The following is a 45,291-nucleotide window of genomic DNA, read 5'->3' as shown; positions in this document are numbered from 1 at the left end:
CGGCTACACCTGCGGACCGGCCACACCCTCGACGAGCTGGCACGAAAGATCAACCCGATCGTGCGCGGCTGGGCGCAGTACTACGGGGCGTTCTACCGCTCCGCGCTGCTTCCCCTCCTACAGCGCATCAACGCCTACCTGGTGCGTTGGCTCCGCAAGAAGTACAAACGGCTGAGACCGTTCCATAAGGCCCTGGCCTGCTGGCAACGCATCACCCGCCAACGCCCCGGGCTCTTCGCCCACTGGGCATGGACGTCCAACGCCTGGCGATGAGGATGACAAGAGCGGAGTGACGGGAGACTGTCACGCTCCGTTCTGTTGGAGCCCAGGGGTGCAATTCCCCTGGGCCACCCGACCCTAGGGCATGCGGTGATCCGGAGCGTGCTCACTACAGCATTCCCGGGTCAAAGTGACATGATCTTGCGGCCAGTGCCCGATGGTCGGATGCATGTGGGTGATCGCAGTCGGTAGTCACACTCCGTGGCACGGCCCGTTCCCGCTGGCTCGGGTGCGGCGGCACGGGCCCGCATCCCGGACGTATGGCATGTGCCGCACTACGCTGTCTGCTTCGTGGATGACGCGACGGAGTTGAACCGGGCGCGCTGGGATGAGCTGGCGCGCCTGCACGGGCAGGACGACTACTACGACGTCGAGGGTTTTCTCGCCGGGCAGATCATGCTGAGTGGGCGGGAGCGGGAGGAGATGGTCGCGGCCGTCGGGTCCGTCTCGGGCCTCGATCTCCTACATGTGCAGTGCCATTTCGGGTTGGGGACGCTGTCGTGGGCCCGGCTCGGCGCGCAGGTCACCGGCCTGGACTTCTCCCCCGTCGCGGTGGAACGAGCCCGCTCGCTGGCCACCGCGGCGGGAATCGACGCGCGGTTCGTCCAGGCGGACGCCCAGCGGCTGCCGGCGGACCTGGCCGGCGCGTTCGACGTCGTGTTCGCCTCCTACGGTGTGCTGCCCTGGATCGCCGACGTGACGGCGTGGATGACCGCGGCGGCCACGGCGCTGCGTCCCGGCGGCGTCCTGGTGCTGGTGGACGGGCACCCGCTCACCCAGATGATCGACACCGTCGACCCTGTCAGGTTCGGTTTTCCGTACCAGGGCAGCACCGCTCACCACATCCGATCCGCCAGCTTCTACGCGGGCAGTGCCACCCAGCTGACGACCACGGAGACCGTGCAGTATCCCCACGGCCTGGGCGAGATCGTGACCGCGGCGGCTACCGCTGGACTGCACGTGGACGCGCTTACCGAATACCTCGACTCCGACGGCCCGGAAGGACGCTCAGACCAGATGAGGTGCGGGCAGGACGGCCGCTGGCGGCTGATCCTCACCGGCCAGCCCGTCCCGGTGCAATACGCACTGCGTGCCACACAGAACTCCTAGACGCCCAGCCTTCGACCCCGAGGACGGCCCCTGCAAGCTCAACGGCCTCACCCTCGGGTTGCTGTCCGATGGTGGATATGGGCCGTGGGTGGGGTTGGCGGACGCCACCCACGATCTTCTGATCTGGGCTGCCGGGGAAGGGGCAGCTGATGGCGACACATCGGACAACACATCGGATGAGGAGGCAGCGTGATCGATCCTGGTCATCCGTCAGATCGGCCGGGCCGAGTCGGCGCTGCCCCACGTGCAGCGATCCCGCGAACTCGTCGCCGCGTGGATGCTGTACGTGCCCCCGGCAGGATTCGAACCTGCGCACCCGCCTCCGGAGGGCGGTGCTCTATCCCCTGAGCTACGGGGGCCCCGGGTCAACGCGGCATACGTTACCAGGACGGAACGCCGGATCGGGAATCCGGGTCGCCGTAAGCTTCCGGTGTGTACCCTGCCACCCCCCGAGTCCTCGTCGTCGACGACGACGCGGTGATACGTCAGCTCGTGGTCGTCAACCTTGAGTTGGAGGGCTTTGAGGTCCATACCGCCGTAGACGGCGTGGACTGCCTGGAGATGGTGCGCGAGATCGCCCCACAGGTGATCACGTTGGACATCATGATGCCGAGGATGAACGGCTGGGACGTGGCCGCCCGGCTGCGGGAGGAGCCGGACACCGCCGCCATCAAAATGATTATGCTGACCGCCCGGGCCCAGGAGGCCGACGTCAAGCGTGGGATGCGGGTCGGGGTGGACTACTACCTGACCAAGCCGTTCGACCCGGACGAACTCATCGGTGTGGTCCAGCGGCTGGCTGCCGGCCAGCCGGTCTGACCCGGCGCCGATAACANCGCCGTCATGNCCCCCGCCGATCTCGCTGACGCCATCGTGACGGCCATCGGCCGCGCGGTCGCGGACGGCGACTTGGACGTGACTGTGCCGACCGCCGTCACGGTGGAGCGGCCGAAGACGCCCGAGCACGGGGACTACGCCTCCCCGGTCGCGCTCCAGCTTGCCAGGGCTGCCCGTCGTCCGCCGCGCGCCGTCGCGGAGACGTTGGCCCGGCGGCTCGCTACCGACAGCGAGCTCGCNGCCGTGGACGTCGCCGGCCCGGGGTTCCTCAACTTCCGGCTGGCCGACGCCGCCCTCGGAGAGATCGCCCGCACGGTGGTGTCGGCCGGTGACCGGTACGGCCGGGCGGTCAGGCCACGAGGTGTCCGGGTCAACCTGGAGTTCGTCAGCGCGAACCCGACCGGCCCGGTGACGCTGGCCTCGGCGCGCCGGGCGGCCGTCGGGGACGCCCTGGGGCGCATCCTGCCCGCGGCCGGGTTCGAGGTGGGCACGGAGTACCACGTGGGCACGGAGTACTACTACGACCGCGGGGCGTCCGAGCAGGCCCTGGACGACCTGGTCGACGCGGTCGGGGCCGACGCGGCGCGGTACTGGCTGGTCCGGTCTTCGCCGGATTCGGCGCTCGATCTGGATCTGGACCTGATGGCCCGCCAGACCAGTGACAACCCGGTCTTCTACGTGCAGTATGCCCACGCGCGGATCAGCTCGCTGCTGCGCGACGCCGGCTCCCTGGGCCTCACGGCCGCGACCGAGCCGGTCGACGTCGCCCTGCTGACCCAGCCGCGGGAGGGTGAGCTGCTGCGCGCGCTCGGCGAGTTCCCCCGAGTGATCGAGTCCGCCGCGAGGCTGCGTGGCCCCCATCGGCTCGCCCGCTATCTCGAGGAACTTGCCGGGGTCTACTACCGGTTCTACGACTCCTGCCGGGTGCTTCCGCAGGGCGACGCCGAGCCCGGTCCGGCCACCGGCGCGCGGCTGCTGCTCGTGGCAGCGACCCGGGTGGTGTTCGCGAACGGCCTGGGACTGCTCGGGGTCAGCGCCCCCGAGCGGATGTGACGAGCGGTCGGTCCGGGCGTCCGGGCATCCTGGCGGGTTCGGGAACGAGCCGGTTGGAAAGCGTGAAACAGGCGGCATGAGGCAGGCCAGGCGGCATGAGGCAGGCAGAGGCGAGATGAGCGAGATCGACAGCCCGGCGGTGGTGCCGTTGGAGGAGAAGCCGTTGGAGGAGAATCTGTGGCCGGCCACGGCCCGGCTGGACGCCGACGGTGTGCTGCGAATCGGTGGGATCCGGGTTAACGAGCTGGCCGCCGAGTTCGGCACGCCGGCCTTCGTTCTCGATGAGGCCGACTTCCGGGCCCGGTGCGCGGCTTGGCGGCGGGCGTTCGCCGAATGTGACGTCTACTACGCGGGCAAGGCCTTTTTGTGCCGCACGATCGCTCGCTGGGTGGATGAGGGGGGTCTGAATCTCGACGTCTGTACGGGCGGGGAGCTCGCGGTGGCCCGCTCGGTCGGCTTCCCGGCGGATCGACTGCTCTTCCACGGCAACAACAAGTCCGTCGCGGAACTGCGGGCAGCCGTCGGCTATGGCGTCGGGCGGATCGTCGTCGACTCCTTCGCCGAGATCACCCGCCTGGCAGCCGTCGCCGCCGAGGCGGGCGTGCGCCAGCGCGTGCTGATCCGCGTCACCCCGGGCGTGGAGGCGCACACACATCACTACGTCTCCACCGGGCAGGAGGACCAGAAGTTCGGGTTCTCGCTGGCCGGCGGGTCGGCGGCCGAGGCGGTGGAACGCGTGCTCGCGGCCGCCGGCTCCCTCGAACTCGTCGGCCTGCACGCGCACATCGGCTCGCAGATCTTCGACACGGCCGGGTTCGGCCTGGCGGCGCACCGCCTGGTGGGCCTGCTCGCGCGCATCCGCGACACCCACGACCTCGAACTGCCCGAGCTCGACCTCGGCGGTGGCCTCGGCATCGCCTACACCGGCGAGGACGCCCCGCTGGAGGTCACNGACGTCGCCGAGCGGCTGACCGCCGTGGTCGGCAAGGAGTGCGCCGCCGCGGGCCTGACCGTCCCGCGCCTCGCGGTGGAACCGGGACGGGCCATCGTCGGATCGACGACGGTGACCCTCTACGAGGTCGGCACTGTCAAGGAGCTGCCCGGGCTGCGCACCTTCGTCAGCGTGGACGGCGGCATGAGCGACAACATCCGCACGGCGCTCTACGACGCCCGCTACACCGCCCGGCTGGTCTCCCGGACCGGTTTGGCCACGACGCACGTCGTCACGATCGTCGGCCGGCACTGCGAGTCCGGGGACGTCGTCGCCCACGACGTGCCGCTGCCCGACGACGTCCGGCCCGGTGACCTGCTGGCCATTCCCGCCAGCGGCGCCTACCACCGGTCGATGGCCAGCAACTACAACCACGTGGCGCGGCCACCGGTGATCGCCGTGCGCGACGGCGCGGCCCGGATCATCGTCCGGCGGGAGACCGAGGACGACCTGCTGCGCCTGGACGTCGATCCGGGCGTGAAGGTCGATCCGGGCGTGAAGGTCGATCCGGGCGTGAAGGTCGAGCCGGGCGCCGACCCGGCCTCCCCGGAGGTGGCGCGGTGAGGATCGCGTTGCTCGGCTGTGGGGTCGTCGGCAGCGAGACCGTCCGGCTGTTGCAGGCCAACGCCGCCGATCTCGCCGCCCGGGTCGGGGCTCCCCTGGAGCTCGCCGGGATCGCGGTGCGCAGGCCGGGCCGCGCCCGCGCCCTCGACGTGGATCCGGCGCTGTTCACCGGGGATGCGGCGGGCCTCGTCGCCCGGGACGACGTCGACATCGTGATCGAGCTTGTCGGCGGCATCGAGCCGGCCCGCTCCTGGCTGCTGTCCGCCCTGCGGGGGGGTAAGTCGGTGGTCACCGCGAACAAGGCCCNGTTGGCCTCGGACGGCGCGACGCTGCACGACGCGGCCGCCGCGGCCGGCACCGATCTCTACTACGAGGCCGCCGTGGCCGGGGCCATCCCGCTGATCCGCCCGCTGCGTGAGAGCATGGCCGGGGATCGTGTGCACCGGGTGCTCGGCATTGTCAACGGGACGACCAACTTCGTGCTGACCCGGATGGACGAGATCNGCGCGTCGTTCACCGAGGCACTCGCCGAGGCCGGGGCGCTCGGATACGCCGAGGCCGATCCCTCCGCCGACATCGATGGGTTCGACGCGGCCGCGAAGGCGGCCATCATGGCCCAGCTGGCCTTCCACTCCCGGGTAACGATCGACGACGTCTACCGGGTCGGCATCGGTGAGGTCACCACCGCCGACATCGCCAGCGCCCGGGAGCTCGGTTGCACTGTGAAGGCGCTCGTGGTGGCGGAACGCTCGGCCGAGACCGAGGGGATCAGCGTGCGGGTCCACCCGGCGATGATCCCGCGCACCCACCCGCTGGCCGGGGTGCGGGAGGCCTTCAACGCGGTGTTCGTCGAGTCCGAGGCGGCGGGCCAGCTGATGTTCTACGGCCAGGGCGCCGGCGGGGCGCCGACCGCCTCGGCGGTGCTCGGGGATGTGGTCGCGGTCGCGCGCAACCGTATCGCTGGCCGTCGCGGCCCTGGTGAATCGTCCTACGCCGCGCTGCCTGTGCTGCCGATGGGCCGTACCGTGACGAGGTATCACGTGAATCTCGACGTCACCGACAAGACCGGCGTGCTCGCGACGGTCGCTGGGGCGTTCGCGCGTCACGATGTGTCTATCAGGAGCGTTCGTCAGGACGGCCGCGGCGACGACGCGAGCCTCGTCCTGGTGACGCATGCCGCCCCGGACGCGGCACTGTCCGCCACCGTCGAGGAGCTCCGCGGCCTCGCCGGTGTCCGGGCGGTGTCCGGCGTGATGCGGGTTGAGGGAGGTGAGCCGTGACCACGACGTCATCCACACCGCTCGCGGACGAGCCGGCCGTGCCGGTGCTGTCCGCGGCGCCCGATCGGCCGCACCGGCCGTGGCAGGGAATCATCGAGGAGTACCGGGACCGTCTGCCGATCGCACACGACACGCCCGTCATCACGTTGCGTGAGGGTGGGACGCCCCTGCTGCCCGCGGCACACCTCTCCGACCTCACCGAATGTGAGGTTCATCTCAAAATCGAAGGGGCGAATCCGACTGGCTCCTTCAAGGACCGCGGGATGACGGTGGCCATCAGCCGGGCTGTCGGCGCCGGTTCCCAGGCTGTCATCTGCGCGTCCACCGGCAACACCTCGGCGTCGGCCGCCGCCTACGCGGCCCGCGCCGGCATCACCTGCGCGGTGCTGGTGCCCAGCGGAAAAATTGCCCTGGGCAAGCTCGCCCAGGCGCTTGTCCACGGGGCCCGGCTGCTGCAGCTCGACGGCTCCTTCGACGACTGCCTGCGGGTGGCGCGCGAACTCGCCGACACCTCGCCGGTGACCCTGGTCAACTCGGTGAACCCCTTCCGTCTCGAGGGGCAGAAGACGGCGTCCTTCGAGATCGTGGAGGCGCTCGGCCGGGCCCCGGACGTCCACTGCCTGCCGGTCGGCAACGCCGGCAACATCACCGCTTACTGGCGGGGCTACCTCGAGGAGAACAACCGGATCGCCAGCGGCCGCCCGCGGATGTGCGGTTTCCAGGCAGCGGGTGCCGCGCCCATCGTGCGGGGCGAGGTGGTGACCTCGCCGCAGACGATCGCCACGGCGATCCGCATCGGCAACCCGGCGTCGTGGGATCTCGCTGTCGAGGCGAGAGAGGCCTCCGGTGGTCTGATCGACGCCGTGAACGACCGGGAGATCCTCGCCGCCTACCGCCTGCTGGCCCGCAGGGAGGGCGTCTTCGTGGAGCCTTCCAGCGCCGCCAGCGTCGCGGGCCTGCTGAAGGCACGGGCGGCCGGCCGGATTGAACCCGGCGAGCAGGTCGTGTGCACCGTCACGGGCAACGGGCTCAAGGACCCCGACTGGGCGATCAGCGGCGCGGCCCGGCCGGAAACGATCCGCCCGACCGTCGCGGGCGCCGCCGAGGCGCTGGGGCTGCAGCGCTCGTGACCACTCGGTCCTCCCCGCGCCCAGGCGGGACGGCGGCCTTCGCCGAGCGGGTCGGCCGGTCCGGGCCGGTCACCGCCGCCGACGGCGTGTCGCGGCGGGTCCGGGTCCGGGTGCCGGCGACCAGCGCGAATCTCGGCCCCGGCTTTGACACGTTCGGCCTGGCATTGGGCCTGTACGACGAGGTCGATGTCGAGACGACCCGATCCGGTCTCACCGTTGACGTCGTCGGCACGGACGTCGTCGCCCGGGACGAGACGCACCTCGTGGTCCGGGCGATCCGGGCGACCTTCGACACCCTCGGCCGGGCGCAGCCCGGTCTCGCGTTGCACTGCGTCAACCGGATCCCGCACGGCCGCGGGCTGGGATCATCGGCCGCGGCGATCGTCGCCGGGGTCGTCGCCGCCGCCGCGCTCGCGCAGCCGGACCTCGGGCCCGCCTTCGAGACCGATGCCGCCTTTGACGCCNATGCCGCCTTTGACGCCGATACCGCCTTTGACGCCGGCGCGGACTCCGTGTCCGCGCCCGATGACGCACCCGAGCCGGACCCGGTGTCCAGAGCGGCGTCCGGAGCCGGCTTCTTCGGGCCCGCGGGCATGCTGCGGCTCGCCAGCGCCATCGAGGGGCACCCGGACAACGTCGCCGCGGCGCTGAGCGGGGGCTTCACCGTTGCGTGGCAGGACGGCGACGGTGCCCGGTCCCTGCGCGTCGATCCCTTCGCCGAGCTGAGACCCGTGATCTTCATCCCCGCGATACGGCAGTCGACCGAGCAGTCGCGCGGGGCGCTGCCGAGCGGCGTTCCGTTCGCCGACGCCGCCCGCAACCTCGGTCGGGCCGCGCTGCTGGCGTTGACGATGTCGGCCGCCGAGCCGGCCGCCGGGCAGCCGTCCCGACGTGCCGAGGCACTCCTGCGTGCCACCGAGGATCTGGTGCATCAGCCCTACCGGTTCCCCGGCGTCCCGGCGTCGGCGGACCTCGTCGGTCGGCTGCGCGGCGGGGGGATCGCGGCGGCCCTGTCCGGTTCGGGGCCATCCGTCATCGCCCTCGCCGTCGGTGGTGAACAGGCCGCGGCGGCGGTGGACGTGGCGGGTGCCGGGTTCTCCGTCGCCCCGCTGCCGGTGGACAGACACGGTGCACGCGTCATCCGATGTCGATCCGCAGCGCCATGACCCCGTTGCCCGCGGTGGGATCCGCTGCGACGGCTGGCGCTGTGAGCTCCCGATGCGCGGTTGTGTGTCACATCGGGAAGTCCTGACGTCTCAAGGTTGTTGCCGAGGCGTCTGCCGCTGGATAGTCTGGTGACTGCACCCGCTGCCACCGCGGCGCGTGCTCGCTCCCGCCATGCCGCTCTGGTCTCGCCAGGTGGAACATGGTTCGGGACTCCGGTGTATAAGCTTCGTCGTCGTTGCCTCGGCTCCACACCGGCACTCCCAGGCGGGATCGGCGAGTTCGCTCGCGGCAGTCGGCCGCTGGCGCCGTACACGGGCGCGATGCTCGCCCATTCGGTGCTGTATACCCCTTCATCCGGCATGTGTGCAGGCGAAGAAGGTCCACAAGCAACGCCCGGCTCACCAGGAGCCAGTTCCTTCAGGGAAGGAAAACCTTGAGCGACACCACCAACGTGCTGCCGCAGAGCGCACGTGAGTCTGCGCCGCCCGTGACGCCTGCGCCGCCCGTGACGCCTGCATCGCCCCGGGAGAGTGACCCGGCGGCGAGCACCTCGTCCGCAGACGCCATCTCGGCTGAGTCCACCGGGAACGGTGACTCGCGCGCAGGCCGTATCACCCGGACCGCTCTCGCCGCACCTTCTCCGGCCGGAGAAGGTGCGGCCGTGACCCGACGCCGCCGGCAGGGCACCGGTCTGTCCGCGATGCTGCTCCCCGAGCTGCAGGCCATGGCCTCGTCCCTGGGGATCCAGGGCGTGGGCCGGCTGCGCAAGGGCCAGCTCATCGCCGCGATCCAGAACGTGCAGAACAACGAGTCCGCGGCCGTGACGCCCGTCGCGGCGGCCCCAGCGACTTCTTCGGCCTCCGCAGCCTCCACGGCCTCCACGGCCCTTGCACCGCCGCCCCCGGCGGAGTCGGGGCCGGCCTCGCCCGCCGGACCGGTTCCGGCCGCGAGCGAGACATCCCCCGCGCCGCGGGTGTCCCGGCAGGCTGCCGGCTCGGACGGCNCCGCTNCCCGCNCCCGTTCCCGCCGTGGAGCCTCTCGGGCGGCGGCGAGCCCCGCCGCCGAGCAGCCGACCCTGCCCGAAACGGCGGCTGGGGACACGGTCGTGGAGACCCGGGCCGGATCGGTTGTGGACGCCCGGGCCGGATCGGCCGCCTCCGCCGTGGCTTCGGCCCAGCCGACCGTGTCCGCCCAGCCGACCGGGGCGCCCGCGTCGGCTCCGCCGGCCGCCGCGTCCCACCGCCAGACCGATGCCGGTCCCCGGAGTCGGGAGGACCGCCGGGATCGTTCCGCCGACAACGGCCGGGTGAGCGCGAGTGACCGTCAGGGCGGTGAGGCCGGCGGCGAGCGTGCCACGGCGGACCGCCAGGGCGCGGACCGTCGCTCCGGTACGGACCGTCAGTCCGCTGATCGTCCCAGCCGCGTGGATCGCACCCAGCAGGGTGACCGGTCCGGGGCAGAGCGTTCCGGCGGCGACCGGCCCGGGCAGGGAGGGCAAGGGGGGCAAGGCGAGGACGACTTCGCCGCCCGTGGCCGGCGGGGCCGCTTCCGGGAACGCGGTCGTAACCGCGGTCGCGGCGGGCAGGCCGGCCCGAGCGAGAACGAGCCGGTCCTGCGCGAGGACGACGTCCTGGTCCCCGTCGCCGGCATTCTCGACGTTCTGGATAACTACGCCTTCGTGCGGACCAGCGGGTACCTGACCGGCCCGACCGACGTCTATGTCAGCCTCGCCCAGGTGCGTCGCAACGGGCTNCGCCGCGGTGACGCCATCACCGGTGTCGTCCGCGCCCCGCAAGAGGGCGAGCAGCGCCGGGACAAGTACAACGCGCTGGTCCGGCTCGACACCATCAACGGGATGGAGCCCGAGGAGGCACGCGGCCGGCCGGAGTTCACCAAGCTGACTCCGCTCTACCCCCAGGAGCGGCTGCGGCTGGAGACCGAGCCCCACATGCTGACCACGCGGGTCATCGACCTCGTGATGCCGATCGGCAAGGGGCAGCGGGCCCTGATCGTCAGCCCGCCCAAGGCGGGTAAGACGATGGTGCTGCAGTCCATCGCGAACGCGATCACGACGAATAACCCGGAAGTCCACCTCATGGTCGTGCTCATCGATGAGCGGCCGGAGGAGGTCACCGATATGCAGCGGTCGGTCAAGGGCGAGGTCATCGCGTCCACCTTCGACCGTCCACCGGCCGACCACACCAATGTCGCCGAGCTGTCCATCGAGCGGGCCAAGCGTCTGGTCGAGTTGGGCCACGACGTCGTCGTGCTGCTCGACTCGATCACCCGGTTGGGCCGTGCCTACAACCTGGCGGCCCCGGCCTCCGGTCGTATCCTGTCCGGCGGTGTCGACTCGACGGCGCTCTACCCGCCGAAGCGGTTCCTCGGCGCGGCCCGCAACATCGAGAACGGCGGGTCTCTGACGATCATTGCGACGGCGCTGGTGGAGACCGGTTCGACGATGGACACCGTGATCTTTGAGGAGTTCAAGGGAACCGGCAACGCCGAGCTCAAGCTCGATCGCAAGATTGCCGACAAGCGGATCTTCCCCGCGGTGGATGTCGACGCCTCCGGTACCCGCAAGGAGGAGATCCTGCTTGCCCCGGACGAGCTCGTGATCATGCACAAGCTGCGTCGCGTGCTCCATACCAGGGAGACCCAGCAGGCCCTCGAGCTCCTGCTCGATCGGCTCAAGCAGACCAGGACGAATTACGAGTTCCTGATGCAGATCGCCAAGACCGCACCGCCTCAGGATTAGCCTTCCCCCACACGGCGGCTTCGCCGCAGTGTGGGGACCCCTGGCCCAGGGCGCCGTTCGGGGTTTCCGCGCGATCGCCTTCGGCGATCTTGCTGGGGGGTCGTCGGGGGGCTTCGCCGCAGTGTGGGGACCCTTGCATCGGCTGGCGGTCGGTGCATCCGGCCTCTGGCAGACTGGCAGCAGACCGGCTCCGGTTCACGTCGTCCACGCGAGACGACGACCCGGCGGCCACTTTGAAAGAGGGATCATGAAGCCTGACGTCCACCCGACCTACCACGAGACGACGGTCACCTGTACCTGCGGGAACACCTTCACCACCCGCAGCACCAAGGAGAACGGCGTCGTCAACGCCGAGGTCTGCTCGCAGTGCCACCCGTTCTACACCGGCAAGCAGAAGATCCTCGATGTCGGCGGCCGGGTCGAGAAGTTCGAGCGCCGGTTCGGCCGGCGGCGCCCCGGCGAGAAGGTCGGCGGCGCGAAGTAGCTCGGCCGCGGCGCCCGTCCGGACTCCGGACGGGCGCCGTTCGCGTCTGGGACGGACGATACCCGTCCCACCGACCCCCTCCCGGAACCGTGACGCGTTCCAGGACCATGACGTGCGAAGGAACCACGATGACGTCCCCGCTCGACGGCCTGATCGCCGAGCACGCCGAGATCGAGGGGCAGCTCGCCGACCCGGCGGTGCACAACGACCCCGCGAAGGCGCGCGCCCTGAGCCGTCGCTACGCGCAGCTCGCCCCGGTCGTGGATCTTGCGCGCGAGCTCGACCGGGTGGAGGGAGACCTCGCTGCCGCCCGCGAGCTCGCGCTGCTGGACCCGTCGTTCCGGGACGAGGTCCAGGATCTCGGCGAGGAGCTGGCCCGGCTCAACGACCGACTGCGGGCCTACCTCGTCCCGATCGACCCCGACGACGCCCGGGACGCCATCCTCGAGGTCAAGGCCGGCGCCGGTGGCGAAGAATCGGCGCTGTTCGCCGGAGACCTGCTCCGGATGTATCTGCGCTATGCCGAACGGCGCGGCTGGAAGACCGAGATCCTCGACGCCAACCCCTCCGACCTCGGCGGTTACCGTGATGTCAGCGTGGCGGNGAAGGCCCNGGGACCCGCGGGCCCCGGGGACGGTGTCTATGGCCGGCTGCGCTTCGAGGGCGGGGTGCACCGCGTCCAGCGGGTGCCCGTCACCGAGTCCGCCGGACGTATCCACACCTCGGCGGCCGGGGTCCTGGTGCTTCCGGAGGCCGAGGAGGTTGATGTCGAGATCGACCCGAACGACCTGCGCATCGACGTGTTCCGCTCGTCCGGCCCCGGTGGGCAGAGTGTCAACACCACGGACTCCGCGGTCCGGATCACCCATATCCCGACCGGTGTGGTGGTCTCCTNTCAGAACGAGAAGAGCCAGCTACAGAACAAGGAGTCCGCGCTGCGGATCCTGCGGGCCCGTCTGCTCGGGGCGGCCCGGGAGAAGGCCGAGTCGGAGGCGTCGCTGGCGCGTGCCAGCCAGGTCCGCACGGTGGACCGGTCGGAGCGGGTCCGGACCTACAACTTCGCCGAGAACCGGATCAGCGACCATCGGGTCGGCTACAAGGCACACAACCTCGACCAGGTGCTCGACGGGGAGCTCGACGAGGTCCTCGACGCGCTGGCCGCCGCGGACCTCGACGCGCGGCTGGCGGCTCAGGCGTCATGACCGGCCCGCCGGCCGCGCAGGGGCGCTCACGGGGCACGGAGCAGGAGCAGCCGGGCCGGGGTGCGTCCCCGCATCCGGGCTCCACGGATCCCCTGAGCCCGGTGCGCCACGCGGCCGACCTGACACCGCTGGGCGCGTGGTTGGCGGCGGCGACCGACCGGTTGCGTGCGGCCGGGGTGGCGAGCCCCCGCGCCGACGCCGAGCAGCTCGCCGCCTTCGTGCTCGCGGTGCCCCGCGGCCGGCTGGCACTGCTCGACGACGTCACGGCGGCGGCGGCGCGGCGGCTGGACGAGCTTGTGGCCAGGCGCGCGCAGCGGGTGCCGCTGCAGCACCTGACCGGTGTCGCCGGCTTCCGCCACCTCGATCTCACCGTCGGCCCCGGGGTCTTCATCCCGAGGCCCGAGACGGAGTCCGTCGTCGAATGGGCGCTTACAGAGCTCACCGGCTCCGCCGGGGCCCGGCGGCCGGGACCGTTGTGCGTCGATCTGTGCGCGGGCTCGGGGGCGATCGCGCTGTCCCTGGCGGCGGAGCTGCCCGGCGCGACGGTGCACGCCGTGGAGGTCGACCCGGCGGCGGTGGTCTGGCTGCGACGCAACATCGCCGGCACCGGTCTTCCCGTGACGGCGCACGCAGCCGACATCGCCGCGGCGCTGCCCGAGTCGCTCNCCCGACTCGCCGGGACGGTCGACCTGATCATCAGCAATCCGCCGTACCTCCCCGACGCCGACCGCCACACGGTGGAGCCCGAGGTGGGCGAGCATGATCCGGCCCGCGCCCTGTGGGGGGGGCCCGACGGGCTCGACGTGGTGCGTACGGTTGTCGGGGTGGCTGCGCGGCTCCTGCGGCCAGGCGGTCTCCTCGTCATCGAACACGCCGACGGCCACGGGGTGTCGGCGCCCGAGCTGNTTCGCGCCGACGGTCGCTGGTCGCACGTGGCGGATTATCGGGACCTGGCCGGCCGGGACCGGTTCGTCGCCGGCCGGCGCGGGGCGTCCCGTGAGCCCCGATCCTGAGGACGAACCCTGATCCTTGAGAAGAGGACGGGCAATGGAACGTTTCGACTGCTCTGACGAACGGGAGCGGGCCCGCGGTCTCGACGCGGCGGTCAGCACCGTCGCCCGGGGCGGGCTGGTTGTGCTCCCCACCGACACGCTCTACGGGCTGGGCGCCGACGCCTTCGATCGGGACGCGGTGGCCTCGCTGCTGGCGGCAAAGGGGCGTGGCCGGAACATGCCGGTTCCGGTCCTGGTCGGCTCCTGGCGCACCCTCGACGGGCTGATCGAGCGGATGACCCCCCAGGTCCGGGAGTTGATCACCGCATTCTGGCCGGGCGGGCTGACGCTGGTGGCCCGGCACACCCCGTCGCTGCGCTGGGATCTCGGGGAGAGCCGGGGCACGGTGGCGGTGCGCATGCCCCTGCACCCGGTGGCGATCGAGCTGCTGGGTCGGACCGGGCCGATGGCCGTCTCCAGCGCGAACATCAGTGGCCAGCCTCCGGCGACGACGATCGACGAGGCGCTGCACCAGCTCGGCGGTGCCGCGGATGTCTATCTCGACGGGGGACCGTGCCCGGCCGCCGTCCCCTCGACCATCGTCGACTGCACCGGGGAGGTGCCCGTTGTACTGCGCAGCGGCGCGATTGGCCTCACCGCGCTGCGTGCGGTGCTGCCGCTGATCCGGGAGCCCGTGAACCGATGAGCCCGTGAACCGATGAGCCCGTAGCTCGCAGGCGACCCCGCGTGCCGGAGCCGGTCCGGACGGTCCGGGCCGGGATACGGTCCGGGCCGGGGTGGGGTGGGCATGACGCCGCTGATCGTCCCGGCGGGAGAGTCCCGTACGATCCTGAACCGGGTCGCGGGGCGATGGTCACAGCGGGTGGCTTCGGGTAGATCCGGGTGGATGGTGTTCCCGGGCCAGAGGAGCATGGGGTGACCGGGTCGCCCGCGCGGCGGCACCGGTCATCGGCTGCCGGTTGTGGCGCGGTTGCCGGTTGTGGCGCGGTCGCCGTTCCAGCGCGGTCGCCGTTCTAACGCAGGAGGTTAGAAACGTCATGAGCACCCCGTTCTGGGGCCCGGACTTCGACCAGCTGAGCGCGACGGATCCGCAGATCGCGGAGGTGGTCCTCGATGAGCTGGACCGGCTGCGCGGCGGCCTGCAACTCATCGCGAGCGAGAACTTCACGTCCCCGGCGGTGCTGGCGGCGCTGGGCTCGACGTTGTCGAACAAGTATGCCGAAGGGTATCCGGGTCGGCGTTACTACGGCGGTTGCCAGGTGGTCGACCGGGCCGAGGAGATCGGCATCGCCCGGGCGAAGCAGCTCTTCGGCGCGGAGCACGCCAACCTGCAACCGCATTCGGGCTCGTCGGCGAACTTCGCCGTGTACGCGGCGCTACTCACGCCAGGTGACACGGTCCTGGCGATGTCGTTGCCGCATGGCGGTCACCTCACCCACGGCAGCAAGGTGAGCTTCTCCGGTAAGTGGTTCAACGTGGTGGCCTACGGCGTGCGGGAGGACACCGAGCTGATCGACTACGACCAGGTGCGGGAGCTCGCCCGCCAGCACCGGCCCAAGATGATCATCTGTGGGGCGACGGCCTACCCACGTCTGATCGACTTCGCCGCGTTCCGCTCGATCGCCGACGAGGTCGGTTCGTGGCTGATGGTGGACGCGGCGCACTTCATCGGTCTGGTCGCCGGGGGCGCGATCCCGAGCCCCGTTCCCTACGCCGACGTTGTCAGCTTCACCACCCACAAGGTGTTGCGCGGCCCGCGAGGGGGCATGATCCTCGCGCGTGAGGAGCTGGCTTCCCGCATCGACAAGGCCGTGTTCCCGTTCAGCCAGGGTGGCCCGCTGATGCACGCGGTCGCGGCGAAGGCCGTCGCGTTGCGGGAGGCGGCCTCGCCCGCTTACGCGCAGTACGCTCGCCAGGTGGTGGCCAACGCGCAGCGGCTCGCCGACGAGCTTGCCGCCGAGGGCATCCGGCCCGTCGCCGGTGGCACCGACACCCATCTCGCCCTGCTCGACCTGCGGGAACTCGGGGTCAGCGGCAAGGAAGCCGAGGCGCGTTGCGACGCGGCCGGCATCACCCTGAACAAGAACGCCATTCCCTATGACCCGCAGCCGCCCGCGATCTCCTCCGGCATCCGGGTGGGAACCCCGGCGGTCACCACCCAGGGGATGGGCGAGGGGGAGATGAAGGAGATCGCGGGGCTGATCGCCCACGCGGTGCGTGAGCCGGAAGCCGCCGCCGACGTCGCTGCGGCGGTGTCCGCGCTCGTCGCCCGGCATCCGGCCTATCCGCGGTAGGGGTCGATCCGCGGTAGGGGATCAGGCGGTTCCGCACGGCCGCGGCAGTAGGCGGCAGTAGGCGGCAGTAGCCGGATCCGGGTCCGGCAGGCGGGAGATGCCCGACGGTGCGCGAGTACCTGCTCGTCTTCGTGGTCTCGGCGGCGGTGACCTTTCTCGCCACGCCGGTGGCACGCGTCTTCGCCATGCGCATCGGTGCCGTCGCCGGGGTACGTGCCCGCGACGTCCACTCCACCCCGACGCCCCGGCTGGGGGGCCTGGCCATGCTTGCCGGGCTCTACGCCGGGTTCGGGGTGGCGGACCGCCTGCCGTTCCTCTCGGTGGTCTCCCAGGACTGGTCGGAGATCCGGGCGGTGCTCGTCGCCGGCACCTTGATCTGCCTGCTCGGCGTCGCCGACGACCGATGGGAACTGGACTCCCTGACCAAACTGGCCGGGCAGGTCGCCACGGCCGGCATCATGGTGCTCCTCGGCGTCCAATGGACGTTTGCGATCAATCGGGACAGCGAGACGACGCTGAGCCTGGGACCGGAGACCGCGGTCCCGCTGTCCATCCTCGCCACGGTGGTGCTTATCAACGCGATGAACTTCATCGACGGCCTGGACGGCCTCGCGGCGGGCGTCGCGGCGATCGCCGCCGGCGCGACCTTCTACTTCGCCTATCAGATCGCAGTGATCAACGGCTTCTACCGGGCCTCCCCGGCGGCGCTCCTGGCCGCCGTGACCGCCGGGGTCTGCATCGGGTTCCTGCCGCACAATTTCNATCCGGCCCGGCTGTTCATGGGGGACTCGGGCTCGATGCTCATAGGCCTGCTGTCGGCCGCATCGATGATCTCCGTGACCGGTCAGGTGGCCTACGGGGGTTACGCTGGACCCTCACGGTCGTACCCGTCGCTGATCCCGTTGGCGATACCCCTGGCCGTGCTCGCCGTTCCGTTTCTCGATCTCGGGCTCGCGGTCGTCCGGCGGACGAGGGCGGGGCGCTCGCCGTTCGCGGCGGACAAGATGCATCTCCACCACCGCATGCTGGAAATCGGTAATTCGCACGTGAGGGCGGTTCTCTTCATGTATTTCTGGGCGGCTCTGGTCGGGTTCGGAGGTGTCGCCGCGTCGTTCTCCAACTCCCCGTTGCCGATCCTGGTCGCCACCGTCGGAGTGGGCCTCGCGGCCCTGATCGCGCTGCTGATCAGGACCCAGCGATCGGCGCGGCGCGCATGATCGTGCCGGCGGCCCGGGTGATCCGGCTGGGAGCGGCGCTGACCGGGGTGCTGGCGGTCCCGGCGGTGGGGCTCGCGGCGGTCCTGCGCGGCGGGNCGGGCGCCCTGAGCGCCGCGGTCGGCCTGATGATCGTCATGGCGTTCTTCGGCATCAGCAAGGTGGCGGTCGGGGCCGTCGCGCGCCGGGCGCCGCATCTGCTCCTGCCGGCGGCCCTCGGCACCTACGCGGCGAAGGTAGCACTGCTGGGTGTCCTGCTCGTGGTGATCCAGGACACGGAGGCCCTTGACCTGCCGGCCTTCGCCTGGTCGATTTTCGCCGGGGTCTTCGGGTGGATGGGTGCCGAGCTCTGGGTCGCGACCCACACCCGGATGCCCTTCTACGACCCGGAGCGTCCCGGCGCGTGGGACGCCTCGCGCCGTCCGCCGGTCTGATGACCTCGGGGGGAAACGGTCCCGGCGAGGCGTGGAACGTCTTCGGCACGTTGATCGCCGGAATGCTCTTCTGGGGACTGGTCGGTTTTGGAGCGGATCGCCTTCTCGGCTTTCACGTGCTGTTCCTGCCGATCGGACTGACCGTCGGCCTCGCCGCCGCGATGTACCTCGTGATCTATCGACTTACCCGGTGAGAGGGCGGATAGCCAGGCTTCCGGCCAGCTCGGCGGTCTTGGCGAAATACGCTCCGTTGGTCCTGTTCGCCCAGTTCGTTCGGCCTGACCGTTCTGTCCCGCTTGTCCTGGTAGTTCCGTCCTGCTGGACCTGGCTGTACCGACCGCCCCGGCTGTTCCATTGAATCGGGCCGGTCCTCGCCGTCGATGACCTCGAAGGTCATCGACGGCGCAACCGATTCCGGTCAGAGTGGACCCAGGTCGCCGAGACGGGGAAGGGAGAGCCGAATTGTGCTCATCTGGCAGACGTTGTGACGCTACTGGGCGTAGCCGACGGCGGGAGATGGGTGCAGCTGGAAGCCGCGTGTCATCAACTCGTCGCGCTGTGTGGAATGGGTAGCAACGGAGTGAAACCCATAGACAACGCGCGGATGAACCAGCGCGAACGTCGAAGCGAGTCCGTGCTTGTGGGGTGCCGGTGTGGATAGTATCGCGGGCAACAGGACGTCGGCCTGCCGACACCCATCAGGGCCTGGGCTTGTCGAGGTGTCCTTCGGAGCGCTGTACCCGGTTGGCGACGGGTCGTTCTTCGGTGTGAGCGTGTCGTGCGAACCCGGTAGGGTGGAGGCAATCTGCCGCCGAGCACGGCAACCTTGCCGGGCCGTGAACGCGCTACCTAATCGATCATGGAGGTGTTTGTCGTGCCGGTCCTCGCCGACGAGGGCNTCGAAGGCCCCACCAAGGAGGTCTTCCAGACTCCGCACTGGTTCGATGTCGGGATCGGCTCGGTCAATCTCTACCTCAACAAGGCCACCGCGCTCACGATCTTTGCTGCACTGTTTGTCGGTGTGATCTTCTGGTTGGGATTCCGCCGAGCTAAAATCATACCTCGCGGCCTCCAGAACCTGTGCGAGTCGGCCTACGACTTCATCGATCTGCAGATCGCCCGGGGTGTCATCGGCGAGAAGGGCACGAGGTACACGCCCTACCTGCTCGTCCTGTTCAGCTTCGTGTTGATCTGCAACGTGCTCGCGGTGGTGCCCGGGGCCCAGTTCCCGGCGACCTCGCGCATCGCCGTCCCGATGGTTCTGGCGCTCGTCACGTACGTGTTGTTCAACTACGCGGGCATCAAGGCCAACGGCGCCGGTCCGTACTTCAAGGAGATGATTGACCCGGCTCCCACCGCGCCGCTGTGGATCCGCGTGCTCCTGGCGCCGATCGAGATTCTCTCGACCTTGATCGTTCGGCCCTTCACGCTGGCGGTCCGGCTCTTCGCGAACATGTTCGCCGGGCACATCCTGCTGCTGGTCTTCTCGCTGGGCGCGGACTACCTGCTGCCCAAGCCCCCCTATGTGTTCGGCGCCGCCTCACTGCTGGTGGCGATCATCCTCACGGCGTTCGAGCTTGTCATCGACGCTCTCCAGGCGTACATCATCACGATCCTCACAGCCGCCTACATCGGCGGTGCGATGGTGCACGGAGAGCACGAGGTAGCTCCGTCCGAGGAACTCGCCTCGCCTGCTCCGGCGGGCGTGCCGGTATCGGCCCGGGCCTAGATTCCCGACACACCCTTCCAGCACCGGCGAGTCCCGGTGCCCGACTGAATAGGAAAAGCACCGCAATGGCAGACATTCTCGCCGCCAAGGACGCTGTGAGCGGAAGCCTGGGCGCCGTCGCCTACGGCCTCGCCGCCATCGGTCCCGGTATCGGTATCGGTCTCATCTTCGGCCTGGGCGTCCAGGCGATCGCCCGCCAGCCCGAGGCCGAGCAGGTCGCCTTCCGGTACATGCTCATCGGCTTCGCCCTCGCCGAAGCCCTCGCGCTCATCGGCTTCGTCGTTCCCTTCGTCTTCCCGTAAACCGGCGGGGCAATCATGAGCGCGACATCCATCCTTATCGCCGCCGCCGAGAGCGGGCACTCCGACGAGAACGTTCTGATCCCGCCGCTGAGTGAACTGCTCATCGGAACGTTGTCGTTCGCCTTGCTCGTGGCCTTCTTCTTCTGGAAGATCAGGCCGCAGATCGCCAGGACCTACGCGCAGCGCACCGAGCGGATCGAGGGCGGGCTCGCCCGCGCCGAGGCGGCGCAACGCGAGGCGCAGGCCCTGCTGGAGCAGTACCGCGCCCAGCTGGCCGAGGCTCGGACCGAGGCCGCGCGCATCCGCGAGGAGGCGCACAGCGAGGGCCGGCAGATCACCGAGGAACTCCGCGCCGCGGCGCAGCGCGAGATCGCCGAGATCAAGGCCCGGGCGGACGCCCAGCTCGCGGCCGACCGGGCGCAGATCGTCGCCCAGGTCCGCCGGGAGGTCGGTGAGATCGCGGTCGATCTGGCCTCGAAGATCGTCGGATTCCAGCTGGAGAGCAGCGCCACGCAGAACCGGCTGATCGACGACTTCATCGCAGCGCTTGACAACTCGGCCGAGGGCGTCGGTACCGTGGCCGCACCGGTCAGGCCGGGAGGCTGACGGTGGAGGGAGCCAGCAGGCACGGCTTGGCGGCCGCGCGGGCGACGCTCGACGAGGCAACCGCGACGGCACCGGGCGCGCCCCGCCCGGTGGACGCCGGGCGGATCGCCGAGGACCTCCGGGCCGTCGCCGAGCTCCTCGCCCGGGAGCCGGCCGTGCGCCGCGCCCTCACCGACCCGGGGGCACCCGTGGCCGCGCGCACGGAGCTGGTCACCCGGCTGTTCGGAACTCAGCTCGCCCCGGCGAGCCTGCGGATCGTGCACACGGCGGTCGGGGCGCGCTGGTCGCGGCCGTTCGATCTGCAGTACGCGCTGCTCGAACTGAGCGTCGAGGCGCTGCTCGTCGAGGCGGAGCGGGACGGGGCGCTGGAGGAGGTCGAGGACGAGCTGTTCCGGTTCGGCCGGATCCTCGACCAGAACGCTCCGCTCGCGCTCGCGCTGACCGACCCGGCCGCGCCGGCGGCAGTCAAGGACAGGCTGCTCACCCGGCTGCTCGCCGGCCGGGCGCACCCGGTCACCGTGCGCCTGGTCCAGCAGGCGGCGGCCGACCGGATCCACGGCGACGTCGAGCGCCGGCTGGCCGAGTTCAGCCGGATCGCCGCGGCCCGCCGGGGTCGGGTGGTGGCGATCGTCCGTACGGCGGTTCCGCTGAGTAGCGAAGTCGTCGCCCGTCTGGGTGCGGCGATCAGCCGGTACTTTGGCCGCCAGATCCAGCTGCAGGTCGATCTCGACCCCGACATCCTGGGTGGTGTCGTGGTCCAGGTCGGCGGCGAGGTGGTGGACGGCAGCGTGCTGCGCCGGTTCGTCGCCGCCCGCCGGGCCCTGCTCCGATAGGCGGCGACCGTGACCACGATGATCGTGACGGTCCCCGTCGCCGCGACCACCGCGGACCCGCATCCCGACCCGGGGCGACCTGCCCTGCCCGCAATGAAGGACGAAGGACGTAAGCGATGACTGAGCTCTCCATCCGGCCGGAGGAGATCCGCGACGCCCTGCGGGAGTACGTCGACTCTTTCCAGGCCACCTCAGCCGGCCGTGAGGAGGTCGGCCGGGTCGTCGTCACCGGTGACGGCATCGCCCGGGTCGAGGGTCTCCCGCACACGATGACCAACGAGCTGCTGGAGTTCCACGGCGGTGTGCTGGGTCTCGCGCTGAACCTCGAGGTCGGCGAGATCGGAACCGTCATCCTGGGTGAATCCGAGAACATCGAGGAGGGGCAGGAGGTCCGCCGCACCGGCCAGATCCTCTCCGCTCCCGTCGGTGACGGCTTCCTCGGCCGGGTCGTCGACCCGCTCGGGCGGCCGATCGACGGCCTCGGGGAGATCGTGGCCGAGGGATCCCGGGAGCTGGAGCTGCAGGCGCCGACGGTCGTCCAGCGCCAGCCGGTGAAGGAACCCCTGCAGACCGGTATCAAGGCGATCGACGCGATGACGGCCATCGGCCGTGGTCAGCGCCAGCTGATCATCGGCGACCGGCAGACCGGCAAGACGACGGTGGCCATCGACGCGATCATCAACCAGCGGGACAACTGGACCTCTGGTGATCCGTCGAAGCAGGTCAAGTGCGTCTACGTGGCGATCGGCCAGAAGAAGTCGACAATCCGCGAGGTGGTGAACTCTCTGGAGGAGGCCGGCGCGCTGGCCTACACCACGATCGTGGCGGCGCCGGCTGACGAGCCGGCGGGCTTCAAGTACATCGCGCCCTACACCGGCTCGGCGATCGCCCAGCACTGGATGTACAACGGCCAGCACGCGCTGATCGTCTTTGACGACCTGACCAAGCAGGCCGAGGCCTACCGCGCGATCTCGCTGCTGCTGCGCCGTCCGCCGGGCCGCGAGGCCTACCCGGGTGACGTCTTCTACCTGCACTCCCGCCTGCTGGAGCGCTGCGCCAAGCTCTCCGACGAGCTCGGCGGCGGCTCGCTGACCGGACTGCCGATCATCGAGACGAAGGCCAACGACATCTCGGCCTACATCCCGACGAACGTCATCTCGATCACCGACGGGCAGGTCTTCCTGGAGTCCGACCTGTTCAACCAGGGTGTCCGCCCGGCCATCAACGTCGGCACCTCGGTGTCCCGGGTCGGCGGTAGCGCGCAGGTTAAGGCGATGAAGTCGGTCGCCGGCCGCCTGCGGCTGGACCTCGCCCAGTACCGCGAGCTCGAGGCGTTCTCGGCCTTCGGTTCCGACCTGGACAAGGCCTCGCGGGACCAGCTCGCGCGCGGCGCCCGCCTGGTCGAGCTGCTCAAGCAGCCGCAGGGCCAGCCCTTCCCGGTCGAGCGCCAGGTCGTGTCGATCTGGGCCGGAACCACCGGCAAGCTCGACGATGTGCCCGTGGCGGACATCCGTCGCTTCGAGTCGGAGTTCCTGGACTTCGTCGGCCGGTCTTACCCGGGGGTGTACGACGCGATCGTGACCACCGGCAAGCTCAGCGACGACACGATCGCCATGCTGGAGTCGGCCGTCGCGGAGTTCAAGAAGCAGTTCACGCTGTCCGACGGCAAGCCGTTGGTCAACGAGCCGGCGCCGAGCCCGCTCGACCCGGGGCTGGTGCGGCAGGAGTCGATCCCGGTGCACCGGCCCGCGGCGCGCAAAGACGACGAGGGCTGATCCATGGCGGGCCAGCTTCGTGAGTACCGGCGGCGCATCCGGTCGGTGCAGTCGACGAAGAAGATCACCCGAGCGATGGAGCTGATCGCGGCTTCCCGCATCGCCAAGGCGCGGGCGCGGGTCGCCGCGGCCCGCCCCTATGCCGAGGAGATCACCCGGGTGATCGAGGCGGTCGCGGCGCAGACCACGATCGACCATCCGCTCACCACCGAGCGGCCCGGGGCGGCCCGGGCCGCGGTCGTGGTGATCACCAGCGACCGGGGGTTGGCCGGCGGGTACAGCTCGAACGCGCTGCGGCGCACCGGGGAGCTCATCGAGCTGCTGCATTCGGAGGGCAAGGAGACCGACCTGCACGTCGTGGGCCGCAAGGGAACGGGCTACTACCGCTTCCGGGGACGTGCGATGAGCGGCGAGTACACCGGTTTCTCCGAACAGCCGTCGTACGCGGACGCCAAGTCGGTCGCGGACGCGCTCATCGCGGCCTTCATCGCCACGAGCGAGAACGGCGGGGNGGNCGAGATCCACGTGGTCCACACGGAGTACGTCAGCGCCATCACCCAGACGCCGGTCGCCCGCCGGTTGCTGCCGATGGTGCTCACCGAGACCGACGAACCGCCGCGTGGCGGTCCGCTGCCCCAGTATGAGTTCGAGCCCTCCGCCGAGGGGGTGCTCGACGCGTTGCTGCCGCGCTACGTGGAAAGCCGGCTCTATGCGGCGCTGCTCGAGTCGGCGGCGTCGGAGTCGGCGGCGCGACAGCGGGCCATGAAGTCGGCTACGGACAACGCCGAGGACCTCATCAAGAGATACACCCGGCAGGCCAACCGGGCCCGACAGGACGCCATTACTCAGGAGATCTCCGAGATCGTCGGTGGCGCCAACGCTCTGGCTTCGGGAACCTGATATGGGTGGGCGGCGGTTCACACTCGTGTGGCCGGACTCGTGTGACCGGAACCGATGAGGACAGCGACGACAACAGAACGTGAAGGACGACGCCGAAGGCGGAGCGCGCGCGACGCGGGCCGTTCCGTCCCAGGTGCCAGCGAACGCGAGCCCGAGGCTGCGGCGGCGGGCATTGATCGGAAACTGAGGACGCCATGACCGTCACCACCAGCTCGCCGGCCACGGCACCGGGCCGGACCCCGGGGATCGGCCGGGTCGCCCGAGTCATCGGACCGGTTGTCGACGTGGAGTTCGCTCCCGACGAACTCCCCGAGATCTACCAGGCACTGCAGGTCGACCGGACCATCGGCGACGAGACGCTGACGCTGACGCTCGAGGTCGCCCAGCACATCGGTGACAACACCGTGCGGGCCATCTCCATGCAGCAGACCGACGGTCTCGTCCGGGGCGCGCCCGTCCACGACACCGGCGCGCCGATCTCGGTCCCGGTCGGCGACGCCACCAAGGGCCACGTGTTCAACGTGCTTGGCACGCCGCTCGACGTGAAGCAGATCGAGGCCGAGACGTACTGGCCGATCCACCGGTCGGCGCCGGCGTTCGACCAGCTCGAGTCGAAGACCGAGATGTTCACCACCGGCATCAAGGTCATCGACCTGCTCGCGCCGTACGTGCGCGGCGGGAAGATCGGCCTGTTCGGCGGTGCCGGCGTCGGCAAGACCGTCATCATCCAGGAGATGATCCGCCGGGTCGCCAAGGAGTTCGGTGGCGTCTCGGTGTTCGCCGGGGTCGGCGAGCGTACCCGTGAGGGCAACGACCTGTTCCTGGAGATGACCGAGGCCGGCGTCATCGAGGACACCGCGCTGGTGTTCGGCCAGATGGACGAGCCGCCGGGTACCCGGCTGCGGGTCGCGCTCGGCGCGCTCACGATGGCCGAGTACTTCCGGGACGTCCAGAAGCAGGACGTGCTGCTGTTCATCGACAACATCTTCCGGTTCACCCAGGCCGGATCCGAGGTCTCCACGCTGCTCGGCCGGATGCCCAGCGCCGTCGGCTACCAGCCGACGCTGGCCGACGAGATGGGTGTGCTCCAGGAGCGCATCACCTCGACCCGGGGCCACTCGATCACCTCGCTGCAGGCCATCTACGTGCCCGCGGACGACCTGACCGACCCGGCGCCGGCGACGACGTTCACCCACCTCGACGCCACCACCGTGCTCGACCGGGCCATCTCCGACCTGGGTATCTACCCGGCGGTGAGCCCGCTCGACTCCAACTCCCGGATCCTGGACGCGCGCTATCTCGGGCAGGAGCACTACGACACGGCCCGTGAGGTGCAGCGGATCCTGCAGCGCTACAAGGACCTGCAGGACATCATCGCCATCCTCGGTATCGATGAGCTCTCCGAAGAGGACAAGATTCTCGTCAACCGGGCGCGGCGGATCCAGCGGTTCCTGTCGCAGCCGTTCTTCGTGGCCGAGCAGTTCACCGGCATCCCCGGCAAGTTCGTCCCGCTCGACGAGACGATCGACTCGTTCAAGCGGCTCACCCAGGGCGACTTCGACCACCTGCCGGAGCAGGCGTTCTTCATGTGCGGTGGCATCGAGGACGCGGAGAAGAACGCGGAGAACCTGTAATGCCGATCCGGGTGGCGATTGTCTCGCCCGAGCAGGAGGTGTGGTCCGGCGACGCCGACATGGTCGTCGCCCGGACCACCGACGGTGATCTCGGCGTGCTGCCCGGCCATGTGCCGCTGCTGGGTCTGCTGGCGCCGGGCGGAACGGTCCGGGTCAAGACCGGTGGCCGGGAGATCTCGGCCTCGGTGGACGGCGGCTTCATCTCGGTGACACACCAGGGTGTCAGCATCCTCGCCGAGACCGCGAAGCTGACCTGAGTTTCCCGCGGCCAAGGGCGCGTTCTCCGCATCGGGGGACGCGTCTTTCGCGTCACGTCACAGGTCGCGACAGGGCCCTACAGGCCCATCAGAAACTGCAGGGCCTCGGTCATCCGCAGCAGATGATCGGGACCCACGACGCCGAGCCGGCGACCAAAGCGCTGCTGGGACACCGATTTCACGTCCTCGACCTTCGCGTAGCTTGTCTCGCGCAGACCGGTGCCGCCGGGCGCGAGCTCGACGTGGGAGGGCAGCCCGCAGCGCCCCCCGCCTCGGCGGAGCGCTCGGCACCGAGCTCGTCCCAGGCGAGCGAGTCGGTCGCGAGGCGGTCGTACCCCTCCTCGAAGCCGCGCCAGAACAGCTCGCGCTCGTAGGCCTCGCCGGCCTGGCCGATGATCGTCTGCATCTGCTGGCCGGTGGTCGCGGCCATGGCCGCGACCCGTTGCCGCGTCCTGTACCTCACGCGCACCGTGGTACTCGTGATCGTCAGTCATCAATTCGGTTGACTGGCTTGGCGACCCTCGGGTATCGAGCGGGTCTCAGGCGTGCGCCCCCGGGCGCCAGAGCACGNCCCCCTCGGGGTTCGCCACCCGGGCGAGGATGAACAGCAGGTCCGACAGTCGGTTGAGATAGCGGGCCGGCAGCGGGCCGGTGCGGTCCGGCTCGGCCTCGAGGAGGGCCCAGACGGACCGTTCCGCCCGGCGGGCGACCGTGCGGGCGACATGCAGCAGCGCCGCCCCGGCAGTCCCTCCCGGAAGAATGAAGGAGGCCAGCTTCGGCAGGCCGGCGTTGAAACGGTCACACGCCTCCTNGAGCCGTTCCACGTAGGCCTCGGTGATCCGCAGGGGTGGGTAGGCCGGCGCCGGGTCGACCGGGGTGCACAGATCCGCGCCGACGTCGAAGAGGTCGTTCTGGACCTGGCCGAGCACCGCCCGCAGCTCGTCGGGAAGCCCGCCGAGGGCGAGGGCCACGCCGATCGCGGCGTTCGCCTCATCCACGTCGGCATAGGCGGCCAGCCGCGGATCGGTCTTNGCCACCCGCGACATGTCGCCNAGCGCCGTCGTACCGTCATCCCCGGTGCGGGTGTAGATCCGAGTCAGGTGCACTGCCATGGGGACCACTCTAGGCAGTCGTTGACCGCGCGGCCGGGTTGTCAGATCCGGGCGTAGAGCGCGGTCGCGTCGTCGCTCATCCCGAACCGGGGGAACCGCGAGCAGTCCGGGTCGGCCCGTTCCGCCGCCCGCAGCCGTTCCAGCAGTATGGCCTGTTCGCCGCGGGCGAGCACGTCGACAAGGGCCGCGTCGTCGGCGACCAGGCTGAAGGGACGGACGGCCCGGGCGTAGCCGTCGGACAGCGCCACCAGCTCCGTGCCGGGTTCCACCGGCATGGTGGTGACGAACGCGTGGTCGGCGGCAGCGGTGACGTCACCGAGGATCCAGGACCCGGCCGCGGTGTTGCGCTGCCGGCGGCGTTCGCGGGTCATCGTGTGTGCCCGTCCGTAGGCCTGCGCGACATCGATGCCGCGTGCCAGCTCGGCGCGGACCGGTTCGAGCAGCGCCTCTTCGACCCCATCGAACTGGGGATCGGTGAAACTGACCACCTCCCCGCCGGGATGACGGAGCAGCACCGGGCTGTCCCCGAGGAGGTACAGATCGAGTAGCGGGCCCCGTTGCCGGGCGAGGGCGATCGTGGCGGTCGGGAACCGACCCGCGGCGAGCCCCAGGCGCCGTCCCTCGGCGCGGACATGTGCGATCAGCTCCCGCACCACCTCGGGCAGGGATCTATCCCGCCAGGGGACCGTGGCGAGGAAGGCGTCGGCCGCGCCGCTCAGCCAGGCCGCCGAGGACCGGCCGCTGATCGTCGGATCGTCGTGCAGCGGCGTCGCTCCGTCGATCACCCACAGGCCATCGGCGCGGGAACCGGCGGCATCCTCATTGTGGAGCTTGTCCGACCGGCTGATGGACCGCAGCACACGCACCCGTTGGCCCCCACCGTGGTCATGAGAACTCCGTCATGAGAANCCCCGCCACCACGAGTATCGTCCCGACGACCGCCGCGACGACCCGACGCCGGGCCGGTTCGGTCCCCACGAGCAGGACGTGAAAGCCCCAGAAGACGAGCAACGTCACGCCGCCAGCGAGCGTGAGAAGGCCGGCGGCCGGTCGGGCCGGCTGCCCCGCAGCGACGTTCGCGGCGGTGGTGATGAAGGCGATCACTGCCGCGAGTAACCCCATGATCTCCAGGAATCGACGAGGTCCGTACGCGGTTTGTGCCGGCTTTCGCAATCCGGGTGGCGGACGCGGTGGCCGGACGGCTCGAGCCGTTTATCCGCACCCACGACGGGGTGTCCGTCCTTCCGTCCGACGCAGCGGAATGAGGCGACCGCGCAGGGTTGCGCCGGTCGGTCCGGCGGGTGGCGGTGAAGATCTTCAGGCCAGGACCTAGCATCGAGGTTCGTGGAGCGCTTCGTTGTGACAGGCGGTACCCGGCTGGCCGGCGAGGTCGCCGTCCCGGGCGCGAAGAACTCGGTATTGNAGCTGATGGCCGCGAGCCTGCTGGCCGCGGGCCGGACGATGCTGTCCGCCGTTCCTGACATCCTGGACGTGTCGGTGATGTCCAAGGTGCTGGCGGGGCTCGGTGCGACCGTCGAGCGGGACGCCGCCGGCGGGCNGNNNANNANNGAGGNGCCCCAGGCTCCGGGCGTCGCGGCCGATGGTGAGCTGGTGCGGCAGATCAGGGCGTCGGTGGCGGTGCTCGGTCCGCTGGTCGCCCGCCGTGGGGAGGCGCGGGTCGCCCTGCCCGGTGGGGACGCGATCGGATCGCGCGCGCTCGACATTCATGTCAACGGCCTGACCAAACTCGGTGCGCTGGTTGACGTCGAGTCCGGAGTCCTCGTCGCGCGCTGCTCCGGCAGGCTGCAGGGAGCCTCGATCTGGCTCGACTTCCCCAGCGTGGGCGCCACCGAGAACCTGTTGATGGCCGGGGTTCTCGCCAAGGGGACGACGGTGATCGACAATGCCGCCCAGGAACCCGAGATTGCCGACCTGTGCGCGATGCTGACGGCGATGGGCGGGCGTATCGACGGCGCGGGATCGTCGACACTGATCATCGACGGGGTCGACCAGCTCACCTCGGTGGAACACCGGANGGTGGCGGACCGCATCGTCGCCGGCACGTACGCCATCGGCGCCCTGATGACCGGTGGCGACGTGCTGATCCGGCACGGTCAGGCCGCCCACCTCAGCATCGTCCTAGAGAAGCTGGTGCAGGCCGGTGCCGAGGTCGACGTCCGGGACGACGGATTCCGGGTCGTCGGACGGGGACAACCCCGGTCGATCGACGTGGTGACGCTGCCGTACCCCGGCTTTCCGACTGATCTGCTGCCGCAGATCATCGCGTTGGAGTCGGTTAGCCGGGGTACCTCCCTGATCACCGAGAACATCTTCGACAGCCGGTTCGCCTTCTGCCGCGAGCTGCACAAACTCGGCGCCGACCTGCGTACGGACGGCCACCACGTCATCGTCCGGCCCACCGCGCGGCTGTCCGGCACCCGGGTGACGGCCTCCGACGTGCGGGCCGGCGCGGGTCTCGTGCTCGCCGGCCTGGTTGCGGACGGCGTCACCGAGGTAAGCGACGTCCACCACATCGACCGGGGATACGCCCGGTTTGTCGAGAACATGACGGACCTCGGCGCCGACATCCGCCGGGTCTCCGACCGCGCCGTAGCCTGATTTCACCGGCATCGGCCTGATCCCGCTGGCATCGTGACCCCGCCGGCCCGGCCGGCGGGGTCAGGTGGGCGACTGGCGCGAGCCGAGCAGGTTCACGAGGGCACGGGCGGCTCGGTTCGCGTCCGTGCCGAACACGAGCACGTGGCGGCGGTCCCGCGGCCGGGCGATGATGTTCCCGGCGGCGTCGATGCGAATCGGACCGGCCGGTGCCGTGGCCCAGGTCGAGCGGATACCCCGCGCCCACAGCGCCGCGCGGAGCCGAGTGATCTCGGCGGGGGNGTCCACGGTGGCCACCGGGACGAGCAGACCGAAGTCGTGGCCGGGGACGGAACCGGCCGGCCGCGGCCGTGCCGGAGCATGGGCCCAGCGCCCGATCGCCATCAGCAGGCCGACGGCCAACAGCGCGATCAGCGGCTCGAGGAGAAGTGCCCCGGCCGTTGCGGGCATCCCGCACCTCCGATCGTGCCGCTCTTCGACGCCACCTTGCATCGTCCCAGACATCCTCGCGACGGACCTGGATCCGGGCCTCGACACCTCCACGGAATCCGACAGAGGAAACATCGCCCGTCAACCGCTGCCACCATTGAGGTAACCGGCCCGACCTCTCTGTGGCCGAACGACGACAGTTCGATGGAGACGAGGGGGTACGTCGCGGTCCGCCCGGGGCGAGCCGCACCTGAGTGCTACCCGCGATCGGCGCGGATAGCTGGTAGCAACGGCGTCACGACAGCGGGGGCGCCGGACGGCCGGGACGGGAGATCACATGAACATCGGCGTGAACGTGTTGAGTCTGGAGTGCTCCGGGGACACGCGGGCCGGCTGCGCGCAGACGGCCCGCGTGGTTGGCCGGGTGGATGTGCGGACGGTGGGGACACTACGCAGCCTGCTGCACGCGGCGATCGACAATGGGAGCGGGCCGCTGCGCGTTGACGTCGCGGGCCTGGAGCTCGGCGATCATGCCGCGCTGGGGGTGCTGCTTGGCGGCGCTCGCCGAGCCCGTGCCGCTGGCCGCTCGATGGTGCTGGTCGATGTGCCGAGCCCGCTTGAACGCCTGCTCGTCGCGGACCGGCTGGGTGGGTTGCTGCGGTTCGAGGAGGCCGCCGACCTGGTGCACGTCGGCCACGCCTGAGCGGGTTGCCCGGGCGGCTCATCCGTTCGACCACCACCTAGGCCCGCCAGGAGGGGCTCCGTCCCGATCGGGACGGAGCCCGGAGCGGAACGAACCAGGGTGGCTGCGCACCGTCATGTCAGGCGCGCCCGTGTGCCGGGCGGACACGCGATGCGGCATGCTTGCCGGGTACCTGCTGATCGGGTACTGCTTTCGGGTGACGGGCCCGGCTCTTGGCAGGGTGTGATGCCGGACGGAGGCGTGCAGGACGTGGAGGTGCCCGCGCGGGTGAATGCCGTCGGCGATCGGAGCGCGCGATCCGCCGGGCTGGCCGGGGNGCGCGAGTACCGGTCGGTCCTGGTCCCGGTGGCGTTCGTGGTCGCGGTCCTGCTCGGCGTGGCCATCGGCTACGTGACCGCGGACCGGCAGTCCGGCACCGTGCATGCGCCTCGGACCGCCNCCTCGCCCGCCCCGGAGCTGNCCCCCGCGCTGCGGACCGCCCCGTGGGAGGGCGCCCGCCGACCGGGCACGGCCCATCAGATGCGGGTCCTCGACGAGCCTGATCCGGATGCCCTGCGGCTCGCGCTGTCGTGGACGGTCGCCGACTCGATCAAGGCGGCCGGGGGTGCTTCCACCATCTCCGCCCGGCAGGTGACGATCGTGAACGGGATGTACTTCGGCGCCGTCGAGGGCGTTGACGCGGCGCACGACGAGTACTGGGCGATCGGTCGCATCGAGGTCCAAGGGCCGGCCACGCCGCCGGTCGACCCGCACGTGTGGCGGCGGATCGGAGCCGGGCCCTGGACGATCGTCCGCAACGGCCCGCGGGCCTGTGATGTGCTTCCGAGCGCTCTGATCNCCCTGTGGAAGGTCNCCCCGCCGCCCTGCACCGGGTGACCTGCACCGCCATGGGCCCGGGGTACCCTTGACAGCCCGGGGCACCCTCGACGTCGTACGGTCGGTCTGTGCCCTCAACCAGGATTGACGACGCGCGGCCCGGTCATGGCGAGGCGGACGGTCCGCACCGCGCCGCGACGCCCACCCTGCACGACGCCGTCGCCCTGGCCACCCGGGCGCACGCCGGTCAGCTGGACAAGGTCGGTGAGGAGTACATCGGCCATCCGCTGCGCGTGATGGCGGCAGTCGCGCGCACGGCTCCCACCGCCGGGGTGGACGCCCACGCCGCCCAGCTCGCGGCGGTGTTGCACGACGTCGTCGAGGACAGCGAGACCACCCTCGCGGATCTCGTGGCCGCGGGCTATCCGGCCCCGGTCGTCGCGGCGGTCGACGCGCTGTCCCATCGGGAGGGCGAGCCGGTGCCCGACTATCTCGCCCGGGTGGCCGCCGATCCGCTTGCCGTCGTCGTGAAACGGGCCGACATACAGGACAACGCCGATCCGGCCAGGCTGAGGCGGTTGCCGCCCGAGGACGCCGCCCGGTTGTCGGCCCGGTACGTGGATCGATGCCGGATTCTGGACGACCTCGTGGCGGCTCGCGGCGGCGATGTCGGGTGATCGTCAGGCGATCGCCCGGTGCGCGGCGGTCCCACCGCCGCCGGGCGCCGGAAACGGCCGCGATAGCGTGACGTCATGCGGCTCGTCATCGCTCGCTGCAGCGTGGACTACGTCGGTCGGCTCACCGCACATCTGCCGAGCGCCGTCCGGTTGGTACTCGTCAAGGCGGACGGATCCGTCTCCATCCACGCCGACGGGCGAGCGTACAAGCCGCTCAACTGGATGAGTCCCCCGTGCGTCATCGCCGAGGCGGACGGGGTCTGGCGGGTCACCAACCGCGCGGCCGAGCAGCTCGTCATCACCCTCGAACAGGTGCTGCACGATTCCACGCACGACCTCGGCGTCGACCCGGGTCTGCGCAAGGACGGGGTGGAGGCGCATCTGCAGGTGCTGCTCGCCGACCGGCCCGACGCGATCGCGCCCGGACTCACCCTGGTGCGCCGCGAGTACGAGACCGGCATCGGGCCGGTCGACCTGCTGTGCCGCGACGCGGACGGCTCGACGGTCGCCGTCGAGATCAAACGCAGGGGTGAGATCGACGGGGTGGAGCAGCTGACCCGTTACCTTGTCCGCCTGGAGGCCGACCCGGCGTTGCCGCATCCCGTGCGCGGCATCCTCGCGGCGCAGTCCATCACCCCGCAGGCGCGGCTGCTGGCGGCGGACCGGGGGCTGGGCTGCGCCGTCGTCGACTATGACGAGCTGCAGGGCCTCGAACCGTCCATTCCGACGCTTTTCTGAAAGCGATTCCGCCGAGCCTGCCCGGTCCGCCGAACCTGCGACGGCCGCCCGTCCGGCTTCCCCGTCCGGCGGCCGGTCCGTTCCCGTAGTGCGATCATGGGCCGGCGTCTCGAGAATATGGGAGGATCGCGGCGTTCGCCGTCTGACACCGCCCGGCCCGCGACGCCCACCCGTCGCCCGGGGCCCGTGCGCCGAAGTAGAGGAGCCTGGGCATGATCGAGAGGCCCGTATCGGGAACCACATCGGGAACGGGGCCGGCCGCGAACCAGGAGAACGCGAACCAGGAGAAGAAGCCGGAGAACAGCCGGGACGAGGCGGTGAGACACCGCCGGGTCGGGGTGGTGGGGCTCGGCACCATGGGCGCGGGCATCGCCGAGGTGCTGGCGAAGGCCGGTCTGGAGGTCGTCGGCATCGCGCGTGACGCCGACGCGCTCGCCCGCAGCCGGGCCCGGGTCGAGCACTCCCTCGACCGCGCGGGCCGCCACGGCAAGCTCGACGACGCGACCAGGGAGGCCGTGCTGGCCCGCATGCGTCTCGGCACCGAGCTCGCGGCGGTCGCCGACTGCGAGCTGGTGATCGAGGCGATCGACGAACGAATGAGCGCCAAACAGGCGCTTTTCGCCCGACTCGACGAGATCTGCCCCCCGGCCACCGTCTTCCTGACGAACACCAGCTCCCTGTCGGTAACGGAACTCGCGGCGGGCACCGCCCGCCCGGAACGGGTGCTCGGCACCCACTGGTTCAATCCGGCGCCGGTGATGCGCCTGGTGGAGGTCGTACGCACGGTCGTCACCGACCCGACCGTGCTGGCCGGGGTGATCGGCCTGGTCAACGACGTGGGGAAGACCGCGGTCGTCGCGGAGGACCGGGCGGGCTTCATCGTCAACGCGCTGCTGTTCGGTTATCTCAACAACGCCGTGCGCATGCTCGAGGCCCGGTATGCGGCCCGGGAGGACATTGACGCGGCCATGCGGCTCGGGTGCGGGCATCCGATGGGCCCGCTCGCCCTGCTCGATCTGATCGGTCTGGACGCCGCCCACGAGATTCTCAACTCGATGTACCGGCAGTCCCGTGACCACCTGCACGCTCCGGCACCGCTGCTGAGCCAGCTCGTGCGCGCGGGCCTGCTCGGCCGCAAGACCGGTCGTGGTTTCTACACCTACGCGGCACCGGACTCCTCCGAGGTGGTCGACGCGGTCGATCCGCTCGCCGACCGCCTGGGGCGGGGCCGCCCGGTGCGCTCGGTCGGCGTCGTGGGGAGCGGCACGATGGCGGGTGGCATCGCGGAGGTGCTGGCCCGGTCCGGGCACGACGTCCTCCTGCGGGCCCGGAGCGAGCGCACCCTCGCCGCCACCCTCGCGAAGATCGAGTCGTCGTTGGCGGCGTCGGTGGCCAGGGGGCGGCTGTCCGACGCCGACCGGCTGGCGGCTCTGGCCCGGGTGCGCGGCACGACCGATCTGGGTGAGCTCGGCCACTGCGAGCTGCTGCTTGAGGCGGTGGTGGAGGACCTGGCGGTGAAGCGGGAGCTGTTCGCCGACCTGGACAAGATCGCGGCGCCCGGCGCCGTGCTGGCGACCACCACGTCCTCGTTGCCGGTCATCGAGTGCGCCATGGCCACCAGCCGGCCGCGGGACGTCATCGGTATGCACTGGTTCAACCCGGCCCCGGCGATGAAGCTGATCGAGGTGGTGCCCACGGTTCTCACCGGCGACGACGTGACAGCCACGGTCCTGGCGCTGTCCCGAGCGGCCGGGCGGCATCCGGTGCTCTGCGCCGACCGGGCGGGGTTCATCGTCAACGCGCTGCTGTTTCCCTATCTCAACGACGCAGTGAAGATGCTCCAGGCGCACTATGCGACGATCGAGGACGTTGACACGGCGATGACGGTCGGTTGCGGCCATCCGCTGGGCCCCTTCGCGCTCGCCGACGTCGTCGGCCTCGATGTCACGCTCGCGATCACGCGCTCGTTGTACGCGCAGTTCCGCGAGCCCGGCTACGCCCCGGCACCCCTGCTCGAACAGCTGGTCCGGGCTGGGTTCCTGGGACGCAAGACCGGCCGGGGGTTCCTCGACCACCCGCCGCGCTGAGCCCACCCGTCACGCCGAGAACAAGATCGCTTCTGTCCGCGCGGACTAGGATGTCGACGGTCGGCGGGAAATCCCGATTCGCGCGGGAGGAGGCTGGAGCGGCGATGGTCGTGCTCGACAGGGACGCCGTGCGAGCGTTCAGTCGGGAAGTCACGATGTTCCTTCCCGATCTGGTCCAGCTGCTGCGGCGGGTCGTCGCCGATCCGCGGGTCCCGCAGTCCGCGAAGGTGGAGGCCGCCGCGGCGCTCGCGTACCTCGTGTCGCCGAAGAACCGGCTGACCAACGCGATTCCGGTGGTGGGTCAGCTCGACGACGTCGCGGTCATCGCGTTCGCCTTCCGGCGGCTGGCCGTCGGAGCCGGGGAGCCGATCCTGCGTGAGCACTGGCGTGGCAGCGATCGCGGCTTCCAGCTGCTCATCGGTGCGTCGTCCGCCCTGGCGAGTCCGGCGGGGGCCGTGCGCAAGGCCAAGCTCGCCCGCTCGCTCGTGATGGCCGGCTTCGAGCGGGTCGGCGGGCGGGTGCGGTGGACGGGCGAGAGGTTCGGGGCGGGGACGGGCGGGCGCACGACGGCCTCCTCGGCCGGACCGGCGGCGGATGACCGGCCTCGGATCGTTGACGGCGAGGTGGTGGACCGGGGCGAGTGGGTCGCGGGCCCGCCGGCCGGCGATACCCCGGGTTCGGGTTCCCGCACCCGGCGGGATCGGTTCCGGGCATCGGGCAGACCCGCTCGCGGGCGGTGACGAGGAAGGCGCGCCGACGCCGGGCCCGGCCGTCGGATGCGCAGCGCGGGCACCCGGTCGGCTGGTGGATGCCGGATCCGGTCGTCGTCCTGCGGGACGGTGAGTGGGTGTGCGACCGACGAGCGGCGCGGCGACCACCAAGGTCTACCGGTGTCCCGGTTGTGATTATGAGATCACTCCGGGCGCCGCTCACGTGGTGGTCTGGCCGCCCGAGCGGATCGAGGACCGTCGACACTGGCACCGGCCGTGTTGGGAACGCCGATGCCGAGCGGCCCGGCCGCGCGTCCGTGACGGCTGACCCCACGAGACGACGGTCTCCCGTGCGGGCTAGACCCCGCGGGAGGCCGCCGACGCGGGCAACGCGTTCGGCTCGCTGCCGAGCGCCTTACGCTCCTCAGGCGGCGGTGCCTCGATGGAGGCGATCGACGCGGAGGCGGCGGTCAGCTTGTCGCGCAGCGCGCCCAGCTGGGCCGTCACCTGGTCACGCAGGGTGGCAAGCTGCGAGGTCACCTGTTCGCGTTGGCGTTCGAGGTCGGCCAGCCGACGCTTCGAGTCGTCCTCGGCCTGCGCGGCCGCGGCCCGAGCGACCTCGACGATCCGTTCGGCCTCCGCGCGGGCCGTCGAGACGATGGCCGCGGCCTGCTCGTCGGCGTCGCGCAGGGTTTTCTCCCGGGTCTGCTCGGCCTCGGTGACGATCCGGCGGGCCTCCTCGAGTTGGGCATCGGCCTCCCGGGTGCGTTCAGCCCGAACGGTGGCCGCCTCCTCCTCGGCGAGCTGGAGGATCTGGGTAACGCGGCCACCGAACTCCTCCCAGGCGGGACGGTTGGCGGCCAGATCGTCGCGTACCCGGGCCGCCTCGGTCGCAGCCTCCGACGCGGCCGCCTCCGCCGCCGCCCGGTGCGCCTCGGCCTCGCGTAGCTGCTCGACGAGCCAGTTCACGTGATGGGTGACCTGATTGGGGTCGTAGCCACGGCGCACCAGATCAAAGGCGGGGGGCCCGTCGGTCTCGCCGGCCATTGGGATGAGATCGGTGTGTTCGGTCATAGGACCTCAGCATCTCAGACGGTCAATGCGAGCGTGAGGGGAGCCGGCTGTCGACCTGGCCGATTTCCGGGTTTATACGCCGCGGAACCGGTTGATTGCGGTCAGGTGGCGGGAGCGGAGTGCCTCGTCGCGGACACCCAGCCCCTCGGCCGGGGCGAGACACAGCACGCCCACCTTCCCTTGGTGGAGGTTGCGGTGCACGTCGTAGGCGGCCTGCCCCGTTTCGGTAAGCGGGTAGACCCGGGACAGGGTCGGATGGATCATCCCGCGCATGATGAGTCGGTTGGCTTCCCAGGCCTCCCGGTAGTTGGCGAAGTGCGAGCCGACGATGCGCTTGAGATTCATCCACAGGTACCGGTTGTCGTACTCGTGCTGGAAACCGCTGGTGGAGGCGCAGGTGGCGATAGTTCCGCCGCGGCGGGTCACATAGACGGAGGCGCCGAAGGTTTCCCGGCCCGGGTGTTCGAGGACGATGTCGGGGTCGTCGCCGCCGGTGAGCTCGCGGATGCGCTTGCCGAACCGCTGCCATTCCCGGGGGTTCTGGGTGTGTTCGTCACTCCAGAACTGATAGGCCTCGGCGGCGCGGTCGATGATCAGCTCTGCGCCGAGGGAGCGGCATATGTCGGCTTTTTCCGGCGAGGAGACGATGCAGACCGGGATGGCCCCGCCGCGTAGCACGAGTTGGGTGGCGTAGGAGCCCAGGCCCCCGGACGCGCCCCAGACGAGAACGACGTCGCCCTGCTTCATGTTCGCGCCGTTGACCGAGACCAGCTGGCGGTACGCGGTCGAGTTGACCAGACCGGGTGCGGCCGCCTCCTCCCAGGTCAGGTGCGCGGGTTTCGGCATGAGCTGGTTGGTCTTGACCAGGGCGAGCTCGGCGAGTCCGCCAAAATTCGTCTCAAATCCCCAGATTCGTTGCTCGGGATCCAGCATCGTGTCGTTGTGGCCGTCGGGACGCTCAAGTTCCACGGACAGACAGTGGGCGACGACCTCGTCCCCGGGGGACCAGGCCTGTACGCCAGGCCCTGTCCGTAGCACAACTCCGGCCAGATCCGAGCCGACAACGTGGTAAGGCTGGTTGTGACGGGATGCAAGCGGAGAGGTTCGGCCGTAGCGCTCGAGGAAGTTGAAGGTGTGGATCGGCTCGAAGATCGACGTCCAGACCGTGTTGTAGTTCACGGAGGAGGCCATGACCGCGATGAGGGCTTCGCCGGGACCGAGCTCGGGGGTCGGCACGTCGTCTACGTGCAGGGAGCGGCGGGGGNCCTTNTCCCNGGNCGGCATGCCCTCGAACATCCCGATTTCGTCCCGGCGCACGACCACGGCGCGGTAGGACTCGGGGACCGGGAGGGATGCGAACTCCGCCCGCCGGGCGGGCGACGGAGGGCTCTGGGCAATGATCGCTTCGAGAATGTCCTTCACGGTCGGCCTCCGTAGGACGCTGGTGCTGGTGGCGGATAGACGGCAGATGTTACCCATAGGTGGGAGGCGGGGTCGCGGGATGTGGAGGCTGTCTGTTTCGTGCGCGNCGCGATAGAACTTTTGGGACAACTTCGAGTGCTCGGTACGCGTCCAACTGGGTGTGATCGCGCCCATGACTGTCGTGGAAGGGTGGCGGCCCGTGCCTGCACGGAGCGACGCCGCCCGTAGCGATGTCGCGCGGGACGCCGATGCCGCCCTGACCGCGTTGTATTCCGAACACTATCGGTCATTGGTTCGTCTTGCAGCGTTACTACTTGACGATCTCGGCCTCTGCGAGGAGGTTGTGCAGGACGCCTACATCCGCGTCCACGCGGCCTGGGGGCGGCTCCAGGACCGGGACAAGGCCTTGGCCTACCTCAGGCAGACCGTCGTCAACCTCGCACGTTCGACACTGCGTCGTCGACTCGTCGCTCTCAAACACGCTCCCAAGCCGATGCCCGACGCCGCGAGCGCCGAGGAGGGCGCCTACTCCCTCGTCGAACGGGCGGCGGTCATCCAGGCGCTGCGCGAGCTGCCCCGCCGGCAGCGGGAGGCGGTGGTGCTGCGGTACTACGCCGACATGTCCGAGGCGGACGCCGCGGCGGTGATGGGCTGCAGTGTCGGTTCCGTCAAGGCGTACACCTCCCGGGGGCTGTCGGCGTTGAGCGGCAAGCTGGAGGGCCTGCGGTGAGTGGTCTGGAACCGGAGGAGCTCGCCCGCCTGCTCACCGAGGCGGTGGAGCCCATCCGGCCCTCGCCGGACGCTTACCGGCAGATCCGTGCCGGGATCGACCGTCGGCGCCGGTGGCGTCTGCCGCTGATGACGGCGGGCGGGATGGTCATGGCCGCGCTCATCGGGCTCGCCGTGGTGGCGCTGCGGCCCCCTCCGTCGAGCAACGAGCTCGTCGAGCCAGCCGTCCCGCCGCTCGTGACCGCACCCGTGACGGGGCCGAGCCGGACACCCGTCGCGCCCTCGACCGGCGGCACCGGCCGTTCTGCCAGGGCCGGCGGTGGGTCCGGAGGGGGAGCGGCGACCTGGTCGGCGACTACCCCGCCGACCGCCCTCCCGAGCACCAGCGTGTCCTCCCCGCCCGTCACGGCCGGTTCGTCAGCCAGTCCGACGACGGTGACCCAGGACAGCCCTCAGCTGCCGACGGCCGTCGTGAAGCCGGCGGTGGCGGGCGACGTCGACGGCGACGGCCGTTCCGACCAGGTGCGGGCGACCGGGAGCAAACTCGAGGTCGTGTTCTCCCGGGACGGAACTGTCGGGCAGGTCGACCTGGGCGCGATCGTGGTGCCCCTGCACTACACGGTCGTCGACATCGACGCCAACGGGTTCGGCGAGATCCTGGTGCAGACCACGTCGAGGAGCGGGATGGACAACTACGCGCTGGTGCGCTACGCCAGTCTCGACACGCTGGCCTCCGTCTCCCTGCCGGCTCAGCTCACCCTCGCCGCCGGAGTTCAGGGCAACGTCGGCGCCGGGTTCCGCTGCATGGACCGGGCCCTGCGGATCAACAGCGGGACCTCGACCGACGGNTCGCTGTTCACCGTGGCCACGACCATCCTGGCGCTGACCCCGGAGGGCCTGGCCGCCCAAGACAGCCGGTCCGACCAGGTACGCCTGCCGGCGGACCCGGCCACCTCGCCGTTCGTGGCAGCCTGCGGCCAGCTGTCCTGACGGTCCCTGTCAGGACGGTCCGCTTCTCCTGGCCGTCCCGCCGGTCCGGCTGGGTGCGCTTGTCCCTGAGAGGCCAGAATCGCGGCCGGGAATCTCAGACGTGACCAGGCTATTATATCAGCAACGGCCGTTCTCGAGGCCGTCGCCACGAGACGACGTCACCGCATGCCGCATGCCGCATGCCGCATGCCGTGTGCCGGCGCCGTCCCGGTCCGAAGATCTTCCTGGAGATGAGGAGGCATCCATGCCTGGTTCCGTGATCGTGGCCGGAGTGCGGACACCGTTCGGGAAACTGTCGGGCGGGCTGAAGAGCTTCACCGCGACGGATCTCGGTGGCATCGCGATCTCGGGTGCCCTCGCGCGGGCCGGCCTGTCCGGCGACGCGGTCGATTATGTGATCATGGGGCATGTGATCCAGGCCGGTGCGGGTCAGATCACCGCCCGGCAGGCGGCGGTCGCCGCCGGCATCCCGCTGTCGGTGCCCGCCATCACGATCAACAAGGTCTGCCTGTCCGGCCTCGACGCGATCGCCCTGGCCGACACGTACATCTCCAGCGGGGAGTTCGACCTCGTCGTCGCCGGTGGGATGGAGTCCATGACCGGCGGCCCGCACCTGCTGCGCTCGCTGCGCTCCGGGGTGAAGTACGGCCGGGCCGAGCTGCTCGACGCCACCGAGCACGACGCGCTGTTCTGCGCCTTCGACCAGATCGCGATGGGGGCGAGCACCGAGCGGTACAACGCGGGGCTTGGCATCGGCCGGGCCGAGCAGGACGAGTTCGGCGCCCAGTCGCATCAGCGGGCCGCCGCCGCCACCAAGAACGGGCTGTTCGACGACGAGATCGTCCCGGTCGCGGTGCCGCAGCGCCGCGGCGAGCCGCTGGTCGTCAACCAGGACGAGAGCGTGCGTCCCGACACCACCGTCGAGGTGCTCGCGAAGCTGCGGCCGGCCTTCGACGGCAACGGCACGATCACCGCGGGTTCGTCGTCGCCGATCTCCGACGGCGCCGCCGCCGTCATCGTGGCGAGCCGGGCGAAGGCCGAACAGCTCGGCCTGCCGATCCTCGCGGAGGTCGGTCACCACGGCTTCGTGGCCGGTCCGGACACCTCCCTGCAGTCCCAGCCCTCGCGCGCCATCCTCGCGGCGCTGGCCAAGGAGCGGCTCACCCCGGCCGATCTCGACCTCGTCGAGATCAACGAGGCCTTCGCCGCGGTCGCGATCCAGTCCATGCGCGACCTCGGGATCGGCCCGGAGATCACCAACGTCAACGGCGGCGCGATCGCGATCGGTCACCCCGTCGGAGCCTCCGGTGCCCGGATCGCCCTGACCCTGGCCAACGAGCTGAAGCGCCGCGGCGGCGGGATCGGGGCCGCCGGTCTCTGCGGCGGCGGCGGCCAGGGAGACGCCTTGGTGCTGCGCGTTCCGGCGTGACGGCAGGCCTCGGGGAGGCTCCCGCGATGACCCGCATCGACGACCCCGCGACGCTGGCCGACGACCTGGTGCGGGAGCTTGGTCTCGAAGAACANCCCGAGGGCGGCTGGTACCGCCGGACCTGGGCCAGTCCCGACCAGATCGACGCACATGGCGGCAGGCGCCCCGTCATGACGTNCATCCTGTTCCTGCTGCGTCCGGGAGAGGTGTCCGGCTGGCATCGGGTGGCCTCGGCCGAGATCTGGCTCTGGCAGGGCGGCGGGGCCCTCGATCTCACTCTCGGCGGGCCGGGCCGGGCGCCGGTCGCCGCCGACCGGCGGATCCTCGGGCCCGATCTGGCCGCGGGCCAAGCGCCGCAGCTCGTCGTGCCGGCCGGCGAATGGCAGACCGCGGTCCCGCGCGATGGACAGCACGTCCTGGTCGGCTGCGTGGTGGCGCCTGGCTTCGACTTTCTGGACTTCGAGCTCTTCCCCGCATCAGGCGCCGTTCGGGGCGGCCCGGTCAGGTCAGCTCGGGGCGGTCATCGCGGTGGTGAGCGCGGCTGCCGCGGCGACTAGGGCGCCGGGATCCAGCGGGATCTTCAGGACGTCCACGGCGCCGGCTCGGCGCAGGTACGCCCGCTCGCGGGGGTCGGTGTCCTCGCTGAGGACCAGGGCCGGGATGACGCCGGCGGTCGGGTCCGCCGCGAGCTGGGCGAGCAGCTCGGCCGCGGTCGTGTCGGGCAGGTCCCGGTCGAGCAGGATGAACGCCGGCCGGGCCCCCCGCACCGCGTCGAGGGCGAGACCGGCGCGGGGAACGGTCACGGTGTCCGCAGCCAGGAAATCGGTGAGGGTCTCGGCGACCAGGGAACGCAGGGCGGGATCGCCACTGACGTGCACGACCCGCAGGCCGCCGGGTGTGGGAGGACGGCCGAGGGTGACCGTGCCGGACTCGCCGGAGCGACCTGGGAGGCCACCGTAACTGCCCACGAACCCGCTGTCATCATCGAGATCCTCGAAACGCAGGTCGACCGCGTCGAGCACGACGGCGAACACGCTTCCCACGCCGTACCGGCTGGCGACGGTAAGCACCCCGCCCATCGCCGTGACCAGGGCGTGGGACAGCGCGAGGCCCAGCCCGCTGCCCTCGATTCCGCTGCGCTCGGCGCCGAGGCGCTCGAAGGGCCGGAACAGTCGGTCGATCGCCCGGGGGGAGAGCCCCGCGCCGTCGTCCTCGACCTCGATACGGATCCGCGAGCCGGTGATGGGCACGATGCCGACGCGCACGCTGCCGCCCTCCCGGCCGTACTTCAGCGCGTTACCGACAAGGTTGAGCAGGACCTGCCACAGGCGGCGGCGGTCCGCGTCGGCGACGAGCGGCAGCGCCGGATGGATCACCCGCCGGATGCTGCGCTGCGCCGCGAGCGGTTCGACGAGCTCCACCACGCCCTGGACGATGTCGAGGACGTTGACCGGCCCCTTGTTGATGTCCCCCCGGCCCGCGCGGAGCCTGGCCAGGTCCAGCACGTCATCGATCAACGCCTGCATGTGGCGGCCACCGGTGATGATCCGCTCGACGTCGTCGTGGAGGTCGGGGGTGAGCGGTTCGAGTTCCAGCAGCTGCGCGAAGCCCAGCATGGCGTTCAGCGGGGTCCGCAGTTCGTGGCCGAGCCGGGCGATCAGTTCGTCCTTGGCCCGTGACTCGTTCTCGGCGACCTCGCGGGCGCGCTGGTCGCTGGTGTCCCGAGCGACGACGACCAGCCCNCCCTCCGGGTCGACCCGGACCGTCACGTGATGGGGCACGGTGGCCCCGGCCAGGTCGACGAGTCCCACCGAGCCACGCCACTGCCCGGTCCGCCCCAGCGCGGCCGTCACCGCCTCACCGAGAGCGAGGCGGAACGCGGGATCGACGACGTCGACAAGATCGCGCAGATGGGGGACGCGGGGAACCCGGTCACCGAGGAAGGCGCGGGCGGCGGCACCCATGTCGGTGACACGACCATCCGTGCCGACGACCACAGCCAGGTCCGTCAGCGCGTCGAGCAAGATGCGTGACCCCACCTACGCCTCATTATCCGTCTTCTTCCACCCCACGGCGGGCAATGGTAGGGCGTACCGTCAGAGACCGTTGTTCCGGGTTTGCTCAACTGGATCGCCGGCCGGTTTTCTGGCGACGTTTCGTGACATGCAAATAGCTTACCGACGACCTCGGTNCGTCGGCGTAGCAGGGTAGTGGCCCTGCGTTGTTCGATGCGCGGTGAGCGGACTGTCGTGATAAGTCTGACCGCATGCTTGTTGCCTTCAGTGTCACGCCCATCGGTCAGGGCGAGGGGGTCGCGGATCTGGTCGCCGAGGCGGTCCGGATAGTGCGGGCCAGTGGGCTGCCCCATGAGACGACCGCCATGTTCACCACGATCGAAGGCGAGTGGGACGAGGTGATGGACGTCGTCCGCCGGGCCACCGAGGCGGTCTCGGCCCGTGCTGGCCGGGTGAGTCTGGTGCTGAAGGCCGATCTTCGCCCGGGAGTCACCGACGCTCTGCACACGAAGGTCGCCGCGATCGACCGGTTGCTGGCCGGGGGCGAGACCGGCGCGGACGCCACTGATCGTTGACCGCGGCCGGCGGGCAACGGCCCGCGGCCCGCGGCCCGCCGGCCCGGATTGGGCGTCTGTGTCCGACCCCGGGCGAGGCGGACATGAGGACCGGAAAAGTCGTCCGGTGCCGAGCCCACTGACCGCGACCAGATGCCACGATGGAGGCATGCAACGTAGGCCACCAGTCCCATCCAGATCGCCGCGCGGTGCGGGAGGCGCGGGACGTCTGCCCGAAAGCCTCGGCGGTCTGCGCCTCGCCGGCGCCGTCCCGCTCGACCCCAAGCCGGCGNCCCCGCCTCCCCCCGCCAGCAGCGCCGCCACGGCCGCGCCGGACGCCCGTCCCGGCGCGCCAGCCGGGCCCGTGGTCATCGACGTCACCGAGGCGAGCTTCGCCACCGACGTGGTCAGCCGGTCGATGCAGGTTCCCGTAGTGCTGGACTTCTGGGCCTCCTGGTGCGGCCCGTGCAAGCAGCTCAGCCCGATCCTGGAGAAGCTCGCCGCGGCGGACGGCGGCCGGTGGATCCTCGCCAAGATCGACGTCGACGCGAACCCGGGCCTCGCGCAGGCCGCCGACGTGCAGGGCATCCCCGCGGTGAAGGCGGTGATCGGCGGGCGGATCATCGGAGAGNTCACCGGCGCCGTGCCCGAACGGGAGGNGCGGAGCTGGCTCGATCAGCTGCTCTCCCTGGTCGGCGAGGCGATGGGCGCAGTCCCGGGCGCGGCAGCCGCGGGCGGCCCCGCCCGTGACCCACATGTGGCGGCGGCCGAGGCGGCGCTTGCCCGTGGCGACTTCGACACCGCGGTCGAGTCCTACCGCATCCGGCTCACCGAGGCGCCCGCGGATCCCGAGGCCCTGACCGGGCTCGCGCGGGCCGAACTGCTGCGCCGGGTGCATGGGTACGATCCGGTGGACGTCCGCAACCGGCTGGTGGCGAATCCGGACGACGTCGAGGCCGCGGTTGCCGCGGCCGACCTGGGCATCGCGCAGGGAGACGTGGCCGGGGCCCTCGCTGGTCTCGTCGAGGTCGTCCGCCGGACGGCGGGACCGGAGCGGGAAAGGGTCCGAGCGCACCTCGTCGGGCTGTTCCAGGCGTTGGGTGACGAGGAGCCCGCGGTGGCCCCGGCTCGACGCTCCCTGGCAGCCGCTCTCTTCTGAGGACGCGGCAGTCGAGTTGTGGGGAGCCAGTGCACGGTCCAGGGACCGCGGACCGTGCTCAGATCCCCACATTCACCGGCTGAAGGCGAGCTGACGGAGGCCCCGTACGGCGCCCTGGGCCAGGGGTCCCCGCACTGCGGCGAAGCCCCGATGGCTATCCCAGGAGGCTATCCCAGGAGGGTCGC

45 protein-coding genes, 1 tRNA gene and 1 pseudogene are annotated in these 45,291 nt (G+C 70.7%); 38 read left to right on the top strand and 9 right to left on the bottom strand.

Annotation, left to right across the window (positions count from 1 at the left end; genetic code table 11):
* Window positions 1–273, top strand: a 273-nt coding sequence (locus tag CED_RS16620; RefSeq protein ID WP_304413284.1) for a group II intron maturase-specific domain-containing protein, incomplete at its 5' end; no start/stop codon positions are given.
* 273 nt (window positions 274–546) lie between these two features.
* Entirely contained in the window at window positions 547–1,389 is an 843-nt protein-coding gene (locus CED_RS16615) for a class I SAM-dependent methyltransferase (RefSeq protein ID WP_108913732.1), read from the top strand.
* A 287-nt stretch (window positions 1,390–1,676) separates the two neighbouring features.
* Here CED_RS16615 and CED_RS16610 read toward each other — a convergent pair.
* A tRNA-Arg gene (locus tag CED_RS16610) sits at window positions 1,677–1,748 on the bottom strand.
* 73 nt (window positions 1,749–1,821) lie between these two features.
* Between CED_RS16610 and CED_RS16605 the strand changes: the two genes are divergently transcribed.
* The 23 genes from CED_RS16605 (at window position 1,822) to CED_RS16495 (ending at window position 25,846) form a co-directional block, all read left to right on the top strand.
* Window positions 1,822–2,208, top strand: a complete 387-nt coding sequence (locus CED_RS16605; protein WP_011438104.1) for a response regulator transcription factor — start codon at window positions 1,822–1,824, stop codon at window positions 2,206–2,208.
* A 24-nt stretch (window positions 2,209–2,232) separates the two neighbouring features.
* Window positions 2,233–3,279 carry a DALR anticodon-binding domain-containing protein gene (locus CED_RS16600; protein ID WP_035732861.1) on the top strand — a complete coding sequence of 349 codons (1,047 nt, stop codon included), beginning with the start codon at window positions 2,233–2,235 and terminating at the stop codon, window positions 3,277–3,279.
* A gap of 115 nt (window positions 3,280–3,394) precedes the next feature.
* Window positions 3,395–4,834, top strand: a complete 1,440-nt coding sequence (gene lysA, locus CED_RS16595) for a diaminopimelate decarboxylase (protein WP_023841091.1) — start codon at window positions 3,395–3,397, stop codon at window positions 4,832–4,834.
* On the top strand, window positions 4,831–6,114 hold the full coding sequence (locus CED_RS16590) for a homoserine dehydrogenase (protein ID WP_035912085.1): 1,284 nt from the start codon (window positions 4,831–4,833) through the stop codon (window positions 6,112–6,114). Before lysA ends, CED_RS16590 begins: the two co-directional genes overlap by 4 nt.
* Window positions 6,111–7,244, top strand: a complete 1,134-nt coding sequence (gene thrC, locus CED_RS16585) for a threonine synthase (protein ID WP_011438100.1) — start codon at window positions 6,111–6,113, stop codon at window positions 7,242–7,244. The genes CED_RS16590 and thrC overlap by 4 nt, the downstream gene beginning before the upstream one ends.
* Entirely contained in the window at window positions 7,241–8,410 is a 1,170-nt protein-coding gene (locus tag CED_RS16580) for a homoserine kinase (RefSeq protein WP_051868871.1), read from the top strand. Before thrC ends, CED_RS16580 begins: the two co-directional genes overlap by 4 nt.
* A 434-nt stretch (window positions 8,411–8,844) precedes the next feature.
* Window positions 8,845–11,169 (top strand): transcription termination factor Rho, encoded by a 2,325-nt coding sequence (rho, locus tag CED_RS16575; protein ID WP_035912083.1) that lies wholly within the window; start codon window positions 8,845–8,847, stop codon window positions 11,167–11,169.
* Window positions 11,170–11,416: 247 nt separating this feature from the next.
* On the top strand, window positions 11,417–11,653 hold the full coding sequence (rpmE, locus tag CED_RS16570; RefSeq protein ID WP_011438097.1) for a 50S ribosomal protein L31: 237 nt from the start codon (window positions 11,417–11,419) through the stop codon (window positions 11,651–11,653).
* Between the two features lie 128 nt (window positions 11,654–11,781).
* Window positions 11,782–12,855, top strand: a complete 1,074-nt coding sequence (prfA, locus tag CED_RS16565) for a peptide chain release factor 1 (RefSeq protein ID WP_035912082.1) — start codon at window positions 11,782–11,784, stop codon at window positions 12,853–12,855.
* Window positions 12,852–13,868, top strand: a complete 1,017-nt coding sequence (gene prmC, locus CED_RS16560) for a peptide chain release factor N(5)-glutamine methyltransferase (RefSeq protein ID WP_084680834.1) — start codon at window positions 12,852–12,854, stop codon at window positions 13,866–13,868. Before prfA ends, prmC begins: the two co-directional genes overlap by 4 nt.
* 34 nt (window positions 13,869–13,902) lie before the next feature.
* Window positions 13,903–14,553, top strand: coding sequence for an L-threonylcarbamoyladenylate synthase (locus CED_RS16555; RefSeq protein ID WP_011438094.1), 651 nt, complete (start codon window positions 13,903–13,905; stop codon window positions 14,551–14,553).
* A gap of 352 nt (window positions 14,554–14,905) precedes the next feature.
* Window positions 14,906–16,162, top strand: a complete 1,257-nt coding sequence (gene glyA, locus CED_RS16550) for a serine hydroxymethyltransferase (protein ID WP_011438093.1) — start codon at window positions 14,906–14,908, stop codon at window positions 16,160–16,162.
* Window positions 16,163–16,269: 107 nt separating this feature from the next.
* Window positions 16,270–17,379 carry an MraY family glycosyltransferase gene (locus CED_RS16545; RefSeq protein WP_035912079.1) on the top strand — a complete coding sequence of 370 codons (1,110 nt, stop codon included), beginning with the start codon at window positions 16,270–16,272 and terminating at the stop codon, window positions 17,377–17,379.
* Complete coding sequence (locus CED_RS16540) at window positions 17,376–17,810, top strand: hypothetical protein (RefSeq protein WP_035912075.1); 435 nt, start codon at window positions 17,376–17,378, stop codon at window positions 17,808–17,810. The genes CED_RS16545 and CED_RS16540 overlap by 4 nt, the downstream gene beginning before the upstream one ends.
* A complete protein-coding gene (locus tag CED_RS23840; RefSeq protein ID WP_023841093.1) occupies window positions 17,810–18,004 on the top strand; it encodes a hypothetical protein in 195 nt (64 codons plus the stop codon). The genes CED_RS16540 and CED_RS23840 overlap by 1 nt, the downstream gene beginning before the upstream one ends.
* Before the next feature lie 665 nt (window positions 18,005–18,669).
* Window positions 18,670–19,539, top strand: coding sequence for a F0F1 ATP synthase subunit A (gene atpB / locus CED_RS16530; RefSeq protein WP_035912072.1), 870 nt, complete (start codon window positions 18,670–18,672; stop codon window positions 19,537–19,539).
* Between the two features lie 65 nt (window positions 19,540–19,604).
* Entirely contained in the window at window positions 19,605–19,841 is a 237-nt protein-coding gene (locus CED_RS16525) for an ATP synthase subunit C (protein WP_011438088.1), read from the top strand.
* Window positions 19,842–19,856: 15 nt separating this feature from the next.
* Entirely contained in the window at window positions 19,857–20,447 is a 591-nt protein-coding gene (locus CED_RS16520; RefSeq protein WP_011438087.1) for a F0F1 ATP synthase subunit B, read from the top strand.
* A gap of 2 nt (window positions 20,448–20,449) precedes the next feature.
* Complete coding sequence (locus tag CED_RS16515; RefSeq protein ID WP_011438086.1) at window positions 20,450–21,280, top strand: F0F1 ATP synthase subunit delta; 831 nt, start codon at window positions 20,450–20,452, stop codon at window positions 21,278–21,280.
* A gap of 116 nt (window positions 21,281–21,396) precedes the next feature.
* Entirely contained in the window at window positions 21,397–23,055 is a 1,659-nt protein-coding gene (gene atpA, locus CED_RS16510) for a F0F1 ATP synthase subunit alpha (RefSeq protein WP_011438085.1), read from the top strand.
* A 3-nt stretch (window positions 23,056–23,058) separates the two neighbouring features.
* A complete protein-coding gene (locus CED_RS16505) occupies window positions 23,059–23,955 on the top strand; it encodes a F0F1 ATP synthase subunit gamma (RefSeq protein ID WP_035912068.1) in 897 nt (298 codons plus the stop codon).
* A 194-nt stretch (window positions 23,956–24,149) separates the two neighbouring features.
* A complete protein-coding gene (atpD, locus tag CED_RS16500; RefSeq protein WP_011438083.1) occupies window positions 24,150–25,589 on the top strand; it encodes a F0F1 ATP synthase subunit beta in 1,440 nt (479 codons plus the stop codon).
* Window positions 25,589–25,846: a F0F1 ATP synthase subunit epsilon gene (locus tag CED_RS16495; RefSeq protein WP_011438082.1), complete on the top strand. Its 258-nt coding sequence runs from the start codon at window positions 25,589–25,591 to the stop codon at window positions 25,844–25,846. The genes atpD and CED_RS16495 overlap by 1 nt, the downstream gene beginning before the upstream one ends.
* Before the next feature lie 77 nt (window positions 25,847–25,923).
* On the opposite strand, the gene CED_RS16490 is transcribed toward CED_RS16495, so the two are convergent.
* The 4 genes from CED_RS16490 to CED_RS16475 all read right to left on the bottom strand — a co-directional run bounded on the left by CED_RS16490 (window position 25,924) and on the right by CED_RS16475 (window position 27,824).
* The gene (locus tag CED_RS16490) at window positions 25,924–26,061 is read right to left on the bottom strand and encodes a hypothetical protein (protein ID WP_232235120.1); all 138 of its coding nucleotides are present in this window, start codon (window positions 26,059–26,061) and stop codon (window positions 25,924–25,926) included.
* Complete coding sequence (locus CED_RS16485; RefSeq protein WP_235187116.1) at window positions 26,025–26,309, bottom strand: hypothetical protein; 285 nt, start codon at window positions 26,307–26,309, stop codon at window positions 26,025–26,027. Before CED_RS16485 ends, CED_RS16490 begins: the two co-directional genes overlap by 37 nt.
* A 76-nt stretch (window positions 26,310–26,385) precedes the next feature.
* Window positions 26,386–26,958 (bottom strand): cob(I)yrinic acid a,c-diamide adenosyltransferase, encoded by a 573-nt coding sequence (locus tag CED_RS16480; protein ID WP_035912064.1) that lies wholly within the window; start codon window positions 26,956–26,958, stop codon window positions 26,386–26,388.
* Window positions 26,959–26,999: 41 nt separating this feature from the next.
* Window positions 27,000–27,824 carry a protein phosphatase 2C domain-containing protein gene (locus tag CED_RS16475; RefSeq protein ID WP_011438079.1) on the bottom strand — a complete coding sequence of 275 codons (825 nt, stop codon included), beginning with the start codon at window positions 27,822–27,824 and terminating at the stop codon, window positions 27,000–27,002.
* A gap of 478 nt (window positions 27,825–28,302) precedes the next feature.
* On the opposite strand from CED_RS16475, the pseudogene murA reads away from it, so the two are divergent.
* Window positions 28,303–29,577, top strand: a pseudogene (gene murA / locus CED_RS16465) (UDP-N-acetylglucosamine 1-carboxyvinyltransferase).
* A gap of 60 nt (window positions 29,578–29,637) precedes the next feature.
* Here the strand turns inward: murA and CED_RS16460 are convergent.
* Window positions 29,638–30,024 carry a hypothetical protein gene (locus tag CED_RS16460; protein ID WP_035732847.1) on the bottom strand — a complete coding sequence of 129 codons (387 nt, stop codon included), beginning with the start codon at window positions 30,022–30,024 and terminating at the stop codon, window positions 29,638–29,640.
* Between the two features lie 316 nt (window positions 30,025–30,340).
* Here CED_RS16460 and CED_RS16455 point away from each other — a divergent pair, with 316 nt between their 5' ends.
* From CED_RS16455 to CED_RS16430, 6 genes are all read left to right on the top strand, one after another.
* On the top strand, window positions 30,341–30,706 hold the full coding sequence (locus CED_RS16455) for an STAS domain-containing protein (protein ID WP_011438074.1): 366 nt from the start codon (window positions 30,341–30,343) through the stop codon (window positions 30,704–30,706).
* A 249-nt stretch (window positions 30,707–30,955) separates the two neighbouring features.
* A complete protein-coding gene (locus CED_RS16450; RefSeq protein ID WP_235187114.1) occupies window positions 30,956–31,582 on the top strand; it encodes a hypothetical protein in 627 nt (208 codons plus the stop codon).
* 68 nt (window positions 31,583–31,650) lie between these two features.
* Window positions 31,651–32,199, top strand: a complete 549-nt coding sequence (locus CED_RS16445) for an HD domain-containing protein (protein WP_011438072.1) — start codon at window positions 31,651–31,653, stop codon at window positions 32,197–32,199.
* A 75-nt stretch (window positions 32,200–32,274) separates the two neighbouring features.
* Window positions 32,275–32,937: an endonuclease NucS gene (gene nucS, locus CED_RS16440; RefSeq protein ID WP_035912054.1), complete on the top strand. Its 663-nt coding sequence runs from the start codon at window positions 32,275–32,277 to the stop codon at window positions 32,935–32,937.
* Between the two features lie 212 nt (window positions 32,938–33,149).
* Window positions 33,150–35,024 carry a 3-hydroxyacyl-CoA dehydrogenase family protein gene (locus tag CED_RS16435; protein WP_011438070.1) on the top strand — a complete coding sequence of 625 codons (1,875 nt, stop codon included), beginning with the start codon at window positions 33,150–33,152 and terminating at the stop codon, window positions 35,022–35,024.
* A gap of 104 nt (window positions 35,025–35,128) precedes the next feature.
* Window positions 35,129–35,764 carry a YkvA family protein gene (locus tag CED_RS16430; RefSeq protein WP_011438069.1) on the top strand — a complete coding sequence of 212 codons (636 nt, stop codon included), beginning with the start codon at window positions 35,129–35,131 and terminating at the stop codon, window positions 35,762–35,764.
* A gap of 327 nt (window positions 35,765–36,091) precedes the next feature.
* Here the strand turns inward: CED_RS16430 and CED_RS16425 are convergent, their stop codons facing one another.
* Window positions 36,092–36,808 (bottom strand): sugar-binding protein, encoded by a 717-nt coding sequence (locus CED_RS16425; protein ID WP_011438067.1) that lies wholly within the window; start codon window positions 36,806–36,808, stop codon window positions 36,092–36,094.
* Between the two features lie 72 nt (window positions 36,809–36,880).
* Window positions 36,881–38,230 (bottom strand): crotonyl-CoA carboxylase/reductase, encoded by a 1,350-nt coding sequence (gene ccrA / locus CED_RS16420; RefSeq protein WP_035912094.1) that lies wholly within the window; start codon window positions 38,228–38,230, stop codon window positions 36,881–36,883.
* A 172-nt stretch (window positions 38,231–38,402) separates the two neighbouring features.
* Between ccrA and CED_RS16415 the strand changes: the two genes are divergently transcribed.
* The 4 genes from CED_RS16415 to CED_RS16400 all read left to right on the top strand — a co-directional run bounded on the left by CED_RS16415 (window position 38,403) and on the right by CED_RS16400 (window position 41,935).
* Window positions 38,403–38,960: a SigE family RNA polymerase sigma factor gene (locus tag CED_RS16415; RefSeq protein WP_011438065.1), complete on the top strand. Its 558-nt coding sequence runs from the start codon at window positions 38,403–38,405 to the stop codon at window positions 38,958–38,960.
* The gene (locus CED_RS24395) at window positions 38,957–39,949 is read left to right on the top strand and encodes a VCBS repeat-containing protein (protein ID WP_011438064.1); all 993 of its coding nucleotides are present in this window, start codon (window positions 38,957–38,959) and stop codon (window positions 39,947–39,949) included. Before CED_RS16415 ends, CED_RS24395 begins: the two co-directional genes overlap by 4 nt.
* 244 nt (window positions 39,950–40,193) lie before the next feature.
* Window positions 40,194–41,378: an acetyl-CoA C-acetyltransferase gene (locus CED_RS16405; RefSeq protein WP_011438063.1), complete on the top strand. Its 1,185-nt coding sequence runs from the start codon at window positions 40,194–40,196 to the stop codon at window positions 41,376–41,378.
* Between the two features lie 26 nt (window positions 41,379–41,404).
* On the top strand, window positions 41,405–41,935 hold the full coding sequence (locus tag CED_RS16400) for a cupin domain-containing protein (RefSeq protein ID WP_051868872.1): 531 nt from the start codon (window positions 41,405–41,407) through the stop codon (window positions 41,933–41,935).
* Here the strand turns inward: CED_RS16400 and CED_RS16395 are convergent.
* The gene (locus CED_RS16395) at window positions 41,885–43,417 is read right to left on the bottom strand and encodes a HAMP domain-containing sensor histidine kinase (protein ID WP_011438061.1); all 1,533 of its coding nucleotides are present in this window, start codon (window positions 43,415–43,417) and stop codon (window positions 41,885–41,887) included. The genes CED_RS16400 and CED_RS16395 overlap by 51 nt on opposite strands.
* A 227-nt stretch (window positions 43,418–43,644) precedes the next feature.
* Between CED_RS16395 and CED_RS16390 the strand changes: the two genes are divergently transcribed.
* The gene (locus CED_RS16390) at window positions 43,645–43,968 is read left to right on the top strand and encodes an MTH1187 family thiamine-binding protein (protein WP_011438060.1); all 324 of its coding nucleotides are present in this window, start codon (window positions 43,645–43,647) and stop codon (window positions 43,966–43,968) included.
* Window positions 43,969–44,116: 148 nt separating this feature from the next.
* Window positions 44,117–45,106, top strand: a complete 990-nt coding sequence (locus tag CED_RS16385; protein WP_051868870.1) for a tetratricopeptide repeat protein — start codon at window positions 44,117–44,119, stop codon at window positions 45,104–45,106.
* Window positions 45,107–45,291: the final 185 nt, after the last annotated feature.

Origin of the sequence: Frankia sp. CeD (assembly GCF_000732115.1) — a bacterium.
In the GTDB taxonomy this organism is placed as follows: domain Bacteria; phylum Actinomycetota; class Actinomycetes; order Frankiales; family Frankiaceae; genus Frankia; species Frankia casuarinae.
This window is presented reverse-complemented; position numbering and strand designations above follow the sequence as displayed.

Coding starts and splice junctions, on each gene's coding strand:
- atpD (WP_011438083.1), top strand. CDS start 24,150: ATGACCGTCACCACCAGCTCGCCGGCCACGGCACCGGGCCGGACCCCG.
- atpA (WP_011438085.1), top strand. CDS start 21,397: ATGACTGAGCTCTCCATCCGGCCGGAGGAGATCCGCGACGCCCTGCGG.
- CED_RS23840 (WP_023841093.1), top strand. CDS start 17,810: ATGACCTCGGGGGGAAACGGTCCCGGCGAGGCGTGGAACGTCTTCGGC.
- CED_RS16430 (WP_011438069.1), top strand. CDS start 35,129: ATGGTCGTGCTCGACAGGGACGCCGTGCGAGCGTTCAGTCGGGAAGTC.
- nucS (WP_035912054.1), top strand. CDS start 32,275: ATGCGGCTCGTCATCGCTCGCTGCAGCGTGGACTACGTCGGTCGGCTC.
- CED_RS16525 (WP_011438088.1), top strand. CDS start 19,605: ATGGCAGACATTCTCGCCGCCAAGGACGCTGTGAGCGGAAGCCTGGGC.
- CED_RS16435 (WP_011438070.1), top strand. CDS start 33,150: ATGATCGAGAGGCCCGTATCGGGAACCACATCGGGAACGGGGCCGGCC.
- CED_RS16455 (WP_011438074.1), top strand. CDS start 30,341: ATGAACATCGGCGTGAACGTGTTGAGTCTGGAGTGCTCCGGGGACACG.
- CED_RS16495 (WP_011438082.1), top strand. CDS start 25,589: ATGCCGATCCGGGTGGCGATTGTCTCGCCCGAGCAGGAGGTGTGGTCC.
- CED_RS16555 (WP_011438094.1), top strand. CDS start 13,903: ATGGAACGTTTCGACTGCTCTGACGAACGGGAGCGGGCCCGCGGTCTC.
- CED_RS16425 (WP_011438067.1), bottom strand. CDS start 36,808: ATGACCGAACACACCGATCTCATCCCAATGGCCGGCGAGACCGACGGG.
- CED_RS16390 (WP_011438060.1), top strand. CDS start 43,645: ATGCTTGTTGCCTTCAGTGTCACGCCCATCGGTCAGGGCGAGGGGGTC.
- CED_RS16415 (WP_011438065.1), top strand. CDS start 38,403: ATGACTGTCGTGGAAGGGTGGCGGCCCGTGCCTGCACGGAGCGACGCC.
- rpmE (WP_011438097.1), top strand. CDS start 11,417: ATGAAGCCTGACGTCCACCCGACCTACCACGAGACGACGGTCACCTGT.
- glyA (WP_011438093.1), top strand. CDS start 14,906: ATGAGCACCCCGTTCTGGGGCCCGGACTTCGACCAGCTGAGCGCGACG.
- CED_RS16405 (WP_011438063.1), top strand. CDS start 40,194: ATGCCTGGTTCCGTGATCGTGGCCGGAGTGCGGACACCGTTCGGGAAA.
- CED_RS16520 (WP_011438087.1), top strand. CDS start 19,857: ATGAGCGCGACATCCATCCTTATCGCCGCCGCCGAGAGCGGGCACTCC.